This window comes from Micromonospora sp. NPDC000121 (genome assembly GCF_042899165.1).
Taxonomy (GTDB): Bacteria; Actinomycetota; Actinomycetes; order Mycobacteriales; family Micromonosporaceae; genus Micromonospora.
The window spans coordinates 229,831-287,501 of record NZ_JBIAZP010000009.1 but is presented as its reverse complement, the minus strand read 5'-3'; the positions used below and the strand labels follow the sequence as shown (position 1 = coordinate 287,501).

Annotated in this window: 45 protein-coding genes and 1 pseudogene (2 of these 46 only partly in view); 21 read left to right on the top strand and 25 right to left on the bottom strand. The window is 74.2% G+C overall.

Going from position 1 to position 57,671, the window contains the following annotated elements:
• On the top strand, window positions 1-217 hold the end of the coding sequence (locus tag ACFY23_RS24540; protein WP_350680908.1) for a lysoplasmalogenase. Its footprint begins 443 nt before the window's first position; only the last 217 of its 660 coding nucleotides appear in the window; the start codon falls outside the window, past its left edge; the stop codon is at window positions 215-217.
• Between the two features lie 136 nt (window positions 218-353).
• On the opposite strand, the gene ACFY23_RS24535 is transcribed toward ACFY23_RS24540, so the two are convergent.
• The 3 genes from ACFY23_RS24535 to ACFY23_RS24525 form a co-directional block, all read right to left on the bottom strand.
• Window positions 354-2,375 carry a heavy metal translocating P-type ATPase gene (locus ACFY23_RS24535; RefSeq protein ID WP_350680906.1) on the bottom strand — a complete coding sequence of 674 codons (2,022 nt, stop codon included), beginning with the start codon at window positions 2,373-2,375 and terminating at the stop codon, window positions 354-356.
• 96 nt (window positions 2,376-2,471) lie between these two features.
• Window positions 2,472-3,482 carry a dTDP-glucose 4,6-dehydratase gene (gene rfbB, locus ACFY23_RS24530; protein WP_350680904.1) on the bottom strand — a complete coding sequence of 337 codons (1,011 nt, stop codon included), beginning with the start codon at window positions 3,480-3,482 and terminating at the stop codon, window positions 2,472-2,474.
• Between the two features lie 327 nt (window positions 3,483-3,809).
• The gene (locus tag ACFY23_RS24525) at window positions 3,810-4,619 is read right to left on the bottom strand and encodes a SigB/SigF/SigG family RNA polymerase sigma factor (RefSeq protein WP_350680902.1); all 810 of its coding nucleotides are present in this window, start codon (window positions 4,617-4,619) and stop codon (window positions 3,810-3,812) included.
• A 322-nt stretch (window positions 4,620-4,941) separates the two neighbouring features.
• Here ACFY23_RS24525 and ACFY23_RS24520 point away from each other — a divergent pair, with 322 nt between their 5' ends.
• From ACFY23_RS24520 to ACFY23_RS24495, 6 genes are read left to right on the top strand one after another with little or no spacing between them, the layout of a single operon-like run.
• Window positions 4,942-5,874 carry an STM4015 family protein gene (locus tag ACFY23_RS24520; protein WP_350680900.1) on the top strand — a complete coding sequence of 311 codons (933 nt, stop codon included), beginning with the start codon at window positions 4,942-4,944 and terminating at the stop codon, window positions 5,872-5,874.
• 6 nt (window positions 5,875-5,880) lie between these two features.
• On the top strand, window positions 5,881-6,828 hold the full coding sequence (locus tag ACFY23_RS24515; protein ID WP_350680898.1) for an STM4015 family protein: 948 nt from the start codon (window positions 5,881-5,883) through the stop codon (window positions 6,826-6,828).
• A 1-nt stretch (window position 6,829) separates the two neighbouring features.
• Entirely contained in the window at window positions 6,830-7,936 is a 1,107-nt protein-coding gene (locus ACFY23_RS24510; RefSeq protein ID WP_350680896.1) for an STM4014 family protein, read from the top strand.
• Entirely contained in the window at window positions 7,924-8,727 is an 804-nt protein-coding gene (locus ACFY23_RS24505; protein WP_350680894.1) for an STM4013/SEN3800 family hydrolase, read from the top strand. Before ACFY23_RS24510 ends, ACFY23_RS24505 begins: the two co-directional genes overlap by 13 nt.
• Complete coding sequence (locus ACFY23_RS24500) at window positions 8,724-10,049, top strand: STM4012 family radical SAM protein (protein ID WP_350680892.1); 1,326 nt, start codon at window positions 8,724-8,726, stop codon at window positions 10,047-10,049. The genes ACFY23_RS24505 and ACFY23_RS24500 overlap by 4 nt, the downstream gene beginning before the upstream one ends.
• Entirely contained in the window at window positions 10,046-10,942 is an 897-nt protein-coding gene (locus tag ACFY23_RS24495) for an STM4011 family radical SAM protein (RefSeq protein WP_350680890.1), read from the top strand. The genes ACFY23_RS24500 and ACFY23_RS24495 overlap by 4 nt, the downstream gene beginning before the upstream one ends.
• A 64-nt stretch (window positions 10,943-11,006) precedes the next feature.
• Here ACFY23_RS24495 and ACFY23_RS24490 read toward each other — a convergent pair whose 3' ends face one another.
• Both ACFY23_RS24490 and ACFY23_RS24485 read right to left on the bottom strand, forming a co-directional pair.
• A complete protein-coding gene (locus ACFY23_RS24490) occupies window positions 11,007-12,596 on the bottom strand; it encodes an MDR family MFS transporter (protein WP_350680888.1) in 1,590 nt (529 codons plus the stop codon).
• A 69-nt stretch (window positions 12,597-12,665) separates the two neighbouring features.
• A complete protein-coding gene (locus ACFY23_RS24485) occupies window positions 12,666-13,286 on the bottom strand; it encodes a TetR family transcriptional regulator (protein WP_350680886.1) in 621 nt (206 codons plus the stop codon).
• 161 nt (window positions 13,287-13,447) lie between these two features.
• On the opposite strand from ACFY23_RS24485, the gene ACFY23_RS24480 reads away from it, so the two are divergent.
• On the top strand, window positions 13,448-14,383 hold the full coding sequence (locus ACFY23_RS24480) for a hypothetical protein (RefSeq protein ID WP_350680884.1): 936 nt from the start codon (window positions 13,448-13,450) through the stop codon (window positions 14,381-14,383).
• 32 nt (window positions 14,384-14,415) lie between these two features.
• On the opposite strand, the gene ACFY23_RS24475 is transcribed toward ACFY23_RS24480, so the two are convergent.
• Entirely contained in the window at window positions 14,416-14,988 is a 573-nt protein-coding gene (locus ACFY23_RS24475; RefSeq protein WP_350680882.1) for a dTDP-4-dehydrorhamnose 3,5-epimerase family protein, read from the bottom strand.
• Window positions 14,989-15,158: 170 nt separating this feature from the next.
• On the opposite strand from ACFY23_RS24475, the gene rfbD reads away from it, so the two are divergent.
• The 4 genes from rfbD to ACFY23_RS24455 all read left to right on the top strand — a co-directional run bounded on the left by rfbD (window position 15,159) and on the right by ACFY23_RS24455 (window position 20,018).
• Window positions 15,159-16,082 carry a dTDP-4-dehydrorhamnose reductase gene (rfbD, locus tag ACFY23_RS24470; protein ID WP_350680880.1) on the top strand — a complete coding sequence of 308 codons (924 nt, stop codon included), beginning with the start codon at window positions 15,159-15,161 and terminating at the stop codon, window positions 16,080-16,082.
• Window positions 16,079-17,110 (top strand): dTDP-glucose 4,6-dehydratase, encoded by a 1,032-nt coding sequence (gene rfbB, locus ACFY23_RS24465; protein WP_350680878.1) that lies wholly within the window; start codon window positions 16,079-16,081, stop codon window positions 17,108-17,110. Before rfbD ends, rfbB (ACFY23_RS24465) begins: the two co-directional genes overlap by 4 nt.
• Window positions 17,111-17,749: 639 nt before the next feature.
• Complete coding sequence (locus ACFY23_RS24460) at window positions 17,750-18,919, top strand: aminotransferase class V-fold PLP-dependent enzyme (RefSeq protein WP_350680876.1); 1,170 nt, start codon at window positions 17,750-17,752, stop codon at window positions 18,917-18,919.
• Between the two features lie 184 nt (window positions 18,920-19,103).
• A complete protein-coding gene (locus ACFY23_RS24455; RefSeq protein WP_350680874.1) occupies window positions 19,104-20,018 on the top strand; it encodes a homocysteine S-methyltransferase family protein in 915 nt (304 codons plus the stop codon).
• Between the two features lie 10 nt (window positions 20,019-20,028).
• On the opposite strand, the gene add is transcribed toward ACFY23_RS24455, so the two are convergent.
• Complete coding sequence (gene add, locus ACFY23_RS24450; protein ID WP_350680872.1) at window positions 20,029-21,093, bottom strand: adenosine deaminase; 1,065 nt, start codon at window positions 21,091-21,093, stop codon at window positions 20,029-20,031.
• 156 nt (window positions 21,094-21,249) lie between these two features.
• Between add and ACFY23_RS24445 the strand changes: the two genes are divergently transcribed.
• Complete coding sequence (locus ACFY23_RS24445) at window positions 21,250-21,963, top strand: helix-turn-helix domain-containing protein (RefSeq protein ID WP_350680870.1); 714 nt, start codon at window positions 21,250-21,252, stop codon at window positions 21,961-21,963.
• Here the strand turns inward: ACFY23_RS24445 and ACFY23_RS24440 are convergent.
• Window positions 21,891-22,673: an NADPH-dependent F420 reductase gene (locus tag ACFY23_RS24440; RefSeq protein WP_350680868.1), complete on the bottom strand. Its 783-nt coding sequence runs from the start codon at window positions 22,671-22,673 to the stop codon at window positions 21,891-21,893. The genes ACFY23_RS24445 and ACFY23_RS24440 overlap by 73 nt on opposite strands.
• A gap of 287 nt (window positions 22,674-22,960) precedes the next feature.
• Between ACFY23_RS24440 and ACFY23_RS24435 the strand changes: the two genes are divergently transcribed.
• The 4 genes from ACFY23_RS24435 to ACFY23_RS24420 all read left to right on the top strand — a co-directional run bounded on the left by ACFY23_RS24435 (window position 22,961) and on the right by ACFY23_RS24420 (window position 27,827).
• Window positions 22,961-24,826 carry a BTAD domain-containing putative transcriptional regulator gene (locus ACFY23_RS24435; RefSeq protein ID WP_350680866.1) on the top strand — a complete coding sequence of 622 codons (1,866 nt, stop codon included), beginning with the start codon at window positions 22,961-22,963 and terminating at the stop codon, window positions 24,824-24,826.
• Window positions 24,827-24,901: 75 nt separating this feature from the next.
• On the top strand, window positions 24,902-25,795 hold the full coding sequence (locus ACFY23_RS24430; RefSeq protein WP_350680864.1) for a methyltransferase domain-containing protein: 894 nt from the start codon (window positions 24,902-24,904) through the stop codon (window positions 25,793-25,795).
• Window positions 25,792-26,427, top strand: coding sequence for a YncE family protein (locus tag ACFY23_RS24425; RefSeq protein ID WP_350680862.1), 636 nt, complete (start codon window positions 25,792-25,794; stop codon window positions 26,425-26,427). Before ACFY23_RS24430 ends, ACFY23_RS24425 begins: the two co-directional genes overlap by 4 nt.
• A 35-nt stretch (window positions 26,428-26,462) precedes the next feature.
• The gene (locus ACFY23_RS24420) at window positions 26,463-27,827 is read left to right on the top strand and encodes an AarF/UbiB family protein (RefSeq protein ID WP_350680860.1); all 1,365 of its coding nucleotides are present in this window, start codon (window positions 26,463-26,465) and stop codon (window positions 27,825-27,827) included.
• Window positions 27,828-27,977: 150 nt separating this feature from the next.
• Here the strand turns inward: ACFY23_RS24420 and ACFY23_RS24415 are convergent, their stop codons facing one another.
• The 9 genes and pseudogenes from ACFY23_RS24415 to rfbA all read right to left on the bottom strand — a co-directional run bounded on the left by ACFY23_RS24415 (window position 27,978) and on the right by rfbA (window position 40,628).
• Complete coding sequence (locus tag ACFY23_RS24415; RefSeq protein WP_350680858.1) at window positions 27,978-29,516, bottom strand: ABC transporter substrate-binding protein; 1,539 nt, start codon at window positions 29,514-29,516, stop codon at window positions 27,978-27,980.
• Window positions 29,513-32,020, bottom strand: a complete 2,508-nt coding sequence (locus tag ACFY23_RS24410) for an ATP-dependent Clp protease ATP-binding subunit (protein WP_387037848.1) — start codon at window positions 32,018-32,020, stop codon at window positions 29,513-29,515. The genes ACFY23_RS24415 and ACFY23_RS24410 overlap by 4 nt, the downstream gene beginning before the upstream one ends.
• Window positions 32,021-32,110: 90 nt before the next feature.
• Window positions 32,111-33,313 (bottom strand): DUF6004 family protein, encoded by a 1,203-nt coding sequence (locus ACFY23_RS24405; protein WP_350687465.1) that lies wholly within the window; start codon window positions 33,311-33,313, stop codon window positions 32,111-32,113.
• A gap of 391 nt (window positions 33,314-33,704) precedes the next feature.
• Entirely contained in the window at window positions 33,705-35,054 is a 1,350-nt protein-coding gene (locus tag ACFY23_RS24400) for a metallopeptidase TldD-related protein (protein WP_350819324.1), read from the bottom strand.
• A 23-nt stretch (window positions 35,055-35,077) separates the two neighbouring features.
• Window positions 35,078-36,634 carry a TldD/PmbA family protein gene (locus ACFY23_RS24395; RefSeq protein ID WP_350683462.1) on the bottom strand — a complete coding sequence of 519 codons (1,557 nt, stop codon included), beginning with the start codon at window positions 36,632-36,634 and terminating at the stop codon, window positions 35,078-35,080.
• Window positions 36,598-37,866: a cysteine desulfurase gene (locus ACFY23_RS24390; protein WP_350683460.1), complete on the bottom strand. Its 1,269-nt coding sequence runs from the start codon at window positions 37,864-37,866 to the stop codon at window positions 36,598-36,600. The genes ACFY23_RS24395 and ACFY23_RS24390 overlap by 37 nt, the downstream gene beginning before the upstream one ends.
• Entirely contained in the window at window positions 37,863-38,681 is an 819-nt protein-coding gene (locus tag ACFY23_RS24385) for a crotonobetainyl-CoA--carnitine CoA-transferase (RefSeq protein WP_350683458.1), read from the bottom strand. Before ACFY23_RS24385 ends, ACFY23_RS24390 begins: the two co-directional genes overlap by 4 nt.
• Window positions 38,682-38,773: 92 nt before the next feature.
• Window positions 38,774-39,625, bottom strand: a pseudogene (locus ACFY23_RS24380) (class I SAM-dependent methyltransferase); the annotation flags it as partial.
• Window positions 39,626-39,734: 109 nt separating this feature from the next.
• Window positions 39,735-40,628, bottom strand: a complete 894-nt coding sequence (rfbA, locus tag ACFY23_RS24375) for a glucose-1-phosphate thymidylyltransferase RfbA (protein ID WP_350683456.1) — start codon at window positions 40,626-40,628, stop codon at window positions 39,735-39,737.
• A gap of 105 nt (window positions 40,629-40,733) precedes the next feature.
• Here rfbA and ACFY23_RS24370 point away from each other — a divergent pair, with 105 nt between their 5' ends.
• Window positions 40,734-41,459, top strand: coding sequence for a DUF899 family protein (locus ACFY23_RS24370; RefSeq protein WP_350683454.1), 726 nt, complete (start codon window positions 40,734-40,736; stop codon window positions 41,457-41,459).
• Between the two features lie 40 nt (window positions 41,460-41,499).
• On the opposite strand, the gene ACFY23_RS24365 is transcribed toward ACFY23_RS24370, so the two are convergent.
• Genes ACFY23_RS24365 through ACFY23_RS24335 form a run of 7 tightly spaced genes read right to left on the bottom strand, consistent with a single transcriptional unit; the run spans window position 41,500 to window position 53,464 of the window.
• Entirely contained in the window at window positions 41,500-42,159 is a 660-nt protein-coding gene (locus tag ACFY23_RS24365; protein ID WP_350683452.1) for a hypothetical protein, read from the bottom strand.
• A gap of 56 nt (window positions 42,160-42,215) precedes the next feature.
• A complete protein-coding gene (locus ACFY23_RS24360) occupies window positions 42,216-43,352 on the bottom strand; it encodes a PLP-dependent aspartate aminotransferase family protein (protein ID WP_350683450.1) in 1,137 nt (378 codons plus the stop codon).
• 5 nt (window positions 43,353-43,357) lie between these two features.
• Window positions 43,358-43,798 carry an acyl-CoA thioesterase gene (locus tag ACFY23_RS24355; RefSeq protein WP_350683448.1) on the bottom strand — a complete coding sequence of 147 codons (441 nt, stop codon included), beginning with the start codon at window positions 43,796-43,798 and terminating at the stop codon, window positions 43,358-43,360.
• Between the two features lie 2 nt (window positions 43,799-43,800).
• Window positions 43,801-49,560: an SDR family NAD(P)-dependent oxidoreductase gene (locus ACFY23_RS24350; protein ID WP_350683446.1), complete on the bottom strand. Its 5,760-nt coding sequence runs from the start codon at window positions 49,558-49,560 to the stop codon at window positions 43,801-43,803.
• A complete protein-coding gene (locus ACFY23_RS24345) occupies window positions 49,557-50,522 on the bottom strand; it encodes an enediyne biosynthesis protein (protein ID WP_350683444.1) in 966 nt (321 codons plus the stop codon). Before ACFY23_RS24345 ends, ACFY23_RS24350 begins: the two co-directional genes overlap by 4 nt.
• A complete protein-coding gene (locus ACFY23_RS24340; protein WP_350683442.1) occupies window positions 50,519-52,492 on the bottom strand; it encodes a CRTAC1 family protein in 1,974 nt (657 codons plus the stop codon). The genes ACFY23_RS24345 and ACFY23_RS24340 overlap by 4 nt, the downstream gene beginning before the upstream one ends.
• A 3-nt stretch (window positions 52,493-52,495) precedes the next feature.
• Window positions 52,496-53,464, bottom strand: coding sequence for a DUF1702 family protein (locus ACFY23_RS24335; protein WP_350683440.1), 969 nt, complete (start codon window positions 53,462-53,464; stop codon window positions 52,496-52,498).
• A gap of 300 nt (window positions 53,465-53,764) precedes the next feature.
• On the opposite strand from ACFY23_RS24335, the gene ACFY23_RS24330 reads away from it, so the two are divergent.
• The 3 genes from ACFY23_RS24330 (at window position 53,765) to ACFY23_RS24320 (ending at window position 57,041) form a co-directional block, all read left to right on the top strand.
• Window positions 53,765-54,607, top strand: a complete 843-nt coding sequence (locus ACFY23_RS24330; RefSeq protein WP_350683439.1) for an AraC family transcriptional regulator — start codon at window positions 53,765-53,767, stop codon at window positions 54,605-54,607.
• Between the two features lie 118 nt (window positions 54,608-54,725).
• The gene (locus ACFY23_RS24325; protein ID WP_350683464.1) at window positions 54,726-56,045 is read left to right on the top strand and encodes a nucleotide sugar dehydrogenase; all 1,320 of its coding nucleotides are present in this window, start codon (window positions 54,726-54,728) and stop codon (window positions 56,043-56,045) included.
• A gap of 6 nt (window positions 56,046-56,051) precedes the next feature.
• Window positions 56,052-57,041, top strand: coding sequence for an NAD(P)-dependent oxidoreductase (locus tag ACFY23_RS24320; RefSeq protein WP_350683437.1), 990 nt, complete (start codon window positions 56,052-56,054; stop codon window positions 57,039-57,041).
• Window positions 57,042-57,260: 219 nt separating this feature from the next.
• On the opposite strand, the gene ACFY23_RS24315 is transcribed toward ACFY23_RS24320, so the two are convergent.
• Window positions 57,261-57,671 carry the 3' portion of a class I SAM-dependent methyltransferase gene (locus ACFY23_RS24315; RefSeq protein ID WP_350683435.1) on the bottom strand. Its footprint extends 327 nt past the window's final position, so 411 of the gene's 738 nt are visible here — the last part of the coding sequence; its start codon lies beyond the right edge, outside the window — the gene reads right to left on this strand; the stop codon is at window positions 57,261-57,263.

Below are 57,671 nucleotides of genomic sequence, written 5' to 3'. Positions count from 1 at the left end.
GGCCGTCGGCGGGGCGCTGTTCCTCGTCTCCGACCTGCTGATCGGGCTGGACGCCGCGGGCACCACGCTGCCGGGCCACGGCCTGGCCGTGATGACCACCTACATCGGGGCCCTGCTGCTCATCACCACCGGATGGGCCGAGGCTACCGGCCGCACGCGCGACGCCGCCGACGGCGGCCCCGTCCGCGCCGGACGGGTGCCGGACGGCGCCCGGTAGCCGAACCCCGGGCGCCGCCCCCGGTGCACCCGGAATTCGTACGGCATCCACATCCGCGCACAGGTTGGCCGGTTTGGCTGGCGCCCGACCTCGTCCACCCACGCGAGATCGGCTGCCACCATGCCCTTTTCCGCTATCAGGGCGTGAGCCGCACCCGGCGCAGCAGTTGCGCGTTGACCGCCACCACGACGGTGGAGGCGGACATCAGCACCGCCGCGACCGCCGGGCTGAGCGCGATCCCGGCCCAGGCCAGGACACCGGCGGCCAGCGGGATCGCCACCACGTTGTAGCCGGCGGCCCAGGCCAGGTTCTGCACCATCTTCCGGTACGACGCGCGGGACAACCGGAGCACGCCGGTGACACCGCGCGGGTCGGAGGAGGCCAGGATGACCCCGGCCGACTCGATGGCCACGTCGGTGCCGGCGCCGATCGCCAGGCCGACGTCGGCGCGGGCCAGGGCCGGGGCGTCGTTGACACCGTCGCCGACCATCGCCACGGTCAGCCCGCGGGCTTGGAGGTCGGCGACCGCCCGGTCCTTGTCGGCGGGGAGCACCTCGGCGAAGACCTCGTCGACGCCCGGCCGGAAGCCCAGGTCGGCGGCGACGGCCTCGGCGACCGGCCGGGCGTCGCCGGTGATCATCGCGATCGTCCGTACGCCGTGCTCGCGCAGCTCGGCGATGGCCGCGCGGGCCTCCGGGCGGACCTCGTCCTCGAGGGCGAAGGCGCCCACCGCCTCGGGTCGCCCGTCGGCGGGCAGCCGGACGAGGTGCAGCACCACCGCACCGCGCGCCGACCAGCCCCGGGTCACCGTGGCGAGGTCGTCGGGCACGGCCGCTCCGAGTTCGTTCACCAGGGCGGGGCCGCCGACCGCCCAGGTGGCGCCGTCGACGACGGCCCGGACCCCCCGGCCGGGCAGCGACCGGAAGTCCCGGGCTTCGGCCCGCAGCCCCCGCTCCCGCGCGACCCGCACCAGGGCGCGGGCCAGGGGGTGTTCGCTGTCGGCCTCGACCGCGCCGGCGATCCGCAGCACCTCGTCCTCGGTGACGCCACCGACGGCGGCCGTGGCGGTGACCGTGTGGGCGCCCTTGGTCAGGGTGCCGGTCTTGTCGAACAGCACCGCGTCGACGGTGCGCATCCGCTCCAGGGCCAGGCGGTCCTTGACCAGGATGCCGGCCTTGGCCGACACGGCGGTGGAGAGCGCGATCACCAGCGGGATGGCCAGCCCGAGGGCGTGCGGGCAGGCGATCACCAGCACCGTCACCGACCGCACGACGGACTGGTCCGGATCGTCCAGCGCCCACCAGGCGGCGAAGGTGACCAGCGCGGCGGCGGTGGCGACGTAGAAGAGCGTCGCGGCGAAGCGGTCGGCGAGGACCTGGGCCCGGCCGCTGGACGCCTGGGCCTGGCTGACGAGCCGGCCGATGCCGGCCAGCGCGGTGTCCTCGCCCACCGCGTCGACCCGGACCCGCAGCGCGGAGTCGGTGGCCACCGTGCCGGCCACCACCCGGTCGCCCACGCCGCGCGGCACCGGCCGGGACTCCCCCGTGATCATCGACTCGTCCAACTCGGCGGTACCGTCGACGATCGAGCCGTCGGCCGGCACCCGACCACCGGAGCGGACCAGCACCACGTCGCCCACCCGCAGGTCGGCCAGCGGCACGCGGCGCGGGGTGCCGTCGTCGTCGAGCCGTTCGGCCTCGTCGGGCAGCAGGGCGGCCAGCGCGGCGAGGGCGCCCTGCGCCTGGCCGATCGCCTTCATCTCCTGCCAGTGCCCCAGCAGCATGATGGTCACCAGCGCCGCCAGCTCCCACCAGAAGTCCAGGTCGAACGCGCCGAGGCTGGTCGCCAGCGACGCGGCGTACGCCACCGTGATCGCCATCGAGACCAGCAACATCATCCCCGGGGCGCGGTCGCGGACCTCCCGTACGGCGCCCACCAGGAACGGCCGGCCGCCGTAGAAGAAGACCACCGAGCCGAGGACCGGGCCCACCCAGCTCCTGCCCGGGAAGTCCAGGGTGTAGCCGAACCAGTCCATCACCAGGTGACTGGTCAGCACGATCGGCACGGTGAGGGCGAGGCACAGCCAGAACGTGCGGCGGAACTGCTCCGGGTCGTGACCGGCGTGCTTGTCGTGCCCACCGTGGGCGGATCGGCGCACGGGACCACTGTAGGAGTAACGGGGGTCACCGGGCCGGGGATCACCGCGATCGGCGGGACCCGGGCCACGCGCCCGGGCGGCGCGTTCAGCGCCGGCTCACCGCCACGCCGTCTCCTCCGCCACCTGTACGCGGTCGAGCAGCGGCCGCCACCAGTTCTCGTGCTCCCGGTACCAGGCGATCGTCTCCGTCAGCCCGTCGCCGAACCCGATCCTCGGGGCCCAGGACAGCTCGCGGCGCAGCTTGCCCGAGTCGAGCAGGTAGCGCCGGTCGTGCGAGGGCCGGTCGGGCACCCGTCGCTTCAGCTCCGCGCCGAGACCCAACTCCCCCAGCACGGCGTCGGCGAGCGTCTCCACGTCGACCTCGACGCCGCTGCCCACGTTGTACGTCTCCCCCAGCCGGCCGTGCAGCAGCACCGCCTCGACCGCGCGGCAGTGGTCGGTCACGTGCAGCCACTCCCGTCGGTTGCGGCTGGAGGCGTAGACCGGCAGCGGCATGCCCCGCAACGCGTGCGTGACGAACAGGGGGATGACCTTCTCCGGGAACTGGTACGGGCCGTAGTTGTTGGAGCAGGTGGTGATCGTGAAGGGGATCCCGTAGGTGTGCCCGAAGGCCCGCACGGCGTGGTCGCCCCCGGCCTTCGCCGCGTTGTACGGGGTGCGCGGCAGGTAGGGCGAGTCCTCGGTGAAGGCGCCGGGGTCGTCCAGCGCCATGTCCCCGTACACCTCGCAGGTGGAGATCTGGTGGAAGCGGATGCCGTCGCGGCCGACCCGCCGGACGGCCTCCATGAGGGCGACCGGCCCCAGCACGTTCGTCTCGAAGAAGGCCGTCGGGCCCAGCACCGCGCGCGAGTTGTGCGACTCGGCGGCGAAGTTGACCACCACGTCGACGCCGTGTTCGCGCAGCGCCCGCTCCACGGCCGGCTGGTCCCGGATGTCGCCGTGGACGAAGGTGACCGCGTCACCGAGGTCGACGAGGTTGGCCAGTGTGCCGGAGTACGTCAGCAGGTCGAAGGCGATCACCCGGTCGCCCGGGTGGGCGCGGCGCCAGTGGCGGACGAAATTGGACCCGATGAAGCCCGCCGCGCCCGTCACGAGAATCGTGCTCATTGATCTCTCCTACCTTCGCCCGGCGGGCCTCCGAGGTGGTGCCGGAGGGTCCGTCGGCGACATCCGGCCAGTCCGTGCGACGCGACCCGCCGTCGGCGGGCCCGCGTGGGTGGTTCACCCGGACGAGTCTGCCCGGTGGAACGGGCGGCCGGTCGTTGCGCCGTGCGCCCGGAGCGTCGCCGCGGCGGGTGGTCGCGGCCGGTGCCCCCGGCGCGGCCCGGACCCGGTGCCCCCCGCCGGCCCGGAGTGTCGGCAAGGGCCCCTCCGCTGCCCGGAGGCGTGCGGAAGGGCCCTTGCCGACGAAAGTCGGAAGCCGGGAAGCCGGACTCAGCAGTCGGCGAGCTGCCCCCGCAGCTTGCCGAGGGCGCGGGCGAGCAGCCGGGAGACGTGCATCTGGGAAACGCCGACCCGGGCGGCGATCTCGCTCTGGGTGAGGTTGCCGTAGAAGCGCAGGGTGAGGATCTTCTGCTCCCGCTCGTCGAGGGTGGCGAGCGCCGGGCCGAGGGCCACCCGCAGCTCGGCCAGCTCGAACTCGCCGTCCTCGGCGCCCAGCGTGTCGGCGAGTTCGGTGGGGCTGTCGCCGTCACCGATGGGGGTGGAGAGGGAGACGGCGTTGTAGGCCCGGGCGCCCTCGAGGCCCTCCAGGACCTCCTCCTCCGTGACGTCGAGGTGGGCGGCGATGTCGGCGACCGTCGGGGCCCGGTTGAGCGCCTGCGTGAGGACGCCGTTGGCCTCGGAGATGCGCAGCCGCAGCTCCTGCAGTCGGCGCGGGACGCGGATGTTCCAGGTGCGGTCGCGGAAGTGCCGCTTGATCTCGCCGAGGATCGTCGGGATGGCGAAGCCGGCGAAGTCGACGCCCCGGGAGGCGTCGAACCGGTCCACCGCCTTGATCAGCCCGAGGGCGGCGGTCTGGGTGAGGTCGCCGGTGGGCTCGCCGCGCCCGCTGTAGCGGTAGGCGAGGTGGTGGGCCAGCGGCAGCCACGCCTCGATCGCCCGATCCCGCAGCGCCGGCCGGTCGGGGTGCCCCTCGGGCAGGGCGGCGAGGGCGGCGATCAGCTCGCTCGCGCGGGACTCGTCGCCGGCCGCCGTGGTGCTGGCGTCGGTGGTGGTCGTCAGCGCGGTGGTCGTGGTGATCATGTTGGCCTTCCTGTCCCGCACGGCGCGGCGGCGCCCGGGGGCGTCGACCGCAGTGCAGCCCACCCTAGACCAAAGGCTGCACCCACATCAACCGAACGGACGATGGATGAAATACCCTAAAGGGTCTAAAAAGGGACGCGCCGGATCGTCGGCGGGGTCGACACCCCGAGCGGCCCGGGACCGAGGGCTCCCGCCGGGTTGCCCAGAGTGGCTCACCGACATCCGGGCGGCCGAGAACCCGGCGGGCCGCCGCCGCTGATCATCTTGTCGGGCACACCTGTTACGGTCTCGCCGCCGCTGCACCAGTCGACCGGAGGTAGGCGTGATCAGTTCGCACGTGTCGTCGTTCGCCGGGTTGCCGGTGCTGCCGTTCACACCGGGCATGACCCTCCCCGACGATCCGTCGGCGGTCGCCTGGCGGCTGGAGGTCGAGGACTTCGACGCCGATCCCGAGGAGTTCGCCGGCCTCGTGCAGGCCATGCGTGAGCAGGTGCCGGCCGACGCGGTGCACGCCCTGGTGGTCGGCGAGTGGGGCGAGGCGTACGAGCGACCGCTGCCGGTGGAGCTGCTGGTGGCGGCGGCTCGCGAGTGGACGGCGCTGCGGGCGGTCTTTCTCGCCGACCTGACCTACGAGCAGTGCGAGATCTCCTGGCTCCGGCACGGCGACGTCACCCCGCTGCTCGCGGCGTACCCGGCGCTGGAGGTGCTGTGGGTGCGCGGCGCGCAGGACCTGCGGCTGGAACCGGTCCGGCACGACCGGCTGCGCGAGCTGCGATTCGAGTCCGGCGGGCTGCCGGCCGGTGTGGTGCGGGCCGTCGGCGCCTGCGAGCTGCCGGCCCTGCACCGGCTGGAGCTGTGGCTCGGCCGCTCCGACTACGGCGGCGACGCGACCGTGGACGACCTGGTCGGCGTGCTGGCCGGCACCGGCCTGCCCGCGCTGCGGCACCTGGCGCCGTGCAACGCCGAGATCGCCGACGCGGTGGCGGCGGCCGTCGCCGCGGCGCCGGTCGTCCCGCGGCTGGAGGTCCTCGACCTGTCGATGGGCACGCTCACCGACGAGGGCGCGAAGGCGCTGCTGGCCGGCCAGCCGCTGACCCATCTGACGCGGCTCGACCTGCACCACCACTACCTCTCCGAGGAGATGGCCGCGGCGGTGGTCGCCGCGCTGCCGGGGGTGCGGGTCGACGTGTCCGACCCGCAGACCGCCGACGAGTACGACGGCACCCGCTACCGCTACACCGAGGTCGGGGAGTAGTCGGCCGTGACCTTCGGTTCCCACGCGCGGACCTTCGCCGGCCGACCGGTCGTCGACGTCCCGGTCGACGGGCCGCTGCCCACGGTGGACGGTGCGGTCTCGTGGCGGTTCTCCCTGTGGCACTTCGACGAGACCGCCGACTACAAGCTCTCGGACACGTTCCGGGCCGCGTTCGACCGGTTCGTCGCGCAGGCCGGGCCCTCCGTCGACTCCCTCGTCGTCGGCGCGTGGGGGTACGCGGCGTTCAACCCCGCCCCCATCGCGCAGCTCTGCGCGGCGGCGCCCCGGCTGCCCGCCCTGCGGGCCCTCTTCCTCGGTGACATGACCAGCGAGGAGTGCGAGGTGTCCTGGATGAAGGTGGGCGACGTCAGCCCGCTGCTGACGGCGTACCCGGAGCTGGAGGTGCTGCGGGTCCGCGGCGGCGAGGACTTCGCGTTCTCCCCGGTGCGGCACGCGCGGCTGCGGGAGCTGGCGGTGGAGACCGGCGGGTTGTCCCGGGCGTTCGTCGGCGCGGTGCTCGACTCCGACCTGCCCGCGCTGACCGACCTGGAGCTGTGGCTCGGCGCCTCCGACTACGGCGGCGACGCGCAGGTGTCCGACCTGGCCCCACTGCTGGCCGGGGAGCGGTTCGGCGCGCTGCGCCGGCTCGGGCTGCGCAACGCGGAGATCGCCGACGACCTCGCCGAGGCCCTGGCGACGGCGGCGGTGGTGCCGCGGCTGGAACGGCTGGACCTGTCGCTGGGCACGCTCGGCGACCGGGGCGCCGCGGCGCTGTTCGCCGGGCAGCCGCTGAAACACCTGACGGAGCTGGACCTGCACCACCATTACCTGTCGGAGGAGATGGCCGCGTCGGTGGTCGCCGCGCTGCCGGGCGTCCGGGTCGACATGTCCGACCCGCGAAAGGCCGACGAGTACGACGGCGAGAGCTACCGCTACACGGCGGTGTCGGAGTGACATGCGCCTGACCGTCGTCGGCAACCCCGGCAACCGTCGGGTCGGCATGTTCACCCGGGCGGTCCTCGATGCCGGCCTGCCCCGGCCCGCGGTGCTGCCCTGGGCCGACGTGCTGACCGGGGCGGCCCCGCCGGCGCCGGACGCGCTGGTGCGGGTCGACTCGCCCGGGGAGGACCCGGAGGTGGACCGGCTGCTGCGCCGGTCCGCCGCCCCGGCCCGGCACGGCGAGCTGGTCGGCCTGGCCGACACGTACGCCGGCCTGCTCAGGGGCCTGGACCGGGTCGCCGCCGGCGGCGCGGAGCTGCTCAACGACCCGGAGGACGTCGCGGTCATGTGCGACAAGCGGCGCTGCCACGCGCGGCTGTCCGCCGCCGGGGTGCCGGTGCCCGCCGCGCTGCCCCCCGTGGGCGGCTGGGCGGAGCTGCGGGCGGCGATGGCGGCGGCCGGCTGGAGCCGGGTGTTCGTCAAGCCCGCGCACGGCTCGTCCGCCGCCGGGGTGATCGCGCTGGCGGTCGCCGGGCGCCGGGTGCAGGCGGTCACCACGGTCGAGGCGACCCCCGAGGGGCTGTTCAACTCGTTGCGGCCGCGCCGCTACACCGACGAGGCGCAGGTCGCCGCGATCGTCGACCGGCTCGCGCCCGAGAGCCTGCACGTGGAGCGGTGGCTGCCCAAGGCGGGGCTCGGCGACCGGGTGGTCGACCTGCGGGTGGTGGTGGTCGCCGGGCGGCCCACCCACGCCGTGGTGCGGGCCGCGCGAGGGCCACTGACCAACCTGCACCTGGGCAACGCCCGCGGCGACCTCGCCGCGCTGCGGGCGGCCGCCGGGCCGGCGGCGTGGGCGGCGGCGATGGAGACCTGCGAGCGGGTCGCCGGGTGTTTTCCCCGCACCCTCCAGGTGGGGATCGACCTGATGTTCCTCGTCGGCTGGCGGCGGCACGCGGTGGCGGAGGTCAACGCGTTCGGCGACCTGCTGCCGGGGGTGCTGACCGACGGCCGGGACACCTACGCCGAGCAGGTGCAGGCAGTGACCGACGGCCGGTGGGAACGCTGGCGGGCGGCGGCCGGTCGCGCCCTCGACGAGCGGGAGGTGCTGCCGTGCGGAGCCTGATCGGCAGCCACGACCTGCTCCTGCTCACCCTCGACACGCTCCGCTACGACGTCGCCGCCGAGCTGGCGGAGCGGGGGCGCACGCCGCACCTGGCCCGGGCGCTGCCCGGCGGGCGGTGGGAGCGCCGGCACTCCCCCGCCAGCTTCACCTACGCCGCGCACCACGCGTTCTTCGCCGGCTTCCTGCCGACCCCGGTGACCCCCGGCCGGCACGAGCGGCTGTACGCGGCGGCCTTCCCCGGCAGCGAGACCGCCGGCAGGGACACGTGGGTCTTCGACGCGCCGGACCTGCCGACCGCCCTGGCCGGCGTCGGCTACCACACGCTCTGCCTGGGCGGGGTCGGCTTCTTCAACCGGCGCAGCCCGCTCGGCGCGGTGCTGCCGGGCCTGTTCGCCGAGGCGCACTGGGAGCCGGAGTTCGGGGTCACCTCCCCCACCTGCCTGGACGCCCAGCTCGACCGGCTGGCCGAGGTGCTGCCACGGGTGCCGGCGGGGCGACCGCTGTTCACGTTCCTCAACGTCGCGGCGCTGCACCAGCCCAACCGGCACCACCTGCCCGGCGCGCAGGCCGACGACCTCGCCAGCCACGCCGCCGCCCTGGAGTACGTCGACGGCCGGATCGACCGGTTGTTCACCCTGCTCACCGGCCGGGGCCGGCCGGTGTTCGCGATCGTCTGCGCCGACCACGGCACCGCGTACGGCGAGGACGGCCACACCGGCCACCGGATCGGTCACGACGTGGTGTGGACCGTCCCGTACGCCCACTTCACTCTGCACCCGGGAGAATGGTGACCAGCACCGACACGGGCCTCGGCGGCTCGCCGTACCAGCAGTACCTGTACGCGTACCCGCACAAGACCTCGTACCGGCCGTTGCGGCCCCGGCCGTTGCTGGCGGACGTGTGGCGGGCCGAGGCGCGCGACGCGCTCTTCCTCTACGTGCATGTGCCGTTCTGCGAGATGCGCTGCGGCTTCTGCAACCTGTTCACCCGCGCCAACGCCCCCGCCGAGCAGGTGACCGGCTACCTGCGGCAGCTGCGCCGGCAGGCCGAACAGGTCGCCGACGCGCTCGGCGCCGACGCCGGGTACGCCCGCGCGGCGTTCGGCGGCGGCACCCCCACCTACCTGACCGCCGACGAGCTGGCCGAGCTGTTCGACATCGCCACCACCACGACGGGGGCGCGGCTGCCCGGCGTACCGCTGTCGGTGGAGACCTCGCCGGCCACCGCGACGCCGGACCGGCTCGCGGTGCTCGCCGCGCACGGCACCACCCGGGTGAGCATCGGCGTGCAGAGCTTCCTCGACGCCGAGGCCCGCGCCGCCGGCCGGCCGCAGCGCCGCACCGAGGTGGAGGCGGCCCTCGGTGCGATCCGCGACGCCCGCATCCCCGTACTCAACATCGACCTGATCTACGGCATCGACGGGCAGACCGCCGACACCTGGCGGGAGAGCCTCGACGCGGCGCTGGCCTGGCGCCCGGAGGAGCTGTACCTCTACCCGCTGTACGTGCGGCCGCTGACCGGGCTCGGGCGGCGGGCGCACCACCGGGCGGAGTGGGACGCCCAGCGGCTCGCCCTCTACGAGCAGGCGGTGGAGGCGCTGGACGCGGCCGGGTACCGGCAGGAGTCGATGCGGCAGTTCCGCCGGGCCGACGTGCCGCCGCCGGACGGGCCGGACTACTGCTGCCAGGACGACGGCATGGTCGGGCTGGGCTGCGGCGCCCGCTCGTACACCACGAGCCTGCACTACTCGTTCGACTACGCGGTCAGCGTGACCGAGGTGCGGGCGGTGCTCGACGACTACCTGGCCCGCCCGGCCGACGACTTCCGGCACGCCGAGTTCGGGTTCACCCTCGACGGCGCCGAGCAGCGCCGCCGGTGGCTGCTCAAGTCGCTGCTGCGCGTCGACGGCGTCGACCCGGCGGCGTACCGGGCCCGGTTCGGCCGCCCGCCCGGCGACGACTTCCCGGAGCTGGGCCGGCTGGTCGACCGGGGCTGGGCCACCGACGGCGGGCTGCGGCTGACGCCGGCCGGGCTGGCCCGCTCCGACGCGGTCGGCCCGTGGCTGACCTCGGCCCGGGTCCGCGACGCGATGACCGGGTACGTGCCCCGGTGAACCTGGCCATCCTCTACCGGGGGCCGCTGGCGAGCTGCAACTACGACTGCCCGTACTGTCCCTTCGCCAAGCGGCACGACCCGCCGGAGCTACTGCGCGCCGACCGGGCCGCCCTCGACCGCTTCGCCGGCTGGGTCGCGGCCACCATCGACGTACGGCTGTCGGTGCTGTTCACCCCGTGGGGGGAGGGGCTGACCCGTAGCTGGTACCGGGACGCGATGGTGTCGCTGTCCCACCTGTCGCACGTCGACCGGGTCGTCATCCAGACCAACCTCGCCGCCCGGGTGGACTGGCTGGCCGACGCCGATCCCCGCGCCGCCGCCCTCTGGACCACCTACCACCCCGGCCAGGTCGACCGGAACCGCTTCCTGCGCCGCTGCGCGAGGCTGTCCGAGTTGGGCATCCGGTACTCGGTCGGGGTGGTCGGTCTGCCGGAGCACCTCGGCGAGGCGCGGGCGCTGCGGGCCGCCCTGCCCGCCGAGGTCTACCTGTGGGTGAACGCCGCCGAGGGCCGGCGCTACGACGCCGCCGAGGAGGCGGTCTGGACGGAACTGGACCCGCTCTTCGGCTTCAGCGTCCGCCCGCACGTGTCGCTCGACCGGCCCTGTCACGCGGGAGAGACGGCCGTCTCCGTGCTCGGGGACGGCACGGTGCGCCGCTGCCACTTCATCGCCGAACCGATCGGCAACCTGTACGACGGCTCGTGGCGGCCGGCCCTGCGGCCCCGCCCGTGCGCCAACGCGACCTGCGACTGCCACATCGGGTACGTGCACCTCAAGCCGCTCGGCCTGCGGGACGTCTTCGCCGGCGGGGTGCTGGAACGCATCCCGGCGGCCTGGCCGTCGGCGCGGCGGCCGGTGCCGGTCGATCCGCCGCGGCTGCGCCCGTCCTGAGCGAGTCCGGCCTCGGCGAGCAGACGCGCGCCGAGGCCGGGACTTCCGTTCGGTTGGTGCGACCTCAGTGCGCGCCGGGCATTCCGGCCGCCGCCTCCTCCCGGGCGCGCCGCTCCTCACCGCTGAGGGTGTGCAGCGGCTTCTCCCGGATGAACAGCACGACCACCACGGCGAGCAGCGCGAACGGGGCGCCGATGAGGAACAGCTCGGCGGTGGCGGTCCCGTACACGTCCTGGATGATCCGCAGCACCGGCTCGGGCAGCGCGGACAGGTCGGGCACGGCGTGCCCGCCCCCGGCGGTGGCGCCGCCGGCCAACGGGCCGAGCTTCTCCGCGCTCAGCGTCGCGACCCGGTTGGCCAGCACCGCGCCGAGCGCGCTCACCCCGATCGTCCCGCCCATGCTGCGGAAGAAGGTCAGCACGGAGGTGGCCGCGCCCAGCTCGTGCGCGGGCACGTCGTTCTGCGCCACGAGCACGAGGTTCTGCATCAGCATGCCGACGCCGACGCCGAGCACCGCCATGTAGACGCTGAGCAGCGGCACGCCGGTGTCGGCGTCGATGGTGCTCAGCAGCAGCATGCCGACGGTCATCACGACGGCGCCGGCCACCAGGAACCGCTTCCAGCGGCCGTACTTCGTGATCAGCTGACCGGCGACGGTCGACGAGACCAGCAGGCCGAAGATCATCGGCAGGCTCATCAGCCCCGCCACCGTCGGCGACTTGCCCAGCGCGATCTGGAAGTACTGGGACAGGAACACGGTGCCGCCGAACATCGCCACGCCGACCAGCACGCTGGCGATGGTGGTCAACGAGACCGTCCGGTTGCGGAAGATGTCCAGCGGCACGATCGGCTCCTCCGCGCGCGACTCGACCCAGACCGCCAGCCCGAGCAGGGCGAGCCCGCCGACGACCATCAGGGCGGTCCAGCCGGACGCCCAGGCGAAGGAGTTGCCGGCCAGCGACGACCAGATCAGCAGGGTGGAGACGCCCGAGGTGATGAGCAGCGCGCCGAGCCAGTCGATGCGCACCTTGCGGCGGGTCACCGGCAGGTGCAGGGTGCGCTGGAGCAGGACGATCGAGAGCAGGGTGAACGGCACCCCGATCAGGAAGCACCACCGCCAGCCGAGCCAGGAGGTGTCCACCAGTACGCCGCCGATGAGCGGGCCGGCGATGGTGCCGACGCCGAACACGGCGCCGAAGATGCCGGCGTAGCGACCCAGCTCGCGGGGCGGGATCATCGCCGCCATCACGATGGTGGCCAGGGCGGTCATGCCGCCCGCGCCGACACCCTGCACGATGCGGCTGATCAGCAGCACCTCGACGTTCGGGGTCAGCCCGGCGATCAGCGAACCGACCGCGAAGAGCCCGAGGGAGAGCTGGATGAGCAGCTTCTTGCTGTAGAGGTCGGCCATCTTGCCCCACAGCGGCACGGTCGCCGTCATGGCCAGCAGCTCGGTGGTGACGATCCACGTGTAGACGGTCTGCGAGCCGTCCAGGTCGGCGATGATGCGCGGCAGCGCGTTCGCCACGACCGTGGAGGCGAGGATCGACACGAACATGCCGACCATCAGGCCGGAGAGTGCCTGGAGCACCTCTCGGCGGGACATGCGGCCGGCGCTGACCTTGGGGGTCTCGGCGGGCATGGTGGCGGTCATTGACGCTTCCTCACGGGTGCGGGTTCACGGGCCATCCGGGGACCGTTCCCCGGAAGGAGGCTTGCAGGGTCAGGTCGGGTCGGGCTGCGGCAGACCCGCGGCGAGCGCGGCGAACGCCTCGTCGACGAGGTCGGCCAGGTCCGGTCCGTCGGGATGTGCGGCCCACCGGGTCATCGCGGTTCGCACCGCCGCCCCGGCCACGGCGGTGACGAGTGCCGGGTAGCCGTGGTCGGGATCGACCCCGACCCGCGCCGCGACGACCTCGGCGATGGCCCGCTCGGTCTCGACGTTGCCGGCGACCAGACGGGGCAGCAACACCGGGTTGCGCGTCACCACCTCCATCCGCAGGCACCACAGCTCGCGCTCGGTGCGCACCTCGTCGATCACCTCGTCGAGCGCGGCCCGCAGCGCGGTCAGCACCGGCACCTCCGGCGGCACGGCCGCCAGGCGCGCGACCAGCCGCGCCGCGTCGCCCGCGTGGTCGCCGACCAGCGCGTCGTCCTTGCAGGCGAAGTAGTTGAAGAAGGTACGCGGGGAGACGCCGGCCGCCTCGCTGATCTCCTCCACCGTCACCTGGGCCAGGCCGCGCTCAGCCACCAGGCGCAGCGCCGCCCCGGTCAGCGCGGCCCGGGTCCGGCGCTTCCTGCGGTCGCGTCGCCCGGGGGCGGATTCGGTCTCGCCGGTGTGCACGCGGGAACGCTACAAGCGATCTTGCAGTTTCTGCAAGAAATTTTGGCCGACGTGACGCGGACCATCCGCCGACCGGCGGGGCGCCGGCCACGGCCGGGCCCCGCGGGCATCGGGCAACCTGCGAGAACACCGACCGGCGGCCGGTCGCCCAAAATCCAGTCATGACTGTCACTGAGCAAGGAGCCGCCGCCGTCGCTCCCCGGGCGACACCGACCGGGCGGGGACGAATCGTGCTGGGTGCCACGGTCGCCGGCGTGCTGCTGTCGGTGCTGTGGTCCTACGAGTTCGTCGACCACGTCATCGGCGACTCGGTGGCCAACGCGATGCTCGGCCGCGACGCCAAGGCGACCGCGATCGGGGGCACCCTGGCCGGTCTCGTCTTCGCCTTCGTCTCCGGTCTTGCCGGCACGTTCACCGCCTGCAACATCGCCATGGCGGCGTCCATCGGCCCGATGAGCCAGGCCGGTGCGGGCGGGGCGACGAGGAGCGCGCTGCGCAGCCTGGCACGGCCGGTGGCCTGGCTCACGGCCGGCATGGTGGCCGTCGCCGCGGTCTACGGCTTCGTCGGCGTACTGGTCGGCGACGGGTTGCCGCAACTGTCCACGGCGTCGGTCGGCGGTCTCCCGGTGCGCCTGGTCCAGTCCATGGTCGTGTTCGGGCTGATCGGGCTGGCCTTCGTCTACCTGGGCCTGGCCGCGCTCGGGGTGCTGCGGGACCCGTTCGCGCACCGACCGACGGCCCGCGTCGTGGTGCTCGGCGCCCTTGTCGGCGGCTTCCTGATCGGCCGGCCGTACCCCCTGTTCAACAAGCTCTTCCACTGGGCCGTGGAGACCGGCAACCCGCTCTACGGCGCCGGCGCGTTCGTCCTGCAGTCCATCGGCAACGTCGCCGTCGTGACGGCGCTGTTCGCCCTGATCGTGGTGCTCACCCGCGGCCGATTCGTGAGCTGGCTGGCCGCGAGCCCGTCCCGGACCGCCGCGCTGACCGGCGGGATGCTGATCGCGCTGGGCGTGTTCATGGTCGTCTACTGGGACGTCCGGCTACCGGCGATGTTCGACTACGGATGGTTCCCGACCATGCCGTACAACGACAGGTGAGCGATGCCGGGCGGGCCGGGCGCGGTGCCCCGCTACCCGCGCGGCACGTAGGTCGGGAGCACGCCCCCGGCAAGGGCCTGCGCCACGTTCTGGGCGGTGGCGTCGCGGGGCGACAGCCGGCGCGGCCCCGCCGGCCAGGCGATCCCGAGCTCCGGGTCGAGGGGGTTGACGGTGCGTTCGGCCGCCGGGTCGTACGGCGACGAGCAGAGGTACACGACGGTGGCCGGCTCGGTCAGCGCGCAGAACGCGTGGCCGAGCCCGGCGTCGAGGTGGACGGCGCGGCGGTCGACGTCGTCCAGCCGCACCCCCTCCCACCGGCCGAAGGTCGGCGAGCCCACCCGCAGGTCCACCACGACGTCGAGCACCGCCCCGGAGACGCAGGTGATGTACTTGTCCTGGCCGGGTGGCACGTCCACCAGATGGATGCCTCGGATCACCCCCCGGCCCGAGACGGAGACATTGGACTGCGCCACGCGGAACGGCCGTCCGACCGCCTCGGTGAAGCGGTCCGCCTGGTACCACTCCAGGAACAGGCCCCGGTCGTCGTGGTGCTGCTCCGGGGTGACCAGCCACGAACCCTCGATCGTCAACGCCCGGATGTCCACCGCTGTCCTCCTCACCCGTCCCGGAAACCGCGGGCCGGTCATGGCCGGCCGTCGAGCCAGCGAATCGGAAAACCGACGCGGCGTCCACCGGCCACGCCGCGACGCCATCTATCCATTGTGGACGATAGCGCCGGCGGCGTGGGCGGGGCGATGACGCACCGGAGGCGGCGATGAGCGTGCCGACGCCACGGTTGCTGGTGACCGGCGCGGGCGGGTTGCTGGGCCGCGAGTTGGGCGAGCTCCTCGCCGGCAGCGGCGACCGGCACACCACCCTCGACCGGTCCGCGCTCGACATCACCGACGCCGCCGCGGTGCGGCACGCCGTGCCCGGCCACGACGTCGTCGTCAACGCCGCCGCCTGGACCGACGTCGACGGGGCCGAGTCGGACGAGGCCGGCGCCACCGAAGTGAACGGCGCCGGCCCGGCCAACCTGGCCCGGGCGTGTGCGAGGACCGGGGCGCTCCTGATCCACCTGTCCAGCGACTACGTCTTCTCCGGCGAGACCACGGTGCCGTGGCCGGAGGACGCCCCGCCGGCCCCGTTGAACGCGTACGGCCGTAGCAAGCTCGCCGGCGAGCGGGCCGTGCGCGGCCTGCTGCCCGCCGGGGGCTACGTGGTCCGGACCGGGTGGCTGTACGGCCGGCACGGCCCGAACTTCGTCCGCGCGGTGCTGCGCCGGGCCGCCGAGACGGAGTTCGTGGACGTCGTGGACGACCAGCACGGCCAGCCCACCTGGGCGCGCGCGCTCGCCGGCCGGCTGGTCGCGCTGGCCGGGCTGGCCGCCGCCGGGCGGGCGCCGGCCGGGATCTACCACGGCACGGCGGCCGGTCGGACCACCTGGTACGGCTTCGCCCGCACGGTCTTCGCGCTGCACGGGCTCGACCCGGACCGCGTGCGCCCGACGGGCAGCGGGACGCTGGCCGCCCGGCCCGCCCGGCGGCCACGGATCTCCGTCCTCGGGCACGACGGGTGGGCGCGGGCCGGCCTCGGCCCGCTGCCGCCGTGGCGACGGATGATCGAGGCGGCCGTGGCCGAGGAGCGGAGCCGGGCCGGGCCGGCCGGCCAGGACCGCACGCGACGGAGGTCGGCATGAACACGACGCGGATCCTCGTCACCGGCGGCGCCGGCTTCATCGGGTCGCACTACGTCCGCACCCTGCTGCGGCCGGCGGGACCGGGCGGCGTCCGGATCACCGTGCTGGACAAGCTGACGTACGCGGGCAACCTCGCCAACCTGCGTCCCGTCGCCGGCCACCCCGCCTACCGTTTCGTCCGCGGCGACATCTGCGACAGCCTCCTGGTGGACCGGCTGGTGGCGGAGCACGACCAGGTCGTGCACTTCGCCGCCGAGTCCCACGTGGACCGGTCCATCGCCGACGGCGGCGACTTCGTCCGCACCAACACGCTCGGCACCTACACCCTGCTGGAGGCGGTCCGGCGGCGGCACGGCGACCGCGCGGTCTTCGTGCACGTCTCCACCGACGAGGTGTACGGGTCGATCGAGCACGGCACCTGGCCGGAGACGGACCCGGTCCTGCCCAGTTCGCCGTACGCCGCCGCGAAGGCCGCCAGCGACCTGCTCGCCCTGGCCTTCGTCCGGACGCACGGGCTCGACGTGCGGGTGACGCGGTGCGCCAACAACTACGGCCCGCACCAGCACCCGGAGAAGCTGGTGCCGCTGGCGATCACGAACCTGCTCGACGGCGGGGACGTCCCGCTCTACGGCGACGGGCTGCACGTGCGCGACTGGCTGCACGTCGACGACCACGTCCGGGCGCTGGAGCTGGTGCGGACGCGGGGCCGGGCCGGGCAGGTCTACAACGTCGGCGGGGGCACCCAGTTGACCAACCGGGAGATGGCCGATCGCCTGCTTGCGGCCTGCGGCGCCGGGCCCGAACGGATCCGCTACGTCGAGGACCGCAAGGGGCACGACCGGCGCTACGCGGTCGACTGGAGCAAGATCAGATGCGAGCTCGGGTACGCGCCGCGCAAGGACCTCGACCGCGGGCTCGCCGACACGGTCGCCTGGTATCGCGCGAACCGCTCCTGGTGGGAGCCGCTTCGGCGACGCCCTGTTGCGCAAGCTGGGAGACCGACCGGGACGGACCACGGGTTAGCCTGACTGTCCTCGATCGACACCGGACGGGAGGTCCGCGATGGTGTCCGTCGCCTGTCACGGTGGAGCCCCGCCGGACGACCCCCGGTCCGCCGGAGCCGGCGGGAGCGCCGAGGTGCCCGAGCTCGACCCGCGGCATCTGTCGTGGTGGACCGGGACCGATCCGGACGGGCGGGCGGGCCCGCGGCGTCGCGCCCCCCACGGACGGGCGCCGGCGGCCGGCGCGGACTTCTGGCGGTGGTGGGGCGACCCCCACGGTGCCGACGCGGACGCCGACCCGGCGGCGACCGACGTCGGACCGGGTGGACCCGGGCTCATGCCGTAGCCGCGCGGGTCCGCCTCGGGTACGAGCACGGTGGTCGTGCCACGACCGCGGGCGGAGTTCACTGACCGTCGTCACGGGGTCGCCCGTACGCGCCGGATGTGATACTTTTCGCCGAACTGAGAGGAGCCGCCCCTGCGGCCCGTCAGTACGACTCTGGGATAACACGCAGCTGCGACGAACGCGATGTCCACATGCGCCCATCGAGGAGACACCGTGCCGGTGCCCTGTCGGGACCGTGCTCTGCCTGGTTCCCCGTTGCCGACCGGCACCACCGCGCGCGTCCGTACGACCGCCGCGGCGATCTGATCCCCCTCGTTGAGATGACCTTCGGCGAGCTGGATGCGCTCCCCCTCACCGCCCTGGTGACACGGCCCGTCACGGAGCAGTTCCCCGACCTGCGGCCGGGCGCCGCGCGGTTCGACGCGCCCGCCGGCACCCTGGTGCACCACGCGGTCCGCGACGTGGTGACCCGTTATCCCGCGCGTGCCGGCGCGGACATCGCCCACCCGCGGTCCCGCACGGTGCTCGACTGGGCGGCCGGCCGTTTCCGTGCGCTGATCGGGGCACCGGGCGGCGCCGTGTCGTTCGGCCCCGACATGACGAGCCTGACCGAGGGTTTCGTCCGGTCCGTCGCGCCCGCACTCCGCCCCGGCGACGAGGTGATGTGCACGGCTCTCGACCACGCCGCGAACGTGGACCCGTGGCGCGAGTCCGCCCGGCGGCAGGGCGCCGTCGTCCGGGTCGCGGACCTGTCGCCGAGCGGCGAGCTGACCGTCGACGCGGTCACCGAGCAGCTCAGCCCGCGTACCCGGTGGGTCGCGGTCACCGCCGGCTCCAACGTCCTCGGCAGCGCGCCGGACATCCCGGCGATCTGTGCGGCCGCACGGTCCACCGGCGCGCGGATCTTCGTGGACGGCGTGCAGGCGCCGGCGCACCGGTTCGTGGACGTCGCCGCGTGGGGCTGCGACGCCTTCGTCACCTCCGCCGACAAGTGGTACGGCCCCCGGTGCGGGGTGCTGTGGAACCGCGACGGGCGGCCCCGGTCGATGGTCGCGCGGACCAGCGACCGGCCGGGCGCGGCGCACGGTCCGGGCATCGAGGTGGTCCTCGCCGCGGGGATGGCGGCCGAGGTGCTGCTCCACTGGGACCGCTCGGCCGTGTTCCGGCACGGCGAACGCCTCGCCAACCTGCTGGCCCGCGGTCTGCGGATGATCGACGGGGTGCGCGTCCTCGGCCGTCCGGACGGCAGGTCCCCGATACCGATCGTGTCCTTCCAGGTCGTCGGCCGGTCCGCCGCCGACGTGGCGGCGATCCTCGCCGCCGAGGGGATCACCGTGGGGCACGGCACCTTCGGCGCGGAGCGGGCGCTGCGGGCCTTGTCGCCCGACGTGCCCGAGTCCCTGCGCGCGGGGGTGGCGCGCTACACGACGCGGGACGACGTACGGGCGCTGCTCGGGGGCGTCGCGGCGATCGCCGCCCCCCGGGCCTGACCCCGCCGGCCGTCCGGGCCCCTCCCCGACCGGGGCGGGCCCGACGACGTGCCGGCCGCGCCTGTCTCACAGCTTGCGGAGTTCTCCCCCGGCGGGTCGCGGGTGTCGTGCAGCCGGAGCCGGCCGTGCCACGATCGGGCGGCCGGCCGCGGCGGGCGGGGCCGGCGGGGACGGGGAGGCGCCGGTGGACGTACCGGGGGCGCCGACGGCCGGGCCACTGGTCCTCGACGGCGGGCTGGGCACCGAGCTGCAACGGCACGGCCGGTCCGTGTCCGCCCCGTGGTGGACGGCACGCTGCCTGCTGGACGCCGGGGGCCGGCGCCTCGTCTCCCGCGTCCACGCCGCGTACGTGGCGGCGGGAGCGGACGTGCTCACCGCGGACACGTTCCGCACCACCCTGCGGACGGCGTACCGGGCCGGAACGGACGAGGCCACGGCCGCCGGTCTGGTCCGTACCGCCGTGACGCTGGCCCGCCGCGCGGCCGATTCGACGGGGGCCGGCCGGCGGGTGCTCGTCGCCGCCTCCGTCGCCCCGGTCGAGGACTGCTACCGGCCGGACCTGGTGCCCGGCGCCGCGGTGCTGCGGCGGGAGCACGGCTGGCTGGCCGACCAGCTTGCCCGCGCCGGCGTCGACCTGGCGCTGGTCGAGACCATGAACACCGTCCGGGAGGCGGTCGTCGCCACCCGGGCGGTACGCGAACACGGCCTGCCGGCCTGGGTGAGCTTCGTCTGCACCGGCGACGCCCGCCTGCTGTCCGGTGAGGACCTCGCCGCGGCGGCCGACGCGGTACGGGCGGCCGGCGCGGCTGCGGTCCTGGTCAACTGCACCGACCCGGCGGGCACCGAACGCGCGCTGCGGCGGCTCCGCGCCGCCGGGCCGGGCCTGCTCGGCGCGTACCCGAACGTGGAGGACCGCAGCGGCGTGCCGCCGGCCACCCCGGTGGACCGCTATCTCCCGCCCGGCCTGACGCCCGACGCCTTCGCCGACCTCTGGGCGGCCTGGCGCCCCGTCGGGCTGCGCATCGTCGGCGGTTGCTGCGGCACCACCCCGGCGCACATCGCCGCGTTGCGGTCCCGCCTGGCGCCGCGCCCGGGCTGACCGTGCCGGCTCAGGCGGGCAGGCCGGCGGCGGTCACGCCCAGCTCCGCCAGCTCGGTCGTCACCCGCTCGCGCAGCGCCTCGCGCTCCGTCGCGGGCAGCAGCGCGGCGTCGACCCCGATCAGCGTCATGGCGGCGAGTTCGGCCACGGTGAAACCGTGCCACTCGACAGCGAACCGGTGCTCGGCGAGCAGGTCGGTGTGGAACATGCTGGGGTCGTCGGTGTTGAGGGTGAGCCGCACCCCGGCGTCCCACAACCGGCGCAGCGGGTGCGCCCCCGGCTCGGAGACCACGCCCGTACGCAGGTTGCTGGTGGGGCAGACCTCGAGGACCACGGCCCGGTCCCGCAACGCCGCCACCAGCCGCGGGTCCTCGACGGAGCGGATGCCGTGCCCGATGCGCGGCGGGCGGAACGGCAGGCAGTCCCAGACGCCCTCGGGCCCGACCGCCTCGCCCGCGTGCGGCACGAACGGCACGCCCCGCGCCGCCGCCCACCGGACGGCCTCCCCGAACAGCGAGGCCGGGCGCCGCGGCTCGAAACCGCCGAGACCGAGCGCCACCACGCCCCGGCCGGCGCCGGCGACCGCCCACTCGGCGACCTGCTGGCACTCCTCCGGCGGCCCGCCCCGGACGTGGTCGACGACGAAGCGCATCGTGACGCCGGTGCGGCGGCGGGCCTGCTCGGCGCCCCGGGCCACGGCGTCGAGCTGCTCGTCGAACGGGATGCCCGCTCCCCGCCGGTGCGTGCCGGGGCTGAACGTCACCTCCAGGTGGCGGACGTTCTGCCGGTGCGCCTCGTCGGCGAGTTCCTCGGTGATCAGTTCGAGGTCGGCCGGGTCGCGCAGCGCCCCGCAGCACTGTTCGTACAGTTCTGTGAAGTGGCGGAAGTCGCGGAAGCGGAAGAGTTCCACCACCGCCGCCTCGTCGAGCCGACCAAGGTCGAGGCCGTGCCGGCGGGCGATCCGGAGCAGGGTGCCGGGCCGCACCGACCCTTCGAGGTGCACGTGCAACTCGACCTTGGGCAGGCGGCCAAGGACGTCGGTGAGATCCTGCCCGGCTGGTACGGCGGTCGTCACCGGGCCGATTCTAGGCACGTCGCGGATGGACAGACTGGGGCGTACCGGCGTCACGGGGATTTCTGCCGGCAGCAGGGCAATCTGGAAGAGGCAGTCATGTACTATGTCTAAGTAAAGAAGCGCGGCCGAGTCCGCGCTACGGCATCGAGGAGCGCCGTGAAAGAGCAACGGGACCGTCGGACGTACGGCCAGCAGTGCGGCCTGGCCTTCGCACTGGACGTGGTGGGTGAGCGCTGGACGCTGCTCATCATCCGCGAGCTGCTGGTCCGGCCTCGCCGCTACCGCGACCTGCTGGACGCCCTGCCGGGCATCGGCACCAACCTCCTCGCCGACCGGCTGGCCTTCCTCACCGAGGCCGGCATCATCGAGCCGCTGGACGCCGAACGGCGCACGGCGGGCTACGCGCTCACCGCGCTGGGCGAGAAGCTGCGGGAGCCGGTCCTGGTGCTGGCCCGGTTCGGGCTGACGCTGCTCGCCGAGCAGCCCGCCCGCACCAGCGCCTCGGTGACCCGGGCCTCCTGGGCCGTGCTGGCCATCGAGTCCATGGTCGACCCGGCCCGGGCCCTCGCCGACGAGGTCTACGAGTTCGACATCGAGGGCGAGCTGTTCCACGTCCGCGTCGCCGCCGGGGAGGCCCGCACGGTGCAGGGGACGGCCGGCGCGGACGCCACGTTGCGGGTCGCCACCGACGCCCGGACCTTCTTCGATCTCGGCAGCGGCGCGATCGAGCCGGTCGAGGCCGTGGTCAGCGGGGCGGTCTCCGTCACCGGTCCGCCGGCGGCGCTCCCCCGCTGCCTCTACCTGCTCGGCCTGGGCGGCCGGCCGGCCGGCGAGCGGGCACTCTCCGCGGCGGGCGCCGGCCGGCGCTGACGCTCGCCGCCGCCCGCCGGCGCGCGGCGGTTCAGCTCGACGTGCGCCGGCCCGGACAGCCCGCCGTCCACCGCGGCCCGCGGCTCCGCGAGGGCGACCTGGAAGCCGAGCCGCCCCCGGAGGGCGTGCCGGCTGCTGATCGCCATCAACAGGTCGGCCAGCGACTCCAGCGCCGGCGCGCGGTCGATGCCACCGACGTCCACCGGGGCGAATCCGAGTCGGCGCAGCAACACGCTCACCTCCGCCTTGGCGGGCGGGTGGTCGCCGGCCAGGGGCACGGTGACCGGGCGCCCGTCGAGGACGGGCTCGTCGAGCATGCCGGCCGGCACGGTGTTGAGCGCCTTGACGACGCGCCACTGCGGTAACAGTTCCGCTAGCAACCGCCCCCCGGATCCGGCGGGAGCGGACGGGGCGACACCGGCCTGCGGCGGGTTCGTCGCATCGATGACCGTACGTCCCCGTCCGTCGTCGAGCCGGCCGGCCAGGGCCAGTTCCACGGCGGCGGCGAACGGCAGCATCAGCACCACCAGGTCCGCCCCGGCGACGACGGCGCCCGTCGGGACGGACCGGATTCCGGGGTACGGGGCGAAGGGGTCGGGGGGTCGCACCGGGTCCCCGCGGCCGGCGATCAGGACCGGGCCCCCGTGCGCCGCAAGCGCCCTGGCCAGCGCCGATCCCATCCGACCGCGCCCGATGATGCCGACGATCATGGGCGGAGCCGCGTCGCGAGGTGGGGGTACGAACCGTGGGGTGCGATCGTCCGCATCTCTCCGCTCCGGGTCGTGGTCGAGAGCTGCCCGGCCTGGGCCGGACACGATTCGATCGGGTGCCGGCGGTAGCCGCAGCCAAGTTTCCGACACCGTTCTTGACGGCCACTTGACGCTGGGACGACGCCGGGCCCGCTACCCAGTGCGATCACTCCGCCTCTTTAAGTATGGAAGTTCTTCACTTAAAGTGGAGGAGCACTGAGCACAGCGCCACGACAGCTGGGGGACGTGTGAACCGGACCGAGATCGAACTCCGAATTCAGATCCTCGGTCCCGTCCGAGCGACGATTCGCGGCAGGGAGGTCGACCTCGGCCCCCCGAAGCAGCGGGCGGTCCTCGCCCTGCTGGCCCTGCGGGCCGGACGACATGTGCCGCTGGACGACCTGATCGCCGCACTCTGGGCGGGACAGCCCCCGACGAGGGCCGCCAACCTGGTCCACACCTACGTCGCGCGGTTACGCCACGCGGTCGAGCCCGACACGCCTCGACGACAGCGCACCAACGTCATCGTGTCGGTGCCCGGCGGGTACCGGCTGACCGTCGCCGACGACCAGCTCGACCTGCAGGTGTTCCGCGCCGGCGTCCGGCGGGCGTCGGCGCTGCGGGACAGCGGCGAGCTCGAGAGCGCGTTCGCCCGGTACGGCGAGAGCATCGACCAGTGGCAGGATCCCCAGATCGGCGACCTGTCCGCGCTGCTGGCCGAGCAGGACGACGTCGGCCCGCTGCGGCAGGAGTTCCTGGCCGCCGCGCTCGACTACATCGCGCTCGGCCTCGAGCTGCGCCGGCCGGACGCGGTCCTGCCGCTGGCCGAGCGGCTGGCCCAGGCGGAGCCGCTCAACGAGCGGGTGCAGGCCCGGGTGCTCCAGGCGCTCACGCACATCGGCCAGCGCGCGTGGGCCATCGAACGGTACGCCGACGTGCGCACGAGGCTCAAGCTCGACCTGGGCGTGGACCCCGGCCCCGAACTCGCGGCGGCGTACCGGGAGGTGCTGGACGCCCGGCCCGGCGTCCACCAGCCGCCGTGGCGGGGGCCGGCACCGGTGGTGGACGAGCTGATCGGGCGGGCGGCCGACCTGTCGGCGGTCTGTGACCTGCTGCGGGAATACCGCCTGGTGAGCCTGACCGGGGCGGCCGGCGTCGGCAAGACCGCGCTCGGCCTGGCGGCGGCGGAGGAACTGCGAGAGCGGTTCGCCGACGGTGTGGCGGTGGCCGACCTGGCGAACGTCCGCACCGGCCCGGACCTGACGCGGGCGGTCGAGGTCGCCGTCGACGAGCCACCGGCCCGGGGCGCCGGCCGCTGCGAACCGCTGGTGCACCGGCTGCACGACCGGAAGCTGCTGCTCGTGCTGGACAACGCCGAGCTGGTCACGGACGAGGCCGCCGACCTGGCGGACGACGTGCTGCGCAACTGCCCGCAGATCACCATCCTGCTGACCTCGCGGGAACTGCTGGGGCTGCCGTACGAGGCGGTGTACCCGGTGCGGCCGCTGGTCGTGGACGCGGAGCCCGGTCACCTGGCCGAGCAACCCGCCCTGCAGTTGTTCGCCCGGCGGGCGGCGCAGGTGCGGCCGGGCTTCCGGCTCACCGAGTCCAACATCGACGCGGTGGCGTCGGTGTGCCGGGCCCTCGACGGGCTGCCGCTCGCCATCGAGCTCGCCGCGGCCTGCCTGCGGACGCAGCGCCTCGAGACGCTGGTCGACGGCCTCGACGACCCGCTGCGCCGGATCCAGCCGCCCCGCCGCGGCGTGCCCAGTCACCACCGCTCGCTGCACGCCGCGGTGCACCGCAGCATCGAGCTGCTGGATCCGGCCGAGCAACGCTGCTTCACCGCGCTCGGCGCGATGCCGGCCGCGTTCTGTCTGGAGGCGGCGGCCGTCGCCGACAAGGCGATCGCCGGCGAGCCGCGTACGGTGCAGATGCTGCTGGAACGGCTGGTGGACAAGTCGGTCCTGGAGGTCCGGCACAGCTCGTCGGGCCGGCGTTACCGGATGCTGGGCACGGTGCACGCACTGGCCCGGCAGCTCCTGTACGAGCACGGCGTGGACGGCGAACCCCCCTCCCTCGGCTGCACCTGCGGTTGCCACACGGGCCGCTGAGGCAGGGGACAAGCATCAATTTCTGCTATATGATTCTCCAGTAGATCAGGCCGGTCGACGGGCGGGAGATCGCACATGGACCAGCGCCACCTGCTCATGCACCAGGCGATGCTCGGTGACCGACGCCGCATCGAGGCGTACGACCGGGCGCTGGCCGGGGCGGTCGACGAGGACACGGTGGTGGCCGACGTCGGCGCCGGCACCCTGGCGCTCACGGCGCTGGCCCTGCGGCACGGCGCCGCCCACGTGTACGCCGTCGAGGCGGACCCCCAGGTCGCCGCCGTCGCCGACCGGATCATCAAGGCCAACGACTGGGACGACCGGGTGACCCTGGTCGTCGGCGACGCGCGCCTCGCCCGGCTGCCGCGCCAGGTCGACGTGACCGTGTGCGAGCTGATGGGCAACCTCGGGCCCGAGGAGGACATGGCCCGCATCCTGCGCACGTTCAACCGCCGCAACCTGCGGCCCGGCGGGGTCGTCGTGCCCGAGCGGGTGGTCACCCGGCTCGCCGCCGTGCAGTTCGACGACGAGGGCTGGGGCATCTGGAGCGACGACTTTCTCGGCATGCGGCTGGACGTGGTCCAGGAGCTGGTCGAGCCGTCGGCGCACCTGCACTTCCTCAGCCGGGAGCCGGTCCTGCTCGGCGAGCCGGCCGTGCTGGTGGACACCGCGCGCGGTGACACCGGCCTGCGCGCCGCCCGGCCGCTGGCCCTGCCGCTGGAGCGGGACGGCACGCTGCACGCCGTGCTCGGATACTTCACCGCCACGCTGGCGCCGGGCATCGAGCTGTCCAACATGCCCTCCTACCTCGGCTGCAACTGGGCGGTCTTCGTCTGGCCGCTCCGGCACACGCGGGTCGCCGCGGGCGACACCGTGCACGTGCGCCCCCGGCGTCCGGAGGGTCCCGCCGCTCGGGACGTGACCCGGTGGCGCCTCGACTGTCACCTCGACCGGGCGGACAAACGATGATCATTTACACCGCGGCGTCGGTGCACGACCTCTCCATCGACGCGGACCAGCTCGCCGGCCTCACCTGGTCCGGCCACGCACTCTGGTACGCCGACCAGGGCCGCGAGCAGGCCACCTGCCTTGACCCGCGCACCGGCGCCCCCGGGCACACGCTGTCCTGCCCGGGCCTGGTGGCCGGGCTCACCTCGCTCGGCGGGCACCTGCTCTACGCCACCGACGGGGCGCTGCGGCTCTGTGACACGCAGACCGGCGACATCCTGCGGGACGTGCCGAGCCCGCGGCCGGGCGTGCCGATCTGCGGGATGGAGGCGGGCAAGGACGGGATCTGGCTGGGCTGGTCCGACGCGTTGGAGCTCCGGCACGCCTCGGACCTGCGGCTCCTGGCCACCGTGCCCGCCCCGCTCGGGGTCACCGGGGTGACGGTGACCGACCGGTACGTCGCCCACACCGACCGGCTCGGCGAGGCGATCACCGTCTTCGACCTGCGCGCCGGGCGGAACGTACTGCAGATCCACGTCGACGGCCGGCCCACCAGCCTGACGTGGGACGGTCTGCGCCTGTGGTACGGCGACGCCGCCAACCTGCGCCTACGGGCGCTGGACGTGCCGGGGCTGTCCGCGACGACCGCCTGACCCGGCCTGCTGACCCCTCGGCAGAAAGGCGCACGATGGTTCCGTCCAAGTTCATCTTCGGCCTCTCCCCCGTCGGTTCGGCGGCCCTGCGCGCCGCCCCACCCTCCCGACGTCCACCGCTCGCACCCGGCGGGTCGGGGTTGGGCGTACGCGCGGTCGTCATCGGTTCGGTGGCGACCGCGTCGCTCGCGGCGGGGCTCGCCGCGGCCGCCGGTACGGCGCTCCGGCACGGCCGGCCGGCCGGTCGCCGCCGCTTTGCCCGGGAGGTCGCGCGGACGGTCGCCCGGCTGGGCCCGACGTTCATCAAGGCCGCGCAGGTCCTGGGCACCCGCCGTGACGTCGTGCCGGCGCTGCTCTGTGACGAGCTGTCCATGTTGCAGGACGACGTGCCGCCGATGGACGCCGCGCAGAGCCGGGCCGCGCTGCGCGAGGTGTACGGGGACCGCCTGGACACGGTCTTCGCCTCGGTCGAGGAGACGCCGGTGGCCAGCGGCAGCATCGCCTGCGTCTACCGGGCGACGCTGCCCGACGGGGCCACCGTCGCGGTGAAGCTGCGCCGCCCCGGCATCGGTCCGCAGATGGCCGCCGATCTCGGCCTGCTGCGCCGGGGCGCCTCGGTGGTCGCCCGACTGCCGATGTTCCGCGGTGTGCCGGTCCGCGAGGTGGTGGACAGCCTCTGCGAGTCGGTGCTGGGCCAGCTCGACCTCGGCCGCGAGGGACGCGACCTCGACCGGCTGCGGGAGGACCTGGGCGGGGTCCCGCGGGTACGCGTACCCCGGGTGCACGCCGCGGCGAGCCGGCCGGCCGCCATCGTGATGGACTTCATCCCCGACCTGGCCGTCGACACCGGCGCCCGGTGCCCCCGCGCGATGCGCCGGACGTTCGCGGCGTCGACCCTGACCGTGGTCTACCAGATGCTGTTCATCAACGGCTTCGTCCACTGCGACCTGCATCCCGGCAACCTCTACTTCACCCGCAGCGGGCAGGTGGTGGTGCTGGACGCGGGCTTCAGCGTCCAACTGTCGGACAAGATGCGCGGGCTCTTCGCGGACTTCTTCCTCAACATGTCGATCGGGCGTGGCGACCGCTGCGCCGCGATCGTGCTGGAGAGCGCCATCGGCGTCGCCGACGACGCGGACGTGCCGGCCTTCACCGAGGGCGTGAAGGACCTGGTCGCCCGCAGCTACCGCCTGTCCGCCAAGGAGTTCAGCCTGATCGCCTTCGCCGGCGAGCTGTTCGACCTGCAACGCCGGTACGGGGTGGCCGCGTCGCCGGAGCTGGTCTTCCCGCTACTGTCGCTGCTCGTCGTGGAGGGCACGGTGCGGTCGCTCGACCCGGACATCGACTTCCAGGAGACCGCGAAGCCGGTGCTCAACCGGGCGCTGTTCGGCATCCGCTGACCACAGCCTCGGCCCGGTCCGGCCGTCCCGCCGACGTCGGGCCGGGCCGAGGGCTGCGCCCGTCCACCGGTGCCGGACGTGCCGCGGGCCGGTCGCCTCCGCGACCGGCCCGCGACGGTGCCGGGCGTGGTCAGCCCGGTCCGACGGCCCCTACCACCGGGCCGCCCCGGCGGCCACGCCGTCGGCCCGGGTCCGCGGCCAGTCCGCCACGAGCAGGGGCACGAGCCGCAGGTCGGCGGTGGCCAACCTGTCGAAGCGACGCCACAGCGTCGCCGCCTCACCCGGGTCCGTGGCCCGCAGCGCCTCCCGCGCCACCTCGGCGGGGTCACCGGCGCGGCCGTCGGACGGCCACATCCGGTGCACCAGGTCGCGGCCGGCGTCGCCGGCCCAGCCGGGCACCCACTCGTGCAGCACGACGTCGACGCCCGGCCCGCCGGCGGGGGCCAGCGGGACCGGCACGAGGGTGATCCCGTACCGCGCCAGCACCGCCACCAGGGCGGCGGCCACGGCGCCCAGCCGCGAGCCGGCGGGGACGCCCAGGGTCAGTCGGGTGCCCTCCCCCAGCCCGGCGTCGTCGAGCAGGCGCCTCGCCCGCTCCGGGTCGCCGGCGTCGGGTGCGTCGTCCGCGCCGCGTTCCGCCGCCGGGTGCCCGGGTTGCAGGACGCCGTGCTGGGTGGCGGCGCCGTCGGCACCGGCCGCGCAGGCCGACTCGGCGAGGGCCGCACGGTCGAGCGCCCAGGACAGCGCATGCCGTACGGCGTGGGGCTCGGCCGCCCCGCCGGCGCCCGCGGCGAGGTAGTAGCTGCACCCCGTGCCGGCGAACCGGGCCGCCGGCGACGGCACCGACCAGGACAGCACCCCGAAGCCCGCCGCGGGGTCGACCGGCTGGCCGTCCGCCGCCGCGACGACCTCGATGTGCCGCGCGGTGCGCCGGCGTACCGGGTCGGTGCCCGGATCCCACCGGGGGTTGGGCTCCAGGACGAGGTCGCCGCCCGGGGACAGCCGCTTGGCGATGCGGTACGGCCCGGCGGAGGGCGTGCACCGGTACAGCTCGGGGCTCTCGGGCACGTAGTAGTCGTACTCGCGGGGGGCCGCCGCGGTGAATCCCGTGGCGAGCAGGTCGACGAGGTCGTTGGCCGGCGCGGTGAGCCGCAGGACGACGGTGTCCCCCTCGGCGCGCAGCCCCGGGATCCGGGTGAACTGCTGGAACTGGGCGAAGGCGGGGGCGTGCGCCTCCCAGTGCCCGAGCGCCTCGTCGTACGCCTGGTAGTAGTCCGCCATGCCCTCGATGATCTCGCCGAGGTACGGACGCATCGCGCGGGCGAGGGGGTGGGCGGTGCGCTTGATGCCCCGGACGACGTCGCCGGCGGTCAGCGCCCGGGCCGCCTGGGCGTCCCAGCGGATGCCGTCCCGGAGCCGGATGCGCCAGGTGCGCCCGTCCGCGCTGATCCCTCCGTTGCCGACCGTGGGCACTTCCACGGCCGCGTCCGCCGCCGGTCGGACGCCCGGGTCCGTGCCGGTGGGGTACGCGAACAACTGCCGGGTGAGCAGCCGGAGGATCTGCCCGGTCCCGATGCAGCCCGGGGCCGGCTCGTCGGGCAGCCCGCCGTCGACGGGGCCCAGGAAACGGAGAGTGTCCGTCCCGGTGTGCGTGTCGGTGACGCGTTCCTGCTCGCGTACGCCGGTCATGCCGTCACCGCCCCGGCGTCGGGGACCGGCCCTGTCGGCGGCTTGTCGGCTCCCCGGAACACGAGCTTGGACTTGGCGGTGTTGCTGGGGTCGCCTTCGCAGTCGACGACGACGATCTGGCCGGGGGTCAGTTCGTTGAACAGGATCCGCTCGGACAGGTTGTCCTCGATGTCGCGCTGGATCGTGCGGCGCAGCGGCCGCGCGCCGAGCACGGGGTCGAAGCCCTTCTTCGCCAGGTACTTCTTGGCGTTGTCGGTCAGCTCCAGACCCATGTCCTTGTTCCGCAGCTGCGTCTCGATCCGAGCGATCATGATGTCCACGATCGACAGGATCTCGTTCTCGCGCAGCTGGTGGAACACGATCGTGTCATCGATACGGTTCAGGAACTCCGGCCGGAAGTGCTGCTTCAACTCGTCGTTGACCTTCTGCTTCATCCGGTCGTAGTTCGACTCCGAGTCCTCCGACGCCTGGAAGCCCAGCGACACGGCCTTCGCCACGTCACGGGTACCCAGGTTCGTGGTCAGGATGATGACCGTGTTCTTGAAGTCCACGATCCGACCCTGACCATCGGTGAGCCGACCGTCCTCCAGGATCTGGAGCAGCGTGTTGAACACGTCCGGGTGGGCCTTCTCGATCTCGTCGAACAGGACCACCGAGAACGGCCGACGCCGCACCTTCTCCGTCAGCTGACCGCCCTCGTCGTAGCCGACGTAGCCGGGAGGGGCACCCACCAGCCGCGACACCGTGTACCGGTCGTGGAACTCCGACATGTCCAGCTGGATCAGCGCGTCCTCGGACCCGAACAGGAACTCCGCCAGGGCCTTGGACAGCTCGGTCTTACCGACACCGGACGGGCCGGCGAAGATGAACGACCCCGACGGGCGCTTCGGGTCCTTCAACCCCGCGCGGGTACGGCGGATCGCCTTCGAGACGGCCTTGACCGCGTCCTCCTGCCCGATGACGCGCTTGTGCAGCTCGTCCTCCATGCGCAGCAGACGCGAGGTCTCCTCCTCGGTCAACTTGTACACCGGGATGCCGGTCCAGTTACCCAGCACCTCAGCGATCTGCTCGTCGTCGACCTCACTGACGACGTCCAGGTCGCCGGCCTTCCACTCCTTCTCCCGCTGCGCCTTCTGACCCAGCAGCTGCTTCTCCTTGTCCCGCAGCTGCGCGGCCCGCTCGAAGTCCTGCGCGTCGATCGCGGACTCCTTGTCACGGCGCACCTGCGCGATGCGCTCATCGAAGTCACGCAGGTCCGGCGGCGCGGTCATCCGACGGATCCGCATCCGCGCACCCGCCTCGTCGATCAGGTCGATCGCCTTGTCCGGCAGGAACCGATCGGAGATGTACCGGTCCGCCAGCGTCGCCGCCGCCACCAGGGCGGCGTCGGTGATGCTCACCCGGTGGTGCGCCTCGTACCGGTCCCGCAGCCCCTTGAGGATCTCGATGGTGTGCGCCAGCGACGGCTCACCCACCTGAATCGGCTGGAAACGACGCTCAAGAGCGGCGTCCTTCTCCAAGTGCTTGCGGTACTCGTCCAGCGTCGTCGCACCGATGGTCTGCAACTCACCACGAGCCAGCATCGGCTTCAGAATCGACGCCGCGTCGATCGCGCCCTCCGCCGCCCCAGCCCCGACGAGGGTGTGGATCTCGTCGATGAACAGGATGATGTCGCCCCGCGTGCGGATCTCCTTGAGCACCTTCTTCAAGCGCTCCTCGAAGTCACCCCGGTAGCGGGAACCAGCCACCAGCGCACCCAGGTCGAGGGTGTAGAGCTGCTTGTCCTTCAGCGTCTCGGGCACCTCGCCCTTGATGATCTTCTGGGACAGGCCCTCCACCACGGCGGTCTTACCGACACCGGGCTCACCGATCAGGACTGGGTTGTTCTTCGTCCGGCGGGACAACACCTGCATGACCCGCTCGATTTCCTTCTCCCGCCCGATCACCGGGTCGAGCTTGCCCTCACGGGCGGCCTGGGTCAGGTTCCGACCGAACTGGTCCAGCACAAGGCTGGTCGACGGCGCGGCCTCACCCGCCGCAGCACCCGCCGCAGCCGGCTCCTTGCCCTGGTAACCCGACAGCAACTGGATCACCTGCTGCCGCACCCGGTTCAGGTCCGCACCCAGCTTCACCAGCACCTGGGCGGCGACACCCTCACCCTCACGGATCAGACCCAGCAGGATGTGCTCCGTACCGATGTAGTTGTGGCCGAGCTGCAACGCCTCACGCAGCGACAGCTCCAACACCTTCTTCGCCCGCGGCGTGAACGGAATATGCCCGCTCGGCGCCTGCTGACCCTGGCCGATGATCTCCTCGACCTGCTGACGCACACCCTCCAGAGAGATACCAAGACTCTCCAGAGCCTTCGCAGCCACACCCTCACCCTCATGGATCAGGCCCAGCAGGATGTGCTCCGTACCGATGTAGTTGTGGTTGAGCATCCGGGCCTCTTCCTGGGCCAGGACGACAACCCGTCGCGCTCGGTCGGTGAACCGCTCGAACATGTCTGCCACCCCTGGAGAGTGACGCCGTCCCGGGTGACAGGAGGCCACCCGGGACGACGTCTTTTCGGGACTCTTAACGGCGGTTGGTCGTCACGCGCTGACGTAGGCCTCGGAACCCACCAGCGCGTCACCCAGCTTCATCGACACACCGGTCAGGCGCGCCCGGGACTCGCCGTCCTTCGTCCGCAGCGCGGCGTCGGCGTGCTCGGCGGTCAGCAGCGTGCCGGTCGGCTCGATGTCCTTGAGCTGGCCGCTCAGGTGCACCGGGGCCGCCGCGTAGAGCGTTGCGGACGGGGTCACCAGCTCGAAGTGAGCGTCGAAGTGCAGCTCACCCGGGTAGCGCAGCCGGCTCAGGCTCTCCTCGTTGCCGTCGCCGAGCTGGCCGCCCGAGACGGTGAAGAAGCTGGCCCGCAGCATGACCTTGCCGCCGAGAGCCGGGCTGTTACCCACCAGCGCCACGCGGGCGAGCTGGGCCAGCACCCCGGAGCCCTGGTCGTGCTTCTCCGGCCCGAAGAGGAGGATCTCGGCGCCCGCGGCGAGCGGGTAGTCGCCGGCGAGCTCGATCTCCTCGGTGCGGCCGTTGACCTCGACCTTGATCTTCGCCTCGGTCGAGGCCTGGATGATGATCGACGGGTCGACCAGCATCGAGACGCACGGGCCGATGCTCGACGCGAAGAAGGCGCTCGGCGTGTTGCCGACGGCCTCGTTCTCGTCGTTCGACGGGTACCACGCGGCCGGGAGGTTGGTGCCCCGGACCACGTTATGCGCCGGCATGACCTCACCCTGGTCGCCGTACGGGCGGCCGAGGAACGGCGAGGTGAGCGGGGTCTTGTACGGCGGAAGGCCGTCCACGATCCCCTTGACGTCGATGACACCCCGGTGGGCCAGCCGCATCGTGCTGGTCTCCAGGATCCCGAACCGCCGGATGTAGAACTCCGCGGGGAAGTTCTTGCCGGGCACGATCTGCTTGATGTGACCGGTGTTCGGCAGGTACGGGTTCGACAGGATCTGGATCCGGTCGTTCAGCGTGTAGCTGAACCCCTTGATGCCGACCTCGGGGGCGCTGATGAGCTCCAGGTTGAAGCTCGCCGTGCCGTCCTCGTCGACGGTGTGCTTGAACCCCGGCATCGGCCACTTGTTCATCTGCACGAAGCCCGACAGGTTGATCGTCTCCCGACGGCCGCCGTAGTAGTCGTCGCCGAAGACGACCGTCGCCGCAGCCAGGATGTGCGGCCGCAGCGGCTTCGGCTCGATGTTGAGCGACTCGTAGGTCTCTCTCGCCGTGTCAGTCACGGCTCCACCTCCCTGTTTGCCCCGGATGCCCTGACGCCCTCTGTGACGCTCTGCTCAACCCGGGAGGACCACTGACCCGAACGCTATTGTTTTCTAAAGTGACTGTCAACGGGATCACATTGATCGATTGCGAAATAATGTCCGGTTTCACTGATGGTTCAAGGGGATCATCCAATGGGGAGGGTTGAATCCCCGTGGGCGCACTTCCCACGGTCGCTATTTGTTCGTATACCGACTCGGGCGGCACGGTCGGGGCGCACCGCAGGGCGGCACGGTCGGGGCGCACTGCAGGGCTGGGGTGCGGCCACGCCCGGCCGCGACGGTCCGCCGGCACCGAGCCGGACGTGCCGGGGGCGGCCGGAGCCAGGGATGCGCCGGCCGGACCAGGCGGTCAGACCGCGTTGGTCGCGGCGGTGAGCCGGAAGTCCTGGACGCGCAGCATCGGCATGGCCGTACGCGCCACCGCGTCGCCCCAGTCGCGGGCCCGGGTCGGCACGGTCCGGCCCACCTCGGTGACCCGGGCGGCCATCGCCAGCGGGCTGTCGTTGAAGCGGAAGTTGTTGACCGCCCCGACGACCTCGCCGTCACGCACCAGGTAGACACCGTCCCGGGTCAGCCCGGTGAGGGCCATGGTGGCGAGGTCCACCTCGCGGATGTACCAGAGGCTCGTCACCAGCAGGCCACGCCGGGTCGTCGCGATCAGGTCGGCGGCCGACGCACCGTCCGGCCCCTCCAGGATGAGGTTGTCCACCGCGGGCGTGAGCGGCATGCCCAGCTCGTCCGCGCTGTCGCGGGTGTGCACCAGCGAGCGCAGCCGGCCCTCGTCCCACCAGCGGGTCGCGCCGAGCGGCAGGCCGTTGTCGAACACCGACCTCGTCGGCGTCGACGCGGGCGCCACCAGGAACGGGGCGCAGCGCAGCCCGTCGGCCGTCGGGTCGCTGCGCAGGGTCAGCGGCACGCCGGCGAGCTGCTCCCCGATCCGGGTCCGGCCCCCCGGCCCGCTGTAGACCGTCCGGCCCTGCGCCGCCGCCCGGGCTCCCGCCGTGGTGTAGGCGTAGTTCATCAGGTCGGCGACGGCGGTCGGCGGCAGCAGGCACTCGTAGCGGCCGGGCGGCACCTCGAACCGCCGCCGGCCCCAGTGCAGGCGCCGGTCCAGCTCGTCCTGCAGCGCGGCCACCGACACGTCGCCGAAGTCGGTGGTCACGGCGTTCGTCCAGACCGGGAAGCCGTCCCGGTCGCGCGCGGTCAACTCCAGGTGCCCGGCGGGCTCGTCGTGGCGCAGCCGCACGCCGGTGGAGGTGCCGAGGAACGTGCTGCGCATCCGGTGCTCGGCGTACCCGTGCAGCACCCGGCCGCCGCGCCGCGCCCGGCCGAACCCGGCGGCCAACTGGTCGACCAGCCCGGTCAGCACCGTCGGCGACGCCGCCGGGACCGGGTCCCCCCAGTGCGGCGACCCGGCACCGGGGGTGGGCAGGGGCCGCGCGTCCGGCGCCGGCGGCGCCTGGCGGGCGGCCGACCGCGCCGCCTCGACCAGCCCGACCACCTCCGCCCGGTCGGCCGGCCCGCACAGCGACACCGCCCCCACCCGGCCGCCCGCGACGGCCACCACCGACACCCGGCGCTCGTCGCCGCTCCCGTTGCCGGTCAGCGCGTTGTCCGCCCAGCGCACGTGCACGTCGGCGCCCCGCTCCACGATCACCACGCAGTCGTCGCCGCCCGCCGCGGCGAGGGCGATCTCCACCGTCTCCTGCGGGCTCGGGGTCCTCACGCGGGCGCCTCCGTCCGGGTGCTGGTCACGCGTACGCCTCGGAACAGCGCCGACGGGCACCCGTGCCCGGCGGCGGCGAGTTGCAGCGGCTGCGCCTTGCCGCACTGCCCCGCACCGGACAGCAGCCAGGTCTGCGGGCCGCCCACCGCCTCCAGCGACCGCCAGAACTCCAGCGTCGTCCCGGTGTACGCGGCGTCCCGCACCTGGCCGACCAGGCGGCCGTCGCGGATCCGGTAGAAGCGCTGCCCGGTGAACTGGAAGTTCACCCGCGCCATGTCGATCGAGAAGCTGTTGTCGCCGACGACGTACAGCCCGTCCCGCACCCGGCCGATCAACTCGCCGGTGTCCGGCCCGCCCGGCGCGGGGCGGAGCGAGACGTTCGGCATCCGCTGCACGGGCAGGTGCCGGTACGACTCGGCGTACGCGCAGCCGGTGGAGCGGTCCAGCCCGGCGGCGCCGGCGGTCTGCCGGTCGTGTTGCGTGCCGACCAGCACGCCGTCGCGGATGAGCGGCCACGACCGGGCGGCCACGCCGTCGTCGTCGTACCCGATCGTGGCCAGACCGTGCGGGGTCGTGCGGTCGGCGACCACGTTCATCGCGGGCGAGCCGTAGCGGAGCGACCCGATGTCGTCGGGCCCGACGAACGAGGTACCGGCGAAGGCCGCCTCCCGGCCGAGGATGCGGTCCAGCTCGGTGGCGTGCCCGACGGTCTCGTGGATCGTCAGCCAGAGGTTGGTCGGGTCGATGACGAGGTCGTACTCGCCCGGCTCGACGGACGGGGCGGCGAGCTTCTCGGCCAGCAGCCCCGGCAGCCGGGTCAGCTCGCCCGCCCAGTCCCAGCCGGTCCCGGTCAGGTACTCCCAGCCGCGGGCGGCCGGCGGCCCGAGGGTGCGCATGGTCTCGAAGGTGCCGTTGTCCGCGTCGATCCGGAACCCGACCACCATCGGGTGCAGCCACGTCCGCCGCTGCCGGACGCGCCGGCCCTCGCTGTCGTGGTACACGGTGGACTCGCGGAACACCTGCAGGTACGCCTCGGCCAGGTCGGCGCCGCCGTCGCGCAGGATCGCGCACCAGCGGGCCAGCAGGGCGGTGCGCTCGGCGGCGGGCACCGCGAAGGGGTCCACCTCGCACGGCGACTCCCACACCGCTGGGCCGTGGACCGGTTCGGGCGCCAGCCGGGGCGGCGCGCCGCGCAGCGGGCGCAGCATCCGGGCCAGCTCGCAGGCCCGGGCGGCCAGCTCGGCGCCCCCCGGCGGGGAGAGGTCCACCCCCGAGGCGAAACCCCAGGTGCCGTCGACCAGGACCCGCACGCCGACTCCGGTCTCGACGCTCTCCTGGGTGCCCTCCGGCTGCGCGTCGCGAACCCGCTCGCGCAGCGCCCGCACCCGCCGCAGCCGCACGTCGGCGTACGAGGCGCCGAGCCGGCGGGCCCGTTCCAGCGCGGCCAGGGCCAGCTCCCCGGCCGGCAGCGTGTCGAATCCCGGTTCCGCGGCGGCGGCCGGGGCGGGCCCGGCGGTCACCGGAACCGGATGTCGGGGTACCGGGTGGTCCACTCCCCCGCCCGCACGGTGCGCAGCGCCTCGGCGACCCGGTCGACCTCGCCACGGGTGCTGTAGACCGCGAACGAGAGCCGCACCGTGCCGAGCAGACCCAGGTCGTCGAGGAACGCGCTGGCGCAGTGCACGCCGGACCGTACGGCGATGCCGTGCGCGTCGAGGTGCCCGCCCACGTCGTACGGGTGCAGGCCGTCCACGGCGATGGAGACGATGCCGGCCGGGTCGGCGGCCGGGTCGCCGACGACCCGCACCCGGTCGACGTCGCACAGGACGTCGACGGCGTACCGGACGAGGTCCGCGTCGTGTGCCCGCACCGCCTCCCGGTCGAGCCCGTCCAGCCAGGTCAACGCGGCGGCGAGCCCGACCGCGGCGCCGATGTCCGGGGTGCCGGCCTCCAGCCGCGCCGGAACCGGCACGTAGGACACCGGAGCGTCGTGCGAGACCCCTTTGACCGTCCCGCCGCCCACCTGGTACGGCGGCAGGTCGGCGAGCAGCTCGCGCCGGCCGTAGAGCACCCCGGAGCCCATCGGGGCGTACACCTTGTGGCCGGAGAAGCAGTAGAAGTCCGCGCCGATCTCCCGCACGTCGACCGGCAGGTGCGCGACCGCCTGCGCGCCGTCGACGACCACGGGCACGCCCCGGTCGTGCGCCACCCGGACCAGCTCCCGCACCGGGTTGACGGTGCCGAGCACGTTGGAGACGTGGCTGACCGCGACGAGGCGGGTCCGGCGGCCCAGGACGGCGGCCAGGTCCTCCGGCCGGACCGGCCCGCCGGCCGGCGACGGCACGATCCGCAGCCTCGCCCCGCGCCGCTCGCAGAGCCGCCGCCACGGCAGCAGGTTGGAGTTGTGCTCCATGCCGGTGACCACGACGTCGTCACCGGCGCCGACGATCCGCTCGGCGAAGGTGTCGGCGAGCAGGTTCACCGCGTCCGTCGTGCCCCGGGTGAAGACGATCTCGTCGGCGTGGGCGGCGTTCACGAACCGCCGGACCACCTCCCGGGCCTCCTCGTAGCGGCCGGTGGCCCGGCGGCTGAGCTCGTAGAAGCCGCGCCCGATGTTGCTGTTGGCGGTGGTGTAGAAGTCGACCACCGCGTCCAGGACCGACCGGGGCTTCTGCGTCGTCGCGGCGTTGTCGAGGTAGGCCAGCGGCGGGCCGTGCCCGGCCACGTCGAGGAACGGGAACTCGGCCCGCACCGCGGACAGGGGATGGGCAGCCGTGTCGGTCATCGTGCTTCCTCCGTGAAGCTTGCGGTGAAGCGGTCGAGGAAACCCGGCGGGCAGGAGAAGAGCTTCTGCTCCGGGTAGGGCCGCTCGGACGGGGGGATCCACCCCGGCTCACCGCGCCGGGGCCACCGCCCGGCCCGGTCCGCCAGGTGCGGGCCGTGGAAGAACCAGCAGATCTGGCTGACCTGTTCGGTGAAGACGACGGGATGCACCTGCGGCGAGTACATCGCCATGTGCCCGTACGCGGCCAGGAACTCGCCCGCCACCCCCATCGAGGCGCCGAGCATGACGTGACCGAAGACGTCGTGCACGGCCCGGAAGATGTCGTTGTGCAGCAGCGCGACGCCGCCGACCGTGACACCCGACGGGGCGCACAGCGGATGGTCCGGCGCGGGCCCGCCGGGGCCGTGGCCGTCCCGGGTCAGGTAGACGTGCAGCACGCCGGTGCGGGCGAGGCGGTCGACCAGGTCCGCCGCGCCCCGGTACGGCTGCCCGGGGCCCCGCCACGGCTCGACGCGGATCCCCGCCCGGGCCAGCAGGGCGAAGTGCCGCAGGTTCTCCTCCGTGAACCGGCGGTACCGGGCCGCCAGGTCCGGCCCGAGGTCCCGCCGGGGCGCCCGGTCGAAGTGGCGCGCCACCGTGCGGCAGAACTCCGGGTCGACGCGCACCCGGGTGCCGGGCAGCCCACCCAGCTCTCGGCGGGGCAGTTCGCCGCGCGCGGCGGCGTCGTCGACGTACGACTGGGCCAGCGCCAGCAGGCCGGGGTGGCCGGCCGGCGGGCGGACCGGGCGTGGCGCGCTCGGGCAGGCCGCGGTCATCCGGCCCTCCCCGGCCCGGCCCCCGGCGGGCCGGATCCGGCCGCCTCGGGTCGGCCACCGTCGGCCGGCGCCGCGGAGGTGTCGGCGGGCCGGCGCGCGCGCAGGCAGAGCGCCGAGCCGGGCAGGGTGAGCAGGCCGTCCGCGTCGGCGAAGGCGGCGGCGGCCTCGGCGAGCCGGTCCCAGCCCGCCCGCTCCGCGTCGGCGCCGAGCTGCCGCCGCACCGTGGCGAGGACACCGGGCGGCGTCACGTCCCGGGTGTACCCGAGGTATTCGTCGACGGAGGCGAACCGCATCGCGATCCCGACGGACGCGGTGCCGACGTCCGTGAAGCCGGCGGCGAGCAGGTCGGCGCGGACGCGGCCGGCGTCGGACATGCTGAACGGGCCGGGGCGGCCCGGCGGGGGGACCGGCAGGCCCGCGGCCAGCGTCCGGAAGCCCAGCGCGGTCATCGGGTTCGCCTCCGGCGGCCCCCAGACGGCGGCGGCCAGCACGCCGCCGGGCGCCAGGAGGCGGTGCAGGTCCGTGAGGGTGCGCTGGCGGTCCACCGCGAACATCAGCCCCCACCGGCTGAGCACCGCGTCGAAGGAGTGCGCCGGCAAATCGAGGGCCTCCACGTCGGACTCGGCGAAGTCGATGGGGTGGCCGAGGCCGGCGGCGCAGCGGCGGGCCCGGTCGACCATCTCCGGGGAGAGGTCGATGCCGAGCACCCGGCCGGTCGGGGCGACCAGCCGGCCGGCGCTGACCGACGGCTCGCCGGTGCCGCAGCCGACGTCGAGCACCCGGTGACCGGGGCGGAGCCCGGCGGCGCGCAGCAGCCAGTCGGTCACCGGCGCCGCGGCCCGCTCGTAGCGGTCCTGCCAGTAGTCCCACCCGGCGCTGACCGCGTTCCAGGTGTCACGTTGCTCGGCCTTGAAGGCCACGGAGTCGAACCGGACGACGGTCATGTCGCTCTCCTCGCAGGCGGACTCGGCCTCAGCTCACTATATGATTGACAAGTTTGTCGGGCAACGGCCTGGGCTTGCCATCGCCTGCCCGCCGCCGGCGCCCGGCCCCTCACCCGACGGCGGCCGGGCGCGCCGGGCGCTCGCCGTCGAGCAGGCGCAGCAGGTAGTCGCCGTACCCGCTGGCGCGCAGCGGCACCGCCAGGCGGCGCATCGCCGCGTCGTCGAGCAGCCCGGCCCGCCAGGCCGCCTCCTCGACGCAGCCGACCTTGACTCCGTGCCGCTCCTCGATCACGCGCACGTACTCGGCCGCCTTCATCAGGTCGCCGAACCGGCCGGTGTCCAGCCACGCGGTGCGCCGCCCGAGCAGCCGCACCTCCAGCCGGCCCCGGCGCAGGTACTCCCGGTTGACGTCGGTGATCTCCAACTCGCCCCGGGCGCTGGGCGTCAGTTCGGCGGCGATGGAGACGACGTCCGCGCCGTACACGTAGAGGCCGGGCACGGCGTACCGGGACGGCGGGACCAGGGGCTTCTCCACGATGTCGCGCACCGCGCCGCACTCGTCGAAGTCGAGCACCCCGTACGGCCGAGGGTCCGCCACCGGGAGCCCGAAGACCAGCCCACCGTCCACCTCGGTCAGCTCCGCGAGCTGCCGGTCCAGCCCGGCGGAGTGAATGATGTTGTCGCCGAGGATGAGCACGGCCGGGCCGCCGGCGAGGAAGTCCGCGGCGAGCAGGAGCGCGTGGGCGATGCCGTCCGGGCGCTCCTGCACGGCGTACCGCAGGTCGAGCCCCCACTGGCCACCGTCGCCGAGCAGGCGCCGGAACAGCGGCTGCTCGTCGGGGCGCGTGATGATGAGGATCTCCCGCACACCGGCCGTCACGAGGGTGCTCAGCGGATAGAAGATCATCGGCTTGTCGTAGACCGGCATCAGTTGCTTGGAGACCGCCCGGGTCACCGGCCACATCCGCGACCCGGTGCCACCAGCGAGCAAAACACCACGCATTTTTAAAGCGTAACGCATGACGCCTACGCGTGGTGGAAACATCACGTCGGGTGCCGGGCGAGGTAGCCTGCCCGGGGTGACCCGACCGTCGCGGAGGGAGCAACGATGACCGACGTCGACCAGGAGACCGCGCTGCCGAGCTGGCCTGTCGGCGCCGACGGCGCGTACGTGGCCGCGCGGCGGGCGCTCGCGTCGGCCGAGCAGGACCTGCGGGACCAGCTCGAACGCGTGGCCGCGGCGCGGCGGCGGCTGCCACCCGGCCCGCTGCTGGCCGACTACCGGCTCGCCGAGGGGCCGGCCGACCTGACCCGCTCCGGGCCGGCCCGGAGCGTCCGGCTGCGCGACCTGTTCGAGGAGCACGAGACCCTCTTCGTCTACCACCTGATGTTCGCACCGGAGGCCGCCGAGGCATGTCCCATGTGCTCGCTGTGGGTGGACGGCTTCCACGGGGTGCTTCCGCACCTGCGTCGGCACACCGCCGTGGCGGTGGTGGCGAAGGCCCCGCTGCCGCGGCTGCGTGCCTGGGCCCGGCGGCGGGGCTGGGCCGGCCTGCGGATCCTGTCCAGCCACGGCACGTCCTTCAACGCCGACCTGCGCGCCGAACACCCGGACGGCACCCAACGACCGATGGTCAGCGTGCTGCGCGCCGAGGGCGACCGGGTGAGGCACTTCTACTCCGCCCCGGCGAGCTTCCCCGACGGTGGCGAGCGCGGCATCGACCTGCTCAGCCCGGTCTGGAACGTCCTCGACCTGCTGCCTGAGGGCCGCCGCGACTGGTACGCCGGCAACGACTACGTCCCCGCCCCGGCGGCCTCCCCCGAACCGGTCTGACGCCCCACCGCCCGGATCGGCCCGGCGGCCCGCCGTCGGGTCACGACCCGGCGGCGAGCAGATCGGGCAGCCGCACCGCCGCCAGCCGGCGGCCGGCGAAGTCGGCGTACCAGAGCAGGGCGCCGTCCCAGGTCAGGCCGACCGGGCGGCCGGCCACGGGCGCCTGTCCGCGCAGCGTGCCGTGCCGGGCGTCGACCGCCCGCAGCATCGCCCCCTCGAAGTCCGCGTAGACCACGAGGTCACCGGCCACCGTCAGCCCGGACGGCACGCCGGGCACCGGGAACTCACGCTGGACGGTCATCGTGGCGACGTCGCGGAGCTGGACGACCGACGGCCCGCGCAGCCCCATCCACATCGCCACGCCGGTGGTCTCCACACCGCAGAGCCGGCCGCTGGGCGGAGCCACCTCCTTCTCGCCGAGCGCCTCGCCGGTGAGCGGGTCGATCAGCAGGATCCGCTTCGGGCGTCCGCCGACCTGGCAGAGCGCGCCGCCGCCCACCGTGAGGTCGGCCCGCGCCCGGGGGCAGGACAGGGTCCGCACGACGGCGCCGGTGTCCGGGGCGAGGGCGTAGATCTCGCCGGCCTCCTGGTCGGAGTGCCAGAAGAACTCGCCGTCGAAGGTGAGGCCGCACAGGTAGCGACCCGGCGCGGGCAGCGACCGGACGACCGGCAACGTCGTGTCGATCTCGCGGATGGCCATGGACGGCCCCTTTCGTGGCAGGCGGGTGGGCGGCGGGACGCGGGCGGACGGCGGGCTCAGGTGCCGCCCGCCAGCGCCCGGGACAGGTCCTCGGCGAGGTCCTGCGGGTCCTCGATGCCGACCGACAACCGGATCAGCGACTCGCCGATGCCCCGACGCGCGCGCGCCTCGGCCGACAGCGGACGGTGCGTCATCAGGGCCGGGCACTCCACAAGGGAGTGCACGCCCCCGAGGCTGACGCCGCAGGTGAAGAGCGTGAACCGGTCCAGCAGTCGCTCGGCGGGGCCGCCGAGGTAGTCGAAGGAGACGATCGCGCCGGGCGCGCTCATCTGGGCCTTGACGACCGCGTGCTGGGGGTGCTCGGGCAGCCCCGGATAGTGGACGGCGCCGACCACGGGGCTCGCCCGCAGCCGCTCCACCAGGACGCGCGCGGTGGCGACCTGCCGGTGCACCCGCAGCGACAGGGTGTGCAGCCCCCGGCGGACCAGGAAGCAGTCCAGCGCCCCCGGCACGTTCCCGGCCGTCGTCCGGTACGCCCGGACCGCGGCGTGCAGGTCCGCGTCGCGGTAGACGAGGGCACCGCCCAGCACGTCCGCGTGGCCGGCGATGGACTTGGTGGTGCTGTACAGCGAGACGTCGGCGCCGAGCGCCAGCGGCTGCTGGAGCACCGGGCTGGCGAAGGTGTTGTCGACCACCACGCGGGCCCCCCGCTCGTGCGCCCGCCGGCTGACCTCGGCGACGTCCACCACGGTGAGCAGCGGGTTGGTCGGCGTCTCGATCCAGACCAGGGCCAGGTCCGGCTCGGCCAGGGCCGCCGCGATCCCCTCCGGCGTGGTCAGGTCGGCGTACCGCACCCGCACGCCCTGCCGCGCGGCCAGGTCGAACAGGCCGTCGGTGCCGGCGTACACGTCGTCGGTGCTCACCACGCACTGCCCGGGCCGCACCAGCGACAGCAGGGTCGCGGCGGCGGCCTGCCCGGAGGAGAAGACCGTGGCGAACGGCGCCCGCTCCAGACCGGCGAGGCACTCCTCCAGCTCCTCCCGGGTGGGGTTCTCGCCCCGGCCGTAGAAGTAGCGGGGCTCGTCCTGCGCGCGGCGCTCGTAGGTGGTGGAGACGTGGATCGGGGGGACGACGTCCCCGGTGCCGGCCGACGGCCGGCGGCCGCCGTGCACCAGCCGGGTGTCGAAGCGCATACCGCTCACCCCTGCCCCACCGTGGCCGACCGGAACGGGGCGAACGCCCGCACCAGGCCGGCCGGCACCCGGACCGGCTCGGTCCGCCCGTTCGGCCCGCGCATGCACGCGATCCGCTGCCGCCCCCGGGCGACCAGCAGATCGTCGCCGCCGAGCCGCAGGTAGTCGAAGCCCAGCTCCATCTGGGTCTGGGTGAGTTCGACCAGCCGCATCCGGACCGCGAGGCGGTCGAACGGCGCCAGCTCGGCGAAGAACTCGCACTCGGCCTTGAGGGTGAACAGCTTCAGGTCGGCGCGCAGCTCGTCGAGGATCTCCGGCGCGTGCTCGTACAGGAACATCTCCCGGCACCGGCCCTGCCAGCGCAGGTAGTTGACGTAGTACACGTTGCCGACGAGGTTGGTCTCCTCGAAGCCGACGACGTGCCGGTACTCGTAGTAGCGCGGCATGCTCACCTCCCCGCCCCGCTGAGCACGGCGACCACGGCCGGCGCCGCCGCTCCCGCCACCGCGACGACCCGGGTGGCGACCCGGACGTCGCCGGCGTCCAGCACCACCCAGCCGTCGGGGAGCGCCCCGGGCAGCAGGGTGAGCCGGCCCTCGGGGCGGCCGGCCTTCTGCAGGCACTCCTCCGCGCACCAGACCCGGGTGGCCGCCACGTCCGGCGGATCACCGACCTCCGCGACGAGCAGCGCCGCCACCGCGCCGTGCCGACCCACCAGGTCGCGCCGCACGTCCGCCGGGCGGGCGGCCACCGGCTCGGCGTCGCAGGCGAGCGTCCCGTCCCCGGCGACGGCGAGGTCGAGCGGCGCCGAGTGCGCCACGGAGACGGTGTACGGCAGGTCGACCTCCGGCCGCCCGTCGGGCCGGTGCCGCACCACCACGGGCTGGCCCAGCGCGCGGGAGAGCAGCGCGCCGGAGTCGCGGGGCCCGCCCCCGGGTGCGGCGGCGACCGCGATGTCGCCGGGGAACACCTCGGCGAGCCGTCGTTGCAGCAGCGGCCCCAGCAGCGCGGGCGGCCAGGACCCGCGCGGCGCGTGCGGACGCACGGCGCGCAGCCGCAGACCCATCCAGTGCTCGATCACCGCGCCCGTGGCGTCCCGGACGACGACGTCGTACACGTAGGCGGTGCCGTGCTGTTCGCGTTCCCGCGCGGTCATCGTCACGGCCTCGGTGGCCGACAGCTTGGGGCCCGCCGACCAGATCCGGTCGATGCCCTCCGGCAGCAGCGTCGCGTCCGGCACGCACACCTGGATCCCGTGCATGAACGCGTCCCGGGCGCCCGGGTCGCCGAGCACCAGCCGCCCCGGCAGGAAGGCGCTGAACCAGGAGGCGGCGTCGCTGGTGACCACCTCGGCCTCGGCGACCCGCGCCGCGACCTGCCGGTAGCCCTTGATCCGGCGGAACCGACCGGCCTGGAACAACACGTCGCCGTAGAGGTCGCGGGCCGGGTCGAGCGGTACGGCCGGCAGCTCCGCCGGCGCGGGCGCCGCGGTGTACGCCGGGTAGGTCTCGTCCGGCGCGAACCGGAGCCGGGCGCGGAAGTGGTCGGCCGCGAAGCCGGTCACCGCGCTACGCAGGACGACGTCGATGACCTGCTCCGACCGGACCAGCGCGGCGACGCGTACGGTCGTGCCGGTGTCCGGGTCGACGACCACCGGGCGGTCGAACCGGACCTCCTCGATCACGGGCACTCCCGGGTGCCGGGCCAGGGCGGTGGCCACCTGGGCCATGGCCTCCAACCCGAGCACCGCCGGGAACAGCAGGTCGCCGTCGAGCCGGTGGTCCTCCAGGTACGGATCCGTGGTGCGGGCCAGGTCGACCTCGCACACCAGCTCGATGCCGTCGTAGCGCACCAACGGCCGTTCGGTGAAGCGCAGCAGCGGCAGCTCGGAGCGGTGGTAGCGCAGGGTCTCCACGCCGCCGGTACGGCCGGTGACCACCACCACCGGGGGCAGCGTGTCGTCGGCGACCACCTCGCGCAGGACCCGCAGGCCGTCGTCCGGGCTGATCGGGGTGACGCCGGAGCCGCTCAACGACTCGACCACCGACAGCCGCTCCCCCATGCCGACCCCGGACCACACCGACCACTCCAGGCAGACGGCGCGGCACTCCGGCCGCGTCGCGGCCACCTCCCGGGTCAGCTCGGCCAGCGCCTCGTTCGCCGCGGCGTAGTGCGCCTCGCCGTGCAGCCCCGCCCGCCCGATGATGCTGCCGAACGTGACCAGCAGGCGCAGCCGTGCGGGGTCGACCGCGGCGAGCACCGCCCGCAGGCCGTCGACCTTGGCGGCGAACACGCCCCGCAGGGCCGCCTCGTCCAGGTCGGCGAGCGCGGCTGGGGTGTTCTGCCCGGCGCCGTGGAGCACGGCGGTCACCGGGCCCCAGTCGGCGGTGACCGTGGCGACCGCGGCGGCCACCGCGCCGGCGTCGGTGACGTCGACCCGCAGGTAGCGCAGGTCGGACGCGGCGTCCGCGAGCCGCTTCAGGTTGTCGGCCAGGGCCTCGTCGGCGGTGGGGTCGGACCGGCCGAGGACGGCGAGTCGGGCACCGCTCTCCCGGGCCAGCATCAGCGCGGACTCGGCCGTGATGCCCTTGCCGCCGCCAGTCACCAGCAGCACGTCGGCCGGGCCCAGCGGCAGGGCGCCCGGCTCGCCGTCGGACGCGGGCAGCGGGCGCAGCACGGGCACCCGACGGCGGCCGCCCGGGTCGTACACCGCCTCGGTGAAGTCGTCCGTGGCGGCCACGTCGGCGACCACCCGGTCGACCGCGGCCGGGTCGAGGGGGGTGGTCACGACGGTGGTCCGCAGCCGGTCGCCCTCCAGCCGGGCGGTCTTGGCCAGCGCCCCCGCCCGCGCCGCCGGCTGCACCACCACGAGCCGCCCGCCGGGCGGTTGGCGCAGCGCGGCCTGGGCCCCGCGCACCGCGGTGACCAGGTGCTCCTCGTCGGGTTCGTCGGGCAGGCAGACGAGAACGCCCTCGCCGACGCCCGCCGCCTCCAGGGCCCGGCGCAGGGCGTCCGCGAGGGGGTGGTCGGCGCCCGCGAACACCTGCCAGCGGCCGCACGGCTCCGTCGGGTCGGTCGCCGGCAGCGGCTCGTCGACCAGGTCGACGACGAAGGTACGCACCCACGGCGCGACCCCGGCGACGAGGTCCGCGCGCTCGTGCGGGGCCTCGCGCTCCCGGGCCTCCAGCGCCTCGGCCATCTCCCGGACGGTGGCGGTGGCGAAGTTGGTCGGCATCGCCACCGCGGACAGCCCCATGGCGCGGGCGGCCTCGTTGACGAGCTGGCCGACGGTGATCGAGCTCATGTGCAGGTCGTCGAGGAACCGGCTGTCGTCCCGAAGCACCTCCACCGGCAGCTCGGCGCGTTCCGCCACGAGGTGCCGCACCAGCTCGAGCGCACCGGTGGCGGCCGGCAGCGCGGTGTCGTCGGCCCGGGCCGGAGCCGGGACCGGGGCGACCGCGGCCGGTGCCGGCCCGGCCAGCTCGGGCGCCGCCTCGCACGGGCTCGCGAAGAAGGTGCGGGCGCGGTGCGGGTCGAACGGTCGGGTCAGCCGGTCCTCGAACAGGACCGGGTACGCGGCCGGGCCGCCGAGCGCGTACACCGCGCCGACCGCGGCGAGCAGGCCCGACAGCGACTCGGCGTCGGTGTCGACCGCCAGCGCCGGCACGTCCGGCGCCTGCTCGCGGGCCAGCCCGGTGAGCACCCTGCCGGGGCCGACCTCGAGGAACAGGTCGACCTCGGCGGCGGCGCGTCCCAGCGCGGCGGCGAAGCGCACCGGAGCCTCGATCTGCCGGTGCAGGTGCCGCGGCAGGTCGGTGTCCGACGGGAGGACGGCGCCGGTCACCGTCGAGGCCACGCGGCGCAGCAGCGGCCCGAACCGGCGGGACCGCAGGCGCTCGGCGAAGGCGGCGGCCGCCGATGCCATCAGCGGCGAGTGGAAGGCGTGCGGGACCGGCAGCCGGGTGCAGTTCACCCCCGCCGTCGCGGCCCGGCGGGCCACCTCGGCCACGATGTCGTCGGCTCCGGCGACGACCGTCTGCCGGGGCCCGTTGTAGCCGGCGATCACCGCGTTGGTGCCGGCCAGCAGGGCGACGGTCTCCTCCGGCCCGGCGGTGACGCCGAGCATCGCCCCGGGCGGGGCGTGCCTGGCCATGGCCTCGCCCCGGAGCGTGACGAGCTCCCGCAGCTCGTCCTCGTCGAGGCAGCCCGCCCAGTGCAGCGTGGTGAGTTCGCCGAGGCTGTGCCCGACGACGACGGTCGCGTCGATGTCGAGCGCGGCGAGGGCGCGCAGCCCGGCCAGCGAGCCCGTGACGATCCGGGGCTGGGCGAACACGGTCGACCCGGCCGCCTCGTCCCCGGGTGGCTCCCCGGCCGCGCGGTAGACGTCGTCGATTTCGGTGAACCGCCGGCGCAGCGCCCCGCCGCCCCAGCCCCGACCGGACCCCTGCCCGGGGAACAGGAAGCCGACCCGGGCCGGCCGGGTGACCCGGCCGACGAAGACGCCCCGCGCCGGGTCGACCAGTGTCCCGGCGCCCTCGGGCGCCAGGGCCCGGGCCGCCAGTCCGAGGGCGCGGTCGGCCTCCTCCGGTGACCGGGCCACGACCGCCGCCCGGTACGCGCGGCCGCGCTGGCTCCGGTGCAGGTTCGTGGCGAGGTCGCCCAGCTCGGCGAAGGCCAGCCCGGCCACGACCGTCCGCAGGTCGTCCAGCCGGTCGCGCAGCTCGTCGCGGGTGTCCGCGTCGACCAGGAGCAGCTCGGCGTCCTGCACGGACCGGGCGAGCTGCTGCGTCCGCCGGTCCAGGGACCGGCGGCGGGGGCGGGTGGGGCCGTCGACGACGAGGTGGGTGTTGATGCCGCCGAAGCCCATCGCGGTGACGCCGGCCCGCTGCGCGGCGCCGGCCGGCCACGGCTCGGCCCGCCGTACGGCGCGCAGCGCGGGCCGGTCCGCGGCGAGTTCGGGGTGCGGCTCGACGCACCCGACGGTCGGCGGGACGACCTGGTGGTGCACGGCCAGGACGGCCTTGATCAGGCCGGCCACCCCGGCCGCGGCCTTGGTGTGCCCGATCATCCCCTTGATGGATCCGATCGCGGCGGGGTCCGCGTCCGGGTCGGCCGCCCGGCGTTCCTCGCCCAGGGCCCGCAGCTCGGTGCCGTCGCCGACGGCCGTGCCGGTGCCGTGCCCCTCGAACAGCGGCACGGTGTCCACCCCGAAACCGGCCCGCTGGTACGCGCGCCGCAGGGCCAGCCGGTAGCCGGCCGCCTCCGGCCGGGTGATGCCGCCCCGACCGTCGGAGGAGACGCCCCACCCGGCGACCGAGGCGTAGATGCGCCGGCCCTGCGCGAGCGCGTCCCGCTCCCGCATGAGCACCACCATGCCGCAGCCCTCGCCGGGCCAGAACCCGTTGGAGCGGCGGTCGTAGACCCGCATCTCGTCGCCGGCTAGCGCGCCGGTCTTGGCGAAGCCGACCATCTCGAAGGGGTCGATGGACAGGTCCACGCCGCCGGCCACCGCCACGTCGACGTCGAGGTCGGTCAGGCTGCGGCAGGCGGTGACCACCGACAGCAGGGAGGAGGCGCAGGCGCCGTCCACCGTGTACCCGCCGCCGTGCAGGTCGAAGTGGTTGCAGATCCGCCCGGCGATGGTGTTGGACAGGCCGCCCGCGAGGCTGTCCTCGGTGATCTCGGCGAACGGCGCCTTGTAGGAGCGTTCCAGGTCGGCGAGGAAGGCCGCCACCCGGTCGTCGTCCCAGCCCTGCTCGCCGAGGGCGGCGCCCACCACGCGCCGGACGTACGGCCACCGCAGGCGCATCATGCCGGCCCGGGTGAACTCGCCGGTGAGGGTGTTGCCGACGACCACCGCCGTCCGTTCCCGCGGCAGCCCGTCGCCCTCGGGGAACCCGGCGTCGGCGAGCGCCTGCGCGGCCATGTCGAGGGCCAGCCAGTGGGTGAGGTCGGTGGACCGGTACGTGCTCCCGCTGACCTTGAACCCGACCCGGTCGAACTCGTAGCCCTCGATGACGGCCGCGTTGCCCGCGTAGTAGCGGTCGGGGGCGGCCGGATCCGGGGACCAGTAGTCGGCGGCCCGCATCCGCTCCTCGGGCAGGCGGCGGAACGCACGCCGCCCGGCGAGGGCGTTCTCCCACAGCTGCCCGGGGCCGGCGGCGTCCGGGAAGCGGCAGGCCAGGCCGACGACGGCGATCCTGCTCATGCCCGCACCATCTCGCGGGCCACGGCGGGTGGCACCGTGCCGTCGACGGTCCCCGGGGCGGCGGGCGGCGTGCCCTTGCCGTCGCGGGCGGCGACGCGTACCGCGTGCAGCGACCAGAGGAAGCCGCCCCGGATCAGACAGACGATGGCGGTGGCGAAGAAGAGGCCGTAGACGATGGACGCGCCGGTGAGGACGCCGTACACCAGGGCCACCCCGCCACCGAAGGCGAACTGGGACAGCGGCCGCGACGGGGTCGTCCCCGGGTCGGTGATCATGTAGTTCGTGAACAGGACGAACGCCACCCCGGTCATGGTGGCCAGCGCCGGCAGGATGGCGGTGTCCAGCACGAGTCCCCGCACCACCGACTGGAGCACGAAGACGCCCAGCCAGCCGGCGATCAGCCACATCCGGCCGGTGAGCTTCGCGTTGAGCATGGTGCCGAAGACGACGATGACCGCGGGGACGATCCAGTCGGCGGGGCCCTCCAGGTACTCGGTGAACTGGTACGGCGGGGCGATCGAGATCCACGGGAACAGCAGCAGCACCACCGCGATGCCGAAGTTCGACGGGTTCATGAAGTGCCGCAGCCGGCCGTTGACCGGCACCCGGAACAGCCACTTCCCGCTGATCGCCACGGCCACCGCGAACATCATCACCGGCACGCGGTCGTTGACGTACAGCAGCATGTTCACCGCGAGGGCGGTGATGTGCGCGGGGTAGAGGAACTCGACCAGGCCGCGCAGGCCGTTGCCGCGGAACCGGGGCGGGCGCCGCTCGGCCCGCGCGCCGATGATCTCCAGCCCGAGCTCGACGGCGTAGCCGGTGGCGAGCGCGATCAGCGGCCACGCCCAGGCCTGCTCGAAGCCGAGCACGGTGTAGCCGGCGATGTTGAGGATGGTGATGGAGATGGCGAACCTGCGCAGCGCGGTGATCCGCGGGTCCTTCGCCGGCTTCTGCGTCATCGCGAGACCTCCCGAGCCTGCGAACCGAGGGTGAGGGTGTGTCGACCGGGGGCCAGCGTCAGCTCCTGCTCGTGCGGGGCGCCGGACCGGTCCCGCCAGGTGAGGTGGACCGACACCGGGCCGGTCACGTCGTCGAGACCGAGCGACACCTCGTTGCTGCGCCGGCCCGAGTGGCCGCTGCCGCCGTCGACCCGGTCGATGAGCACCCGGCCGTCCGGCGTGGTCACCCGGACCTGCGCGCCGACGACCGGCGACCCCGCCCCGGCGAGGGGGCCGGCGGCCGGCGCCTGCTCGTGCAGCAGCCGCAGGGTGAGGAAGGAACCGGTGTCCGGGCTGTCGTTGCGGTAGAAGACCGGCGCGTCCCACTGCCGGGCGACGACGAGGTCGAGGCGCCCGTCGCCGTCGGCGTCGGCGGTGGCGATGCCCCGGCTGGGCACCCGGTCGGCCAGGCCCAGTTCGTGGCTGAGGTCCTCGTAGCGGCCGTCGGCGCCCCGGACGTGGAAGGCGAGGTGCTGGCCGCCGGCGATGTCGTCGCCCTGCTCGACCTTCGGCCACCAGCGGGGGTTGGCGAGCAGGTCGTCGTTGGCGGTGGCCGCCTCCTGCAACTGCGCCCAGCGGTTGACCTCGCCCTTGACGAAGCCGGAGGTCTGCACGATCGCCGGGTCGCCGCGGTTGGTGAAGTCGCCGAACTTGACGTCCCAGCTCCACCCGCTCCAGGCCAGGCCCAGCTCGGCGCTGCGGTCGTGCCACGGCGCCTCGCCGGCCCACAGCGCGGCGCGCAGCGCGGCGGTGTCGGCGGCGGTGTTGACGAAGGCGAAGTTGCTCTCCTGGATGCCGAAGGAGGTGGTGATGTTGCCGACGTACAGGTCGAACATGCCGTCGCCGTCGATGTCGCCGAAGTCCACGCCCATGCCCTTGAACGAGTCGTGGCCGAGCCGCTTTGACTTGGGGGTCAGGCCGGGCAGCCCGGGGCTCTCGACCGGCGCGAAGGCGATCCGCCCCCGCTCCGACCGGTTGTGCAGCAGCCGGTCCGGCCCGAAGTCGTTGGCCACGTACAGCTCGGGCAGTTGGTCGCCGTCGAGGTCGTTCGCGGCGACGGCGAGCGTCCAGCCCCGGGAGACCTTGGTGTCGAAGACGTCCGGGACCTCGGCGAAGGAGGCGCTCGGCGTGGCGCCGGCGGTGCCGCCGGTCCACCGGAACACGTGGTCCTCGCCGCCGTTGAGGCCGTTGGACATGGACCGGTTCATCGCCACCCCGCCGTGGACGGTGTCGTCGAGGACGGCGCTGTCGGGGAAGTAGTTGCCGATGTAGACGTCCAGGTGCCCGTCGCCGTCGAAGTCGGCCAGCGTCGCGGCGTTGGTGTTCCACTTCGGCCCGTCGTACCGGCTACCGCCGGTCGCCGCGCCCGGCACCAGCTCGACGGGGTGGTAGGCGGCCCGGGACAGCCCGGTCGCGTCCGCCCGGGCCAGGAAGACCACCGGGGTCCGGCCCCACCAGTACACGAGCAGGTCGGTGCGGCCGTCGGCGTTGAGGTCGCCGGGCAGGCAGCCCATCGGGGCGACGTACGGGTTCATCGGCAGCGGCGCCGGGTCCAGCACGAACGGCTGGTAGCGGTCGGCGCCGGCGGTCGGGGCCGGGGTCACCACGACGCGGTCGACGCGTGGGTCGGTGACGCACAGGTCGTTGGCCAGTCCGTCACCGTCCAGGTCGTTCATCGCGGCGCCGGCGCCGACGGAGGAGATCCACGCCGCCAGGTGCTGGTACGCGCCGTTGACCCGGCGGATCGACTGCTGCGGCAGGCCGCCCGGCATCGGCAGCGACATCGGCGTGAACCGGTACGGCTCCGCCATGGCGCGCCGCTCGTCGGCGTTCGCCTCCGGCTGCCGGACCAGCACGTACATGCCGGTGAGCAGCACCAGCGCGACCAGCCCGGCCAACTGCCGGCGGAACATAGTGATGATTGCCGACAAGGGTCAGCACCTCCCCAGCGTCACGAACTGCTTGGCGATCCGCTGCCGCCACACCAGGTAGGCCGGCTCCGGCCCGTCCCGGTCGAGGTCGGCCAGCGCGGCCTGGGTGACCGCCGCCGCCTCGGCCGGTGGCGCGCCGCAGAAGACGTCGGTGGCGACCGCGGTGTGCGCGGTGGTCAGCCCGGCGCGCTCCCGGGCCTCCGCCGCGAAGGCGCTGCCCTGGGCCATCGCCGGGGCGTACGCTCCGCCGCGCTCGCGCAGCCGCCGCAGGTCCTCGGGCGGCGCCCCGCCGGCGTACGTGGCGGCCAGCGCCACCCCGCTGTACAGGTCCTCGTGCCGGTCCGGCGGGAAGCCGTCGACGGTGTCGGCGATCCGGTCGGTGTCGGCGCCCTCGACGAACCACAGCGCGCGGCCGATGCCCTGGTCCACGACGCGCCCGGTCCACCGCCCGATCGGGTCGCCGGGCCAGGGCAGCACCTCGTCACGCCGGTGCGACCACACGTACCGCCGGGTGTGGAAGTACGCCTGGTGGAATCCGTAGCCGTCCAGCGCCAGCCAGCCCAGCAGCCGGTCGGCGGGTTGGATCGCGTGCCGACGCCAGCGGGGCAGGCGGGCCATCGCCCAGCCCACCCCGACATGGACCATGTACACGTGCCGGGCGGCCGGCCCGGCCAGGAACCGGGCGATCCGGCGGCCACCGGTCAGCCCGTCCAGGACGGCGAGGCCCATCGCCGCGCCCTCGTACGCGAACCCGCGCAGGTCCGGCGCGACGGTCTCCAGCGCCCCGACGGCCTCGTCCGGGCCCCGGGCGCCGACGGCGTGCCCGTAGCCGGTGAGGAAGTGGGCGCCGACCGACTCCAGCCGCTCGCGGGTCGGCTCGTCCCGGGCGCGGAAGCCCCGGGTCGCGAAGGTGGTCTGGGCCATCCCCGGCGTCAGGGCGTATTGACGAATGGTTCGCCAATTGGCGGGCATGGCGCACTCCTCCCGCAGGTGGGACGCGGTGAATGAGACGACAGTTGACGAGATGTTTCGTCGAAATCCAGCTCCGACGGGAGTCGGCGGATCGCCGTACCGCTACGGACCCATGTTTCACGGGGTTCATCGAATCTGCTTCTCCCAACTTGCTCGGCTGACCCGCAAATGGCGCCGCCAGCCGGTCGCCGAGGCGTTCAAGAAAACGTCAAGGAGAGCTACGCAGACTCCTCTGCGGTGCCCGATCCACTGCCACAGGGAGCTGATGTGAAATCGACGTCTGGCGTTGCCCGGAGCACGATGGAGCAGTCCCGGGAGGCGGCTGCGGCGCGGGCCATCGACTACATGCGCCGGCACCTGTCGGAGCCGCTGCAGCTGGCCGACCTGGCCCGGGTTGTCCCCTTCAGCCCGTTCCACTTCCACCGGCTGTTCCGCGACGTGACCACGATGACCCCGGCCCGCTTCCTCGCCGCGCTGCGGATGGCGGAGGCCCGCCGGATGCTGCTGCACTCCGGCCTGACGGTGACCGCGATCAGCGGCCACGTCGGCTACACGAGCGCGGGGACCTTCACCACCCAGTTCTCCCGGCTGGTCGGCACGTCGCCGGGGCACTTCCGGCAGATGTCCCGGCTGCTGGCCGGCCGGCCCTGCCACGTCCTGGCGGGCTGGCTGCGCAACGCCGTCACGGAGGTCACCCGACCCCGGCTGGTGCTGCACGTGCCCGAGAGCGAGCCCGGCGACCTGGTGCTGGTCGGCCTGCGGGCCGACGGGGAGGCCGCGGACGCGTCGACCACGTGGGCGGTGGCGGCCGACGGCGCGCAGGTCCCGGTGGTGGCGCGGCCGGGCCCGTACCAGGCCCGGGTCGTGCTGGTCCGGGGCGACAGCACGCTGACCCGCGCCCTGGTGGACGAGGAGCCCACCAGCCATCTGGTCGGCACCGCCGAACTGGTGCTGCCCCAGGACGGCTGCGCGGCCGTCCCGGTCACCACCGCGCCGCCGCGGCCGACCGACCCGCCGGCGCTGGCCCTCGGCCCGGTGTGCCGGCTCGTCGAGACGTTCACGCGGCTGGCCGGCCCGTCGGGCCGGCCGGGTCCGGCCTGGTCGGCCGGCCGCACCGCGCTGGCCGCGGCGGCCATCGCGTGACCCGGCGGCACGGGCACCCGCGCGTGTCGGCGACAGGACCACGAGGTCGTGACCAGGAAGGCGGTGCCGGGCCATCATGCCGTTCCTTCCCGACCCGGGCGAACCGTCCCCGCTGAAGGTGGTCATCGCCGGCGCCGGCTACGTCGGCACCTGTCTCGCCGTCACCCTCGCCGGCCGCGGCGCCGAGGTGGTCGCGGTCGACAGCGACCCGGGCACCGTCGCGGACCTGCGGGCCGGCCGGTGCCGGCTGCCCGAGCCCGGCCTGGCCGGCGCCGTCCGGGACCTCGCCGCGACCGGACGGCTGACGGCGAGCACGTCGTACGACCCGGTCGGCGCGGCGGACGTGGTGATCGTGACGGTCGGCACCCCGACCGACGCCGGCCACGAGATGGTCACCGACCAGCTCGTCGCGGCGTGCGAGCAGATCGCCCCGCGGCTGCGCGCCGGGCAACTGGTGATCCTCAAGTCGACGGTCTCCCCGGGCACCACCCGGACCCTCGTCGCGCCCCTGCTGGAGAGCGGCGGGCTGGTGCACGAGCGCGACTTCGGGCTGGCCTTCTGCCCGGAGCGGCTCGCCGAGGGGGTGGCGCTGGCGCAGGTGCGGACGCTGCCGGTGGTGGTGGGTGGGTGCGGCCCGCGCAGCGCCGCCGCGGCCGAACGGTTCTGGCGGTCCGCGCTCGGCGTCGACGTCCGGCAGGTGCCGTCGGCCGAGTCCGCCGAGGTGGTCAAGCTCGCGACCAACTGGTGGATCGACGCGAACGTGGCGATCGCCAACGAACTCGCCCGGTACTGCGCGGTGCTGGGGGTGGACGTCCTCGACGTGATCGGCGCGGCGAACACCCTGCCCAAGGGCAGCAGCATGGTGAACCTGCTGCTGCCGGGGGTGGGTGTCGGCGGCTCCTGCCTGACGAAGGACCCGTGGATGGCGTGGCGGGACGGCCGGGACCGGGGCGTGCCCCTGCGCACGGTCGAGACGGCCCGCGCGGTCAACGACGACATGCCCCGCCACACCGCCGCCGTCATCGCCGACGAGCTGGTCAAGCTGGGACGGGATCGGAACGACACGACGATCGCCGTGCTCGGCGCGGCGTTCAAGAACGACACCGGCGACGTCCGCAACACCCCGGTGCGCGGGGTCGTGGCGGCGCTGCGCGACAGCGGCTTCCGGGTCCGGATCTTCGACCCGCTGGCCGATCCCGCCGAGATCGTCGCCCGGTTCGGCACCGCGCCGGCGGCGAGCCTGGACGAGGCGGTGAGCGGGGCGGGCTGCCTGGCCTTCCTCGCCGGGCACCGCCAGTTCCACGAGCTCGACTTCGGCGCCCTGGCCGAGCGGGTGGACGAGCCCTGCCTGGTCTTCGACGGCCGCATGCACCTCCCGCCGGCGCGCATCCGCGAGCTGCACCGGTTCGGCTTCGCCTACCGCGGCATTGGAAGGTGATCGGAAGTGCCCAGATCCCTGGTCACCGGCGGCTTCGGCTTCGTCGGCAGTCACGTCGTCGAACGGCTGGTCCGCCGGGGTGACGAGGTCGTCGTCTACGACCTCGCCGACCCGCCGCCCGACCTGGAGCACCCGCCGGGCGCGATCCGGCACGTCCGCGGCGACGTCCGGGACGCCGACGGGCTGGCGGCCGCCGCCACCGGCGTGGACGAGGTCTACCACCTCGCGGCGGTCGTCGGCGTCGACCGGTACCTCAGCCGGCCGCTGGACGTGGTCGAGATCAACGTGGACGGCACCCGGAACGCGTTGCGCGCCGCACTGCGCGCCGGTGCCCGGGTCGTGGTGTCCAGCACCAGCGAGGTGTACGGGCGCAATCCGCGGGTGCCGTGGCGGGAGGACGACGACCGGGTGCTCGGCAGCACGGCGACGGACCGGTGGTCGTACTCGACGAGCAAGGCGGCGGCCGAGCACCTGGCCTTCGCCTTCCACCGGCAGGAGGGCCTGCCGGTGACGGTGCTGCGGTACTTCAACGTCTACGGCCCACGCCAGCGCCCGGCGTACGTCCTCAGCCGCACCGTCGCCCGCCTGCTGCGGGGCGTTCCGCCCGTGGTGTACGACGACGGCCGCCAGACGCGGTGCTTCACCTGGATCGACGAGGCGGCCGAGGCGACCCTGCTGGCCGCCGCCCACCCGCGGGCCGTCGGCGAGTGTTTCAACATCGGCAGCAGCGTGGAGACCACCGTCGCCGAGGCGGTCCGGCTGGCCGGCACGGTGGCCGGGGTGCCGGTGGCGGCCCAGACCGCGGACACCGGAGCCGGGCTCGGCGCCCGCTACCAGGACATTCCCCGCCGCGTACCGGACTGCGGCAAGGCCGCCGCGCTGCTGGACTGGCGGGCCCGGGTGCCGCTGGTGACCGGCCTGCGCCGGACCGTCGAGTGGGCCCGCCGCAACCCGTGGTGGACCGCCCAGGCCGACGACGGACTGGTCGTCAGGTAGGCGGGCCCGGTGCGCCGATCCGACTGGACCGGACACGTTCCGATTCATGCGTGAACAGTTCCCGAAATTGGGACAAGGGTCCGGGCCAGCATTTCCCGGCATCTGACAAATAGACCGTTGTGGACGAGGCACCGCCCGGGACGTGATGCCGCGACTATCGGCCTACCGACTTTATGACCGGCCCGGAAAGATCCTGAGGAGATCCACTCGACGGGACGGTCAAACCATTGTCGGGGTGGCGTGTCCACCGGTACGCGTCGCCACGAAAAGGCCCCGGCCGGTCAGCCAGCCCTCGACGTACGCGGACTCGCAGCCGGCAGCGGCGAACGCCGCGTCGTACTCCTCGCGGGTGAACATGGTGAGCAGGCCGACCTGGCTGAACTCCCGGATCCCGGCGGCGTCGCCGACGAGCCAGCGCTCCTCCATCCGCGTCACCCGTCCCTGCCGGGTGGACCGCGACACCCGCGCCACCGTGCGGCCCTCCTCGCGCACCAGGTCGCCGCCGACGTACCCGTCGATGAACCGCTCCGGGAACCACCACGGTTCGAGCACCAGCACGCCGCCCGGCGCCAGGTGGGCCGACATCGCGGCCACGGCCGCCCGCATCTCGGCCACCGTGCCGAGGAAGTT

Excerpts from the sequence above, each read along its gene's own strand:
- rfbB (WP_350680904.1), bottom strand. The coding sequence starts at position 3,482 with ATGAGCACGATTCTCGTGACGGGCGCGGCGGGCTTCATCGGGTCCAAT.
- ACFY23_RS24525 (WP_350680902.1), bottom strand. The coding sequence starts at position 4,619 with ATGATCACCACGACCACCGCGCTGACGACCACCACCGACGCCAGCACC.
- ACFY23_RS24510 (WP_350680896.1), top strand. The coding sequence starts at position 6,830 with ATGCGCCTGACCGTCGTCGGCAACCCCGGCAACCGTCGGGTCGGCATG.
- ACFY23_RS24490 (WP_350680888.1), bottom strand. The coding sequence starts at position 12,596 with ATGACCGCCACCATGCCCGCCGAGACCCCCAAGGTCAGCGCCGGCCGC.
- ACFY23_RS24480 (WP_350680884.1), top strand. The coding sequence starts at position 13,448 with ATGACTGTCACTGAGCAAGGAGCCGCCGCCGTCGCTCCCCGGGCGACA.
- rfbD (WP_350680880.1), top strand. The coding sequence starts at position 15,159 with ATGAGCGTGCCGACGCCACGGTTGCTGGTGACCGGCGCGGGCGGGTTG.
- rfbB (WP_350680878.1), top strand. The coding sequence starts at position 16,079 with ATGAACACGACGCGGATCCTCGTCACCGGCGGCGCCGGCTTCATCGGG.
- ACFY23_RS24460 (WP_350680876.1), top strand. The coding sequence starts at position 17,750 with ATGACCTTCGGCGAGCTGGATGCGCTCCCCCTCACCGCCCTGGTGACA.
- ACFY23_RS24440 (WP_350680868.1), bottom strand. The coding sequence starts at position 22,673 with ATGATCGTCGGCATCATCGGGCGCGGTCGGATGGGATCGGCGCTGGCC.
- ACFY23_RS24430 (WP_350680864.1), top strand. The coding sequence starts at position 24,902 with ATGGACCAGCGCCACCTGCTCATGCACCAGGCGATGCTCGGTGACCGA.
- ACFY23_RS24425 (WP_350680862.1), top strand. The coding sequence starts at position 25,792 with ATGATCATTTACACCGCGGCGTCGGTGCACGACCTCTCCATCGACGCG.
- ACFY23_RS24420 (WP_350680860.1), top strand. The coding sequence starts at position 26,463 with ATGGTTCCGTCCAAGTTCATCTTCGGCCTCTCCCCCGTCGGTTCGGCG.
- ACFY23_RS24415 (WP_350680858.1), bottom strand. The coding sequence starts at position 29,516 with ATGACCGGCGTACGCGAGCAGGAACGCGTCACCGACACGCACACCGGG.
- ACFY23_RS24410 (WP_387037848.1), bottom strand. The coding sequence starts at position 32,020 with ATGTTCGAGCGGTTCACCGACCGAGCGCGACGGGTTGTCGTCCTGGCC.
- ACFY23_RS24390 (WP_350683460.1), bottom strand. The coding sequence starts at position 37,866 with ATGACCGACACGGCTGCCCATCCCCTGTCCGCGGTGCGGGCCGAGTTC.
- ACFY23_RS24385 (WP_350683458.1), bottom strand. The coding sequence starts at position 38,681 with ATGACCGCGGCCTGCCCGAGCGCGCCACGCCCGGTCCGCCCGCCGGCC.
- rfbA (WP_350683456.1), bottom strand. The coding sequence starts at position 40,628 with ATGCGTGGTGTTTTGCTCGCTGGTGGCACCGGGTCGCGGATGTGGCCG.
- ACFY23_RS24370 (WP_350683454.1), top strand. The coding sequence starts at position 40,734 with ATGACCGACGTCGACCAGGAGACCGCGCTGCCGAGCTGGCCTGTCGGC.
- ACFY23_RS24365 (WP_350683452.1), bottom strand. The coding sequence starts at position 42,159 with ATGGCCATCCGCGAGATCGACACGACGTTGCCGGTCGTCCGGTCGCTG.
- ACFY23_RS24360 (WP_350683450.1), bottom strand. The coding sequence starts at position 43,352 with ATGCGCTTCGACACCCGGCTGGTGCACGGCGGCCGCCGGCCGTCGGCC.
- ACFY23_RS24355 (WP_350683448.1), bottom strand. The coding sequence starts at position 43,798 with ATGCCGCGCTACTACGAGTACCGGCACGTCGTCGGCTTCGAGGAGACC.
- ACFY23_RS24350 (WP_350683446.1), bottom strand. The coding sequence starts at position 49,560 with ATGAGCAGGATCGCCGTCGTCGGCCTGGCCTGCCGCTTCCCGGACGCC.
- ACFY23_RS24345 (WP_350683444.1), bottom strand. The coding sequence starts at position 50,522 with ATGACGCAGAAGCCGGCGAAGGACCCGCGGATCACCGCGCTGCGCAGG.
- ACFY23_RS24335 (WP_350683440.1), bottom strand. The coding sequence starts at position 53,464 with ATGCCCGCCAATTGGCGAACCATTCGTCAATACGCCCTGACGCCGGGG.
- ACFY23_RS24330 (WP_350683439.1), top strand. The coding sequence starts at position 53,765 with ATGGAGCAGTCCCGGGAGGCGGCTGCGGCGCGGGCCATCGACTACATG.